A 57,671-nucleotide genomic window follows, 5' to 3' on the forward strand; every position below is an offset into this window, starting at 1 on the left:
GTCCGGCGCTTTGATCCCTGCCGCCCAGACCATGAGATCCGCTTTGATGTACTCGCCCTCTTTCGTGTGCAGGCCTCCTTCATCCGCGCTGGTCACCATGGTTTGTGTCAGGACGCGCACGCCCATTTTCGTCAGCTCGTTATGCGCCGCACCGGAGATGCGCGGTGGCAGCGCAGGCAGAATACGCTCCCCCGCTTCCACCAGCGTGACGTTCAGCGCCTCGTTGGTCAGCCCCTTGTAGCCGTAGCTGTGCAGTTGTTTCACCGCATTGTGCAATTCGGCTGAAAGCTCAACGCCCGTCGCTCCGCCGCCGACAATCGCGATGTTCACTTTGCCGTTAGCGCCGAGATGGCTGGAATGTTTCAGGAACAAATTGAGCATTTCCTGGTGGAAACGACGCGCCTGATGCGGGTTATCGAGGAAAATACAGTGCTCTTTCACGCCTGGCGTGTTGAAATCGTTCGACGTACTCCCCAGCGCCATGACCAGTGTGTCATACGGCAGTTTGCGCTCAGGAACCAGCAGATCGCCTTTGTTGTCGCGGATTTCTGCGAGGGTAATAGTTTTACTGTCACGATTGATATCGACCACGGAACCCAACTGGAACTGAAAATGATGGTTGCGCGCATGCGCCAGGTAACTCAGCGCATCCACACCTTCATCCAGCGAACCGGTCGCCACTTCGTGCAGCAGCGGTTTCCACAGATGGCTATGATTGCGATCCACCAGCGTGATTTTTGCTTTTTTGCCACGGCCCAGCTTTCTGCCTAACTGCGTAGCCAGTTCCAGCCCGCCAGCACCACCGCCTACAATCACTATCTTTTTCAATGGTGTAGTCAACGTGACCCCCTCAAATTATTAACCAATTGTTAATTAAAAGTTATTTAAATAGCCTTTAATTAACAACAGGTTACCTGCGCGAAACCATTCAGCAGCACTGAGAATAACACGAACGGTTCATTGGTCATACCAAAATTGATATGCATCAAGTTTTGCTGCTGTAATGATGAACAAGTTTAGCGCCTGGAGGGTTTTATGAATGCCCGGCAGGCAGTGCGCCGCCGGGACTAAAGAGATTAGCCTAAGGTTTTAAACGCTTTGATGCGCTGCAGATGCGGGGAGATATTTTTGAATTTATGGGTCTGCACTTCATCCCAGATAATTTCATAGTAATGATGCAGTAGATCTGCCGAACGCTGGCTGTTCAGCGCTTCATCCTGACGGGAGAGGATCACCAGGCAACGGTCGCGGTTTTTCTCACGGAAATTGCTCACGCATTTGGTGGCGATATCCACATACTCTTCCGGGCGGTCAATTTTCCCTTCCATATTTTCATTAGGATAGAGATTCGGGTTAAACATCACCTGACGTACATCGCACAAGAAACCAATCCGTTCCGCCCAGTAGCCGCCAAGCCCGACGCCACAAATGAGCGGGCGGTCATCAACATTCAGTTGCAGCATCTTGTCGACTTCCTTCAACAAATGCTGCATATCGTGTTTCGGATGGAGCGTGCTGTAGCTTATCAACCGAACATCCGGATCGATAAATTGCAGCTGTAACACCTTTTCGTGGTTACCCGGGCTGTTCGAGTCAAAACCGTGTAAATAAATAATCATCACATCCTCACAACACTTCCGATCCCGATGCGGGAGAATTAACGATCCGCTTTATGCTCCTGCCAGCGTTCATGCAGCTGTTCCAGCTGTGCGCTGACCGTCTTCCAGCGAGAGGAATCCATCAACGTCTGACGCGTTAACGTCCCATGATGATACAATTTCGTAACACGCTCTGCTTTGATCGGCGACAGATTATCCAGCACACTAACGGCCCCCTTACGATTATTGCAGACCAGGATCATATCGCAACCTGCGTCCAGCGATGCCTGTCCGCGTTCCGCATAACTCCCCATGATGGCAGCCCCTTCCATGGACAGATCGTCAGAAAAAATAACACCATCAAAACCCAGTTCGCCCCGCAACACCGTTTTCAGCCAGTGCGGTGAACCGCTGGCCGGACGCGGGTCGACATCGCTGTAGATGACATGCGCAGGCATAATGGCATCAAGGCGTTGCTCATCGATTAACGTGCGGAACACCGACATATCTTTGGCGATGATTTCGGCCTGCGGACGCGGATCTTTCGGCGTCTCTTTATGCGAATCAGCGGTAACCGCGCCGTGCCCCGGGAAATGCTTACCGGTGGTTTTCATCCCTGCGCTGTGCATACCATCGATGACATGACGCGCCATCGCCAGCGCTTTGGCCGGATCTTCATGATAAGAACGCTCGCCAATCGCTGCACTGATATGCCCGACGTCGAGCACTGGCGCGAAGCTGATGTCGATATCCATGGAAATCATTTCGCTAGCCATCAGCCACCCGGCTTCCTGCGCCAGTTTGCCTCCCTCTTCCATTCCCAGCAGCGCGGCAAAGGACTGCGCTGCAGGCAGACGGGTGAAGCCGTCACGGAAACGCTGGACGCGGCCACCTTCCTGATCAACGGCAACCACCAGATGATTGCGCGAGGCAGCACGGATCTGGCGCACCAGCTCACGCAACTGCGCGGGATCATGATAGTTGCGGGTAAAAATAATCAGCCCGCCAACCAGCGGATGGGCCAGGATTTCGCGTTCTTCCGCATCCAGCTCAAACCCTTCGACATCCAACATTACTGGACCCACAAAGACCTCTCTTATCCATTTGTCTTAAGCTGGCACCATGTTTCATCTGCCAGCGTGATAAATTGCTGTTCGCTGGTCTGTTGCCAGCGACATTCGAACCAGCCTGCTTTTAGCATCAAAAGCCACGGTCGCCAGCGCTGAACCTGTCGCCACAACTGCGACGGGTCTATCTTCGCCAGCGTCGCGTAATCACCGACTAACTGCCGATGTGCCGCGTCGCTGCTGACCCAGACAGCCGCAAGCTCCAGCGCGATATCGCCGTCGCCGGCGTACTCCCAGTCAATCAGCCGCAACCCCGCTGCCGTATGGACGATATTTCCGGCATGTACATCCATATGCAACGGCGCCAGGCGCAGTGGAACCGGCTCACCGGTTTTCCGTAAGCGATGCAACTGACGAAGCCAGAAAGGCGTACGGCGCGCAGGCGAGCTTTGCTGCCAGTACCGTTGCAGCAACGGCAACAGTTGTATACGCCAGCCAAACCTGGGCTGTTGATGTAAATAATACAGCATTGCCGCCAGTTGACGATGGTCCGCCAGCGTGCTTTTCACCTCACCGGGGAGATAGTCCACCGCCATCCAGCCGGGCGTGTAGAAGCGCGGACGCGGCGCCAGATCGTCAGGAAGTTGCGACAACACGTGATACTGGCGGAGAAAGTGATATTCGGCGTCCTGCGGCGTGTGGTGCTGACGCAATACCAGACGCTGGTCGCCGTTTTCAATGATACAGCTACCACCGCTTAATCCCGTCGAAACGGGACCCGCGGCGGGCTGAAAATCGGGAAAAAAACGTGACAGAACCGCGTCACGCGTCAGTTTACTGTTGTTGCACTGCACCTTTACCTGACCAGATAATCTCGCCAGTCTGGACCAGCATCAGTTGCATTTGCAGCGTCGGTGCATTGACGTTGCCGGTGGCGTTGGAATACAGCACATATTGTGCGCCGACGGTGCGCGCAATCCCCATCGCTTTGCTGCGGGAACCGAGGCTGTCCTGTGGCGACAGACCAAGCTGCTGTTTGGCGACCGCCAGTTGCTGCACGGAAACCAGCGTGAACTTACCGTTGCCACTCAGCGCATTGCGCAACGCCGTGGTCGCTTCGTTGGCGTTCAGTGAACCGTTGGTGCGGTTATTGACGCTATCGACAAGCAGAATGCTGCCCGCGCTGACACCTTCAGACTGCAGCATTTTGCCCACCATCGGCTGTACGGCGCCGTTCCAGTCATAATGACGAACGCGCGGCGCGGGCTGCCCGGTCTGATCCGTCTGTTCAATCGGGCCTGGCTGCTGCGGAATGGTCGGCACGGAGGGAACCGTCGGCTCCGGTTGTTGCGGTATGGGCTGCTGCGGCACCGGTTTTACCTGATCGACAGGCGCGGGCTCTTCGCGTTGCCCCACACACCCCGACAGGACGATCGCCAGTGCCGTCATTAATGCATAGCGACTCATTTTTGACATCACGATTACCCCTTAAAGATAAAGATAAAGGCGGACTTTATGCGCCCCAAGATTATTTGCGCTACCGTAAAGCGTGACGGAGGAATTACCCGGCACAGTCACACTGCGCGGCGCTTCGAGGGGATGCATTTCCAGCCCTCTGGCGTCATACCAGTAAAAACGATAATGGAGCGTCACGGGTTCGCGGCGCTCGTTGAAGAGAACAGAAGAGGCAGTCGCCTGAATTTCAGAGGTGATCAACGTCGGTTTTTCGGCGCTGATCCCGGCCACCAGAACGTTCGACTCCATCACCAGCGACTGCTGGTCGCCAACCGGGATCTCCGGATGCGAACTGCAGCCCGCCAGCGTCAGAAGAGCCAGCATCAGGGTGAAACGCCCTGTCTTCATGTTCACCTTCACTTTCTCGCCAGCATCGGTCCCAGCGGACGGCCGCCGAGCAGGTGCATATGAATATGATAGACTTCCTGCCCGCCATGACGGTTGCAATTCACAATCAGGCGATAACCGTCTTCGGCAATCCCTTCCTGTTCAGCGATTCTGGCGGCGGCCGTCATCATGCGCCCCAGCGCCAGCTCATGCTCGGCGGTAACGTGATTGACGGTTGGGATCAGGAGATTGGGAACAATCAGGATGTGCGTCGGCGCCTGTGGCGAGATATCACGAAATGCGGTGACAAGATCGTCCTGATAAACGATATCCGAAGGGATCTCGCGACGAATGATTTTGCTGAAAATCGTTTCTTCTGCCATGACCTGTTCCTTTTTAATTATTCACCATGCGGTAATCTGACAAACAGAATAGAACTCTGAGTATGAGCGACTTACTCCCTGTCTTTCAACCTGAAACCGTGATTTCTTATCCTCTTAGCCATTAGCTGCTGCCGAAATAACCACGCTTTTCCTGTCGTCCCCTTTCGCGACTTAAAACAAAGTTTCATTGATATCGTTTACATCTGTTTACAGTGTTAATTCGAATGCGTATATTTCTCATTTGCATTTGTATGCAAGAAGTGCACAACCGCGTCTCACCATAACGCTGACCCCGCAACGACGGGGTGTAAGCCAGAACAACAATTATTTTAAAGGGTTTATTATGATTTCCATTGATATCATCAGGGACGAGCGGCGCTCCCCTGCCACCGCGCCGGCACTGCTGGCGGTCTGTATTGCCGTAGCACTCTTTCCCAATACCCTGCGCGCAGCCGAGGATTCTCAGGAAGAGAAAATCGTCGTTGAAGGCACTACAGATATCAGTAGCGACAGCCAGGATCAGGATTACAGCGTAAAAACCACAACCACCGGCACCAAACTGTTGCTGGTTCCGCGTGATATACCGCAGTCAGTCAGCGTTATCAGCCAGCAGCGGATGACGGACCAGGAACTGAACACCATCGGTGAGGTGCTGGATAACACCACCGGGGTGAGCGCTTCCCGCATTGATACCAGCCGCACCAATTTCTACTCGCGTGGGTTCTTTATCAGCAACTTTGCTTACGAAGATATGCCGACATTCCTTGATAATCGCTGGAACTTTGGCGATACCGCTGGCGATACCGCGATTTACGACAAAATCGAAGTGGTGCGCGGCGCGGCGGGGCTGATGAGCGGTACAGGCAACCCATCTGCCTACGTAAATATGGTGCGTAAGCACGCCGACAGCAAAGAATTCAAAGGGACAGTCTCCGCGACTTATGGCAGTTGGGACAAACAACGTTATGTGCTGGATCTGCAGGCGCCGCTCACCGAATCCGGCAACGTCCGCGGGCGTATGATCACCGGTTATCAGGACAACGATTCCTGGATCGAGCGTAACCATTACCGTAAGAAATTCATTTACGGCGTTGTGGATGCCGATGTCACCGACTCCACGACCCTGTCCGTCGGCTATGACTATCAGGAAAGTGAAGAAGACAGCCCGACCTGGGGCGGCTTCCCGTCCCTGTTCAGCGATGGCAGCAAAACGCATTTCCGTCGTGGCTTTAACACCGCCGCCGACTGGACCTACTCCAATAAAGATTCCACCAAAATCTTTGCCAACCTGACTCAACGTTTTGATAACGGCTGGGAAGCAAAGCTCAACGCCATGCACGCGGAAACCAACTTTGACAGCAAATTAATGTATGTCGATGGTTACCCGGATAAAGCCACAGGCCTGTACGATGCATCGAAATGGTACGGTGCCTGGGGTGGCTGGAACCGTGGCGAGCGTAAGCAGGACTCGGTGGATGCGTTCGTGCGCGGCGGTTACGATCTGCTGGGCCGTCAGCATGAGTTGATGCTGGGCGGCAGTTACAGCCGTCAGCGCAATAACTATGACAATTCCTTCCCGGTTAACAGTAACTTTGGTTTGATGGATGTGGGCAGCATTTATGATTACAACGGCAAGCTGGCCGATCCGACCTGGTCTGATTTTGCCCTTTACCAGCGCGATGTGATTCGCCAGAAATCGGTTTATGCCGCGACGCGTCTCTCGCTTGCTGACCCGTTGCATTTGATCCTCGGGGCCCGTTATACCGAGTGGAGCGCGAAATATAACCTCGAGCGTAAGCCCGATGAAATTCGCACTTCAAAATTCGATGACATCACACCGTATGCCGGTCTGATTTACGATATCAACGATACCTGGTCGGCATATGCCAGCTATACGTCTATCTTCCAGCCGAGCGGCCAGCGTGACATCAACAGCAAGTTTATCGATCCAACGACCGGTAAGAGCTATGAAGCGGGTCTGAAAGGCGACTGGTTTAATACCCGTCTTACCGCCTCGGTATCTGTGTTCCGTATCGAACAGGACAATGTGGCCGTTTCAACAGGGACAACGATTCCGGGTTCCGGTGGGCAGACCGCGTATAAATCAGTTGATGGTACGGTGAGTAAAGGTATTGAGTTCGAGCTGAACGGCGCGCTGACAGACAACTGGCAGTTGACCTTTGGCGGTAGCCGTTACATTGCGGAAGATGAGGACGGTAACGCCGTGAACCCGAGCCAGCCGCGGACATCGCTGAAGTTGTTCACCCGTTACCAGCTGCCAGTGCTGCCTGAGCTGACCGTCGGCGGCGGTGCACGCTGGCAGAACAAAACCTGGCAGGATATCGATAACGGTCCGAACGGCGTGACGCAGATTACCCAGGATGGCTACACTGTGGTCGATCTCTTTACCCGCTATCAGGTCACCAAAGACTTCGCGATTCAGGCCAACCTGAACAACGTGTTTGACGAAGAGTATTACGATTACCTGGGCACTTACGGCGTCTATGGCGCGCCGCGTAATTTCTCTGTCAGTGCAAGCTACAGTTTCTGAGTTACCCACAGGCCCGGTAAGGCGCGGACGCCACCGGGCAAAAAGTAAAAAGGCAGCCATTCGGCTGCCTTAGTTCTCCCCACAATCTGACTTAGTTGTTGCGGATGTAATCATCCATTTCGGTTTTCAGGTTATCGGATTTGGTACCGAAAATCGCCTGTACACCGGAACCTGCAACAACCACACCTGCAGCACCCAGTTTCTTCAGGCCAGCCTGATCCACTTTCGCCACATCCGCTACGCTGACACGCAGACGCGTGATGCAAGCGTCGAGGTTAGTGATGTTGGTTTTACCACCAAACGCAGCAACCAGAGCCGGTGCCATTTCGCTGGAAACACCCGCTTTTGCATCGTCAGTCGCATCTTCACGACCCGGGGTTTTCAGGTCCATCGCTTTGATCAGCACACGGAAGATGGTGTAGTAAACGAGGGCATAGCAGATACCGACAATCGGGAACAACCACAGTTTACTGCTGTTACCGGACAGGACGATGAAGTCGATAAGACCGTGCGAGAACGACGTACCGTCACGCATACCCAGCAGGATAGCAATCGGGAAGGCCAGACCAGCCAGAATCGCGTGGATCACGTACAGGATCGGCGCAACGAACATGAAGGAGAACTCGATCGGCTCGGTAATACCGGTCAGGAACGAGGTCAGCGCGGCGGAGATCATGATACCGCCCACTTTCGCGCGGTTTTCTGGTTTCGCAGAGTGCCAGATAGCGATTGCCGCTGCCGGCAGGCCATACATTTTGAACAGGAAGCCACCAGACAGTTTACCCGCGGTCGGGTCGCCTGCCATATAGCGCGGAATATCACCGTGGAAGACCTGACCTGCAGCGTTGGTGTATTCACCGATTTGCATCTGGAAAGGAACGTTCCAGATGTGGTGCAGACCGAACGGCACCAGGCAACGCTCAACGAAACCGTAGATACCGAAAGCCACAACCGGGTTCTGATAAGCCGCCCACTGGGAGAACGTCTGGATGGCAGTACCAATCGGTGGCCAAATGAAGGAGAGGATCACACCGGTGAAAATCGCTGCCAGGCCGGAAATAATCGGCACAAAACGCTTGCCCGCAAAGAAGCCCAGATACTCAGGCAACTTGATGCGATAGAAGCGGTTGAACATATACGCCGCGATCGCACCCGAGATAATACCGCCAAGTACACCGGTATCCGCGAGGTGTTTCGCCGCGATCTCTTCCGCAGGTAAATGCAGGACCAGCGGTGCGACAACCGCCATGGTTTTCACCATGATGCCGTAAGCCACTACTGCAGCCAGCGCAGAAACGCCATCGTTATTGGTGAAGCCAAGCGCAACACCGATAGCGAAGATCAGCGGCATGTTGGCGAAGACCGAACCGCCCGCTTCCGCCATAACATGGGAAACGACGGCTGGCAGCCAGCTGAAGTTAGCAGAACCGACGCCCAGCAGGATACCTGCGATAGGCAGTACGGATACAGGCAACATCAGCGATTTACCGACCTTCTGCAGGTTAGCAAATGCATTCTTAAACATAATTGAGAGTGCTCCTGAGTATTTGTGCTTTTATTACGCATTCACGCATTGGCGCGGGGGGAGAGCCGCGCCGTGGACAGGACATCTAAGCGCCCTTTATTTATTACACAGAGTAAAATAAATCCACTCTGTGTTGTTTGACGGCTATCACGTTTCGGTTAGCGTCAGCCGAAAAACTTGCGTTTCTTTACATAACTGATGTCAGGATGTGTCAAATGATCCGTTCACCGCCCGTTTTATGGCGGTGAACTTTACTCGTTTTGCTTATTAATTACGAGCTTTAAAATAACCTAAGAAATCAGGCGTCTTGCAGGCGGGAGGGGGCAATATGGAACAGGTGGGCGAAGTTTTCGGTAGTCTGCTGCGCCAGTTGTTCTACTGTCACACCTTTCAGTACCGCCATGTATTCTGCCACGTCACGCACCAGCGCGGGCTGGTTCTCTTTTCCGCGATGAGGAACCGGTGCCAGATACGGTGAATCCGTCTCCACCAGCAGTCTGTCCAGCGGCACATAGCGCGCAGCATCCCGCAACTGTTCAGCATTGCGGAATGTCACAATGCCTGAAAACGAAATATAAAACCCAAGATCAAGCAGCTTACCCGCTGTTTCTCTGTCTTCAGTGAAACAGTGTAGTACGCCGCCGCAATCCGTCACCTTTTCCTCGCGCAGGATCGTCAGCGTATCTTCCCGGGCGTCACGGGTATGCACAATAACGGGCTTATTCAGCTCGCGTCCGATGCGGATGTGATGGCGAAACGATTCCTGCTGACGCGTTTTTGTTTCTGGCGTGTAATAGTAGTCGAGCCCTGTTTCGCCCATCGCGACCACCCCCTCTTCTGCTGCCAGACGGCGCAACTCTTCCACATCATAGGTTTCGTCCTGATTGAGCGGATGCACTCCGCAGGAGTAAACCACGTCATCACGGTTTCCCACCAGTTCACGCATATTGCGGTAGCCCGGTAGCGTCGTGGCGACGGCGAGAAAAAATTTGACGTCACGAGCAGCGGCTTTTGTCAGCGCGTCGTTAACATCTTTATGCAGGGATTGATAATCCAGGCCATCAAGATGGCAGTGTGAGTCGACTAAAAACATAATGTCTCTCTCAGAATTGAGATACGGGAAGTACCGCTCCCGGTTGCAGGTAATGCTCCCAGCGCAACAGGCGCTCGGTAAGGATCAGTTCGCGATTGAGTCCGACAACGCTCAGCAGTTGTTCGCGGCATTCGCAGGCATCCTGAACGATCGCCCGTAGCGTCGCCGCCGGCAAAGTGCGGGCCAGTTTTTCGGTCAGTGCCAGCGCATCGGTGTTTGTCAGAAGGGTAATGCTCTGCTGGATTTTAAGCGCATCCAGCAGCAACGAGGCAAACCAGTGCAGCCGCGTCGTCGCATCGTCATGGTTGAAGACCGGAAGCAGGGAAAGCCAGTCCTGGCTGGTCAGCGCCGCCTCAAGCGCCTGGCAAAGTTGCTGGCGCGCAGCCCAGGGATTTTCCTGTAATAACTCAAGGGCCGCCGCTGGTGCACTTGCGCTCAGACGCAATGCCGTCAATCGGGCCTCTTGTGACGTTGTCACTTCACGTTCAAGCCATGCCATCGCCCAGCTTTCCGCAGGCGGCGACAGGTGATGTAACCGACAGCGGCTACGCAGCGTCGCCAGCAGTCGAGCAGGCTCTTCGCAGGCAAGGAAAAACCAGGTGTTCTCCGGTGGTTCTTCGAGTGTTTTTAACAGTGCGTTGGCGGCAGCATCCGTCAGTTGCGTTGCGTCGCTTACCCATACCACTTTTGCACCGCCGAGCCGGGCATGCTCGTACAGTTTTTCACTCACCTCACGCACGGCGTCAATGCCGAGGGCGTTTTTCCCTTTCTCCGGCATCAGAGGATAGTAGTCAGGATGCGTTCCCGCCTGCATCAACTGACAACTGTGGCACTGCCCGCAGCTTTTGTGACCATCCGGCTGATGACACATCAGCCAGCGGCTCAGCGCATAAATCAGCGCGTCGTCACCCATACCGGGCAACGCCTGAATCAGTAACGCATGGTGCCCACGCCCGGCCTGATAACTGGCAATCAGCTGTTCAAAATGGGGGCGCAACCACGGATACCATTTCATGCATGCTGCTCCTTCACCCACGCCGTCACGGTGTCGCGGATGTCCTGCATAACTTTTTCCAACGGCTGGGTGGCGTCAATGGTGCGAATACTGCTGTCCTGCGCCGCCAGTTCGAGATAACGCGCGCGGGTACGGTTGAAGAAATCCAGCGACTCCTGTTCGATGCGGTCGAGATCACCACGTGCACGGGCGCGCTTAAGGCCCACTTCAGGCGTCACATCAAGGTAAATCGTCAGGTTCGGGCGGAAATCGCCCAGCACGGCATCGCGTAATGTCGCCAGCATATGCTGATCGATACCGCGCCCGCCGCCCTGGTAGGCTTGTGTTGAGAGATCGTGGCGATCGCCAATTACCCACTGCCCTTTCGCCAGCGCCGGTTTAATCACCGTTTCAACCAACTGTACACGGGCCGCGTAGAACATCAGTACTTCCGCCTTATCCGTAATAACTTCATCGCCAACCGATTTGATATCCAGCACCAGACTGCGCAATTTTTCTGCAAGGATAGTGCCGCCGGGTTCACGGGTGAAAACCAGATCGCGAATACCCAATTGCTCCAGCGTTTCCACCACCATATTACGAGCGGTGGTTTTGCCTGCCCCTTCCAGACCTTCGATGACGATGTAATTACTGGCCATTTTTTTCCTTAAGCACTTTCAGGTAATCCTGCACCGCCCGGTTATGGCTGGCGAGATTGGTCGTAAACTGGTGGCCACCTTTACCGTCAGCCACAAAATAGAGATACGGTGTTTTCGCCGGATGCGCGGCCGCATTCAGCGACGCTTCGCCTGGGGTCGCGATGGGGCCCGGCGGCAGACCAGCGATGACATAGGTGTTATATGCTGTCGGCGTTTCCAGATCTTTGCGCGACAATTTACCATTATAACTCGCTCCCATGCCGTAAATCACGGTGGGATCGGTCTGCAGACGCATGCCGAGCCGCAAACGGTTAATAAACACCGATGCCACGCGGTCACGTTCGCTGGCGACCGCCGTCTCTTTTTCAATGATCGATGCCATGGTCACCAGCTGGTTCTGGTCCTGATACGGCAGGTTGTCCATCCGCCCCTTCCAGGCCTGTTCAACCGCGTTGACCATTTTCAGATGTGCGCGTTTAAGGATCGCAATATCCGTGGTGTTGGCGGTGTACATCCAGGTATCCGGCCAGAACCAGCCCTCCACCCAGTCGGTATGTTCAAGTTCCAGCGCCTGCGCAACGGTCGCGTACTCATCGTCTTTCAGCGTATGTTTGATGTAAGGCGCGTCACGCAATTGCCTGAGGTAATCACTGAGCCGCATCCCTTCCACAAAACGCAGTGGGAACTGCGCTTCTTTACCGCTATCCAGCAGCAGAAGCATGTCGCGTACGGTCATCTGCGGGGTGAGCCGGTAAGTGCCCGCTTTAAAATGGGAGAGATCCGGCTCGACACGCAACAGCCACTGGAACACGCGCGGGCGGTTGATGATCTTATCCGCATGCAGCTGATCGCCCAACACTTTACGCCCGGTACCCGCTTTCAGCGTGAAAATGGTTTCTTCTTTGATAAGTAATTTGCTGTCCGCGAACTGGCGGACTTTCCACATCCCGACACCTGCGGCGATACCCATCACCACCAGCAACAACAGGACAAAACGTAACATTTTCTTCATGGCTAATCGGATGACTCACAACGTGGGGCTAAAAATTCAAACAGTTCATGTGACAGGTAGCAAACCTCGCCAAACGCCTTCACCGGCACGATCGGCATCAGTACGTTACACAACAGAACTTCATCCGCCTGCTGTACCGCCTCTTCTCGCGCATTCACTTCGACAACGCGATACCGGCTTTGTGCCAGTAGCGAAAGACAAAACTGACGCATGATGCCATTGACGCCCGCATGGGTGAGCCGCGGTGTAAAGACAGTATCACCCGCCCGCCAGAACAAATTAGCCGCACAGCATTCCGTAACCCACCCTTCACTGTCAAGGACCAGTGCTTCCTGCGCGTCTGTCTGCTCAAGATGCGCACGGATCAGCACCTGTTCAAGGCGATTCAGATGCTTGAGCCCGGCAAGATGCGGGTTACGCCCGAGTCGTACCGGGCTTAATACCAGCGTAATGCCCTCTTCCCGCCAGCGAACATACTGCGCCGGCGCGGGCGAAACTGAGAGAATACGGGTCGGCGTCAGGCAGGTTGCCGGACTGTAACCACGACCACCATTGCCACGAGTGATGATCACTTTCAGGACGCCATCACCCTTCTCTGCCGCCATCTGTAGCATTTCGTCACGCAGCGGGGCTTCATCGGCAAAAGGGATCATCAGCGCATGGCAGGTCGTCTGCAGGCGCTGCAGGTGAGCCTCGAGAAAATCGACTTTGCCGTTACGAACTCTCGCCGTCGTAAAGCAGCCATCGCCAAACTGAACAGCGCGATCATTGGCCGCCAGAGAGTCCCGTTCTTTACCGTTAATCAAGAACATAGAAGCTCCTTATCTGTCTCTGTCAGTCTGGCAGCAGCCCGGATGGGTTACAAGAGGAATACGCTTAAAGGAAAGGCCTGCAAAAGCAGGCCTTAACAGAGAGGATCAGACCTTTTTGAAGATCAGAGAGCCGTTGGTGCCGCCAAAGCCGAAGGAGTTACACAGGGTATACTCCATTCCGCTGACCTGGCGCGCTTCGTGTGGCACGAAGTCCAGATCACAACCTTCATCCGGGTTATCCAGGTTGATGGTCGGCGGTACAGCCTGGTCACGCAGCGCAAGGATAGAGTAGATGGATTCCACTGCACCCGCTGCACCTAACAGATGACCGGTCATGGATTTGGTCGAGCTAACCATCACGCGGCTGGCGGCTGCGCCAAACACATTTTTTACCGCCTGCGCTTCGGCTTTGTCACCCGCAGGGGTGGACGTGCCGTGAGCGTTGACGTAGCCAATCTGGCCCGGTTCAATACCTGCATCGCGGAGTGCGTTAACCATTGCCAGCGCAGCGCCTGCGCCATTTTCCGGCGGTGACGTCATATGGTAGGCATCACTGCTCATACCAAAGCCGACCACTTCAGCGTAGATTTTCGCGCCGCGTTTTTTCGCGTGTTCGTACTCTTCCAGCACGATAATGCCTGCGCCGTCGCCCAGCACGAAGCCATCACGGTCTTTGTCCCACGGACGGCTTGCCGCCTGCGGGTTATCATTGCGGGTAGACAGCGCACGAGCTGCACCGAAACCACCTACGCCGAGCGGCGTACTGGCTTTTTCTGCCCCACCTGCCAGCATCACGTCAGCATCGTTGTACGCAATAATACGGGCCGCATGGCCAATATTATGCACGCCTGATGTACAGGCGGTCGCGATGGAGATACTTGGCCCACGCAGACCAAACATGATAGTCAGATGACCCGCCACCATGTTCACAATAGTAGACGGAACGAAGAACGGGCTGATCTTACGCGGACCGCCATTAACCAGAGAACTATGGTTTTCTTCGATTAAACCGAGACCACCAATACCAGAGCCGATAGCGGCGCCGATACGACTGGCGTTCTCTTCCGTCACTTCAAGGCCAGAATCCTGCATGGCCTGAACGCCAGCGACAATTCCGTATTGAATGAAGGCATCCATCTTGCGCTGTTCTTTACGCGAGATGATGTCATCACAGTTAAAATCCTTTACTAAGCCAGCAAATTTCGTTGCATAGGCGCTAGTATCGAAATGGTCGATCAGGCTGATGCCACTCTGACCGGCAAGGAGAGTTTTCCAGGTAGACTCTACGGTATTGCCGACAGGAGACAACATGCCCAGTCCGGTCACAACTACACGACGCTTAGACACGTTTGTCCTCCAGGGAGGGATAAAAAAAGAGATTCGTGGGACGAATTAAAGATAAAACTCAGGCGGTCGAGTGACCGCCTGGAGATGTTCACTTACGCCTGGTGGCCGTTGATGTAATCAATGGCAGCCTGAACGGTGGTGATCTTCTCAGCTTCTTCGTCCGGAATCTCAGTATCAAACTCTTCTTCCAGAGCCATTACCAGCTCAACGGTGTCAAGAGAATCAGCGCCCAGGTCCTCAACGAAGGAAGCATTGTTGGTAACTTCTTCCTGCTTAACGCCCAGCTGCTCGCCGATAATTTTCTTAACGCGTTCTTCGATAGTGCTCATACTCTTAAATTTCCTATCAAAACTCGCTTTCGCGATGGTTTTCGTAGTGTATAAAATGTTGAAAAATTTGCAACTAAATCCCGGCAGGTCTTACCACGATTTTACGCTATTTTGCGGGTATTCGCCCTAATAACGCAAATTATTTTGCACATTATCCTGCTCCGGATTGCACGAAGTGCGTGGTTCCTGAGCATATTGTGCAAATCGCGGTCAAACCATGTACATCCCGCCGTTAACGTGCAGAGTTTCACCCGTGATGTAACTCGCTTCGTCAGAAGCTAAGAATGCAACCGCACTGGCGATTTCTTTTGCGTCGCCAAGGCGACCCGCTGGAACTTCCGCCAGAATACCCGCACGCTGATCATCAGAAAGCGCACGCGTCATGTCCGTTTCAATAAAGCCCGGAGCAACAACGTTCACAGTAATGCCGCGAGACGCCACTTCGCGCGCCAGCGATTTACTGAAACCGATAAGACCCGCTTTCGCCGCAGCGTAGTTGGCCTGACCGGCATTTCCCATGGTACCAACCACAGAACCGATAGTGATAATACGCCCGTGACGCTTTTTCATCATAGCGCGCATTACCGCTTTTGACAGACGGAAAACTGATGAAAGATTGGTTTCGAGAATATCTGACCACTCTTCTTCTTTCATTCGCATAAGCAGGTTATCGCGAGTAATCCCGGCATTATTGACCAGAATGTCGACTTCGCCAAACTCTGCGCGAATATTTTCCAGTACAGATTCGATAGATGCTGGATCGGTCACATTCAGCATCAGACCTTTTCCGTTGGCACCTAAATAGTCGCTGATCGCCTGCGCACCGCTTTCGCTGGTCGCCGTACCGATGACCTTCGCACCACGGGCGACGAGCGTTTCAGCAATTGCGCGGCCAATGCCACGGCTTGCACCGGTAACCAGCGCGATTTTTCCTTCAAAACTCATGGTTTTGTTTTTCCTCTGTTATTGTTCTAACGCCGCTGACATCGCCGCCGGCTCATTAATGGCCGACGCTGTCAGTGTGTCGACAATACGTTTTGTCAGCCCGGTGAGGACTTTACCCGGCCCGACTTCATATAAGTGTTCAACGCCCTGCGCGGCCATAAACTCGACGGTTTTCGTCCACTGAACCGGGCTGTACAGCTGGCGAACCAGCGCGTCACGGATAGCACCGGCCGACGTTTCGCTTTTCACGTCGACGTTATTCACGACGGGAATCTGCGGCGCGTTGAAGGTGATTTTCGCCAGCTCAACCGCCAGTTTTTCCGCAGCAGGTTTCATCAGCGCGCAGTGTGACGGTACGCTGACCGGCAGCGGCAGCGCACGTTTCGCGCCCGCAGCTTTACAGGCAGCACCCGCACGTTCAACCGCCTCTTTATGCCCGGCGATAACCACCTGGCCCGGCGAGTTGTAGTTAACCGGGGAAACCACCTGTCCTTCAGCAGATTCTTCGCACGCTTTGGCAATCGCGGCATCATCAAGGCCGATGATTGCTGACATGGCGCCCGTGCCTTCCGGTACCGCTTCCTGCATGAATTTACCACGGAGCTCTACCAGACGAACGGCATCAGCGAAAGCAATCACGCCTGCACACACCAGCGCAGAATATTCGCCAAGGCTGTGACCGGCCATCAGCGCAGGTGTTTTACCGCCCTGCTGCTGCCAGACACGGTACAGCGCGACAGACGCTGTCAGCAGCGCCGGTTGCGTCTGCCAGGTTTTGTTCAGTTCTTCCGCAGGTCCCTGTTGTGTCAGTGCCCACAGATCATAGCCCAGTGCCGCAGAGGCTTCAGCAAAAGTCTCTTCAATAATCGGGTAAACGGCTGCCATTTCAGACAACATCCCGACAGTTTGCGAACCCTGTCCAGGGAACACAAAAGCAAATTGCGTCATCTTATTCTTCCTTATTTTAGAAACGGACCAGCGCAGAACCCCAAGTGAAACCGCCGCCGAAGGCCTCAAGGAGCACCAGTTGGCCTCGCTTGATGCGACCGTCGCGAACCGCTTCGTCCAGCGCACACGGCACTGACGCGGCAGAGGTGTTGCCGTGACGGTCGAGGGTGACAACCACGTTGTCCATCGACATGCCCAACTTTTTCGCGGTCGCGCTGATAATACGCAGGTTCGCCTGGTGTGGCACCAGCCAGTCCAGTTGCGAACGATCGAGGTTGTTGGCCGCCAGCGTCTCATCGACAATATGCGCCAGTTCCGTGACAGCCACTTTAAAGACTTCGTTACCCGCCATCGTCAGGTAAATCGAGTTTTCCGGATTCACGCGATCAGCGTTCGGCAGCGTTAACAGCTCGCCATAGCTGCCATCTGCGTGAAGATGGGTAGAGATAATACCCGGCTCTTCAGAGGCACTTAACACGACAGCGCCCGCGCCATCGCCGAAAATAATGATCGTGCCGCGATCGGTCGGATCGCAGGTGCGAGCCAGCACATCGGAGCCAATCACCAGCGCGTGTTTAACCGCACCGGATTTCACGTACATATCAGCCACGCTCAGCGCATAAGTAAAACCGGCGCAGGCGGCGGCGACGTCAAACGCCGGGCAGCCTTTAATGCCGAGCATGCCCTGAATCTGGCAGGCAGCGCTTGGAAAAGCGTGCGTTGCTGAGGTCGTCGCCACAACGATGAGGCCGATATCATCTTTCGCGATACCCGCCATCTCCAGCGCACGCTGTGCGGCTTCGAAGCCCATTGTTGCAACGGTTTCATTCGGCGCAGCAATACGACGTTCACGGATACCTGTGCGTGTGACAATCCACTCGTCAGACGTATCAACCATCTTTTCCAAATCGGCGTTAGTTCGCACCTGTGTGGGCAGATAACTGCCGGTACCAATAATCTTCGTATACATGTACGCTCAGTCTTTTTCCGGTAATACAGATTCCAGGCGAGCGGCAATCCGCTGAGGGACTTCCCGCTGCACCGCCTGCACTGCCTGTTCAATCGCTACGCTGAACGCGCGCTGATTGGCTGCACCATGGCTTTTAATCACCGTGCCGCGCAATCCTAACAGACAGGCGCCATTATACTGGTCGGGGTTGAGGTGACTGAATCGCCTGGAGAGGCTTTTTTGTAACCAACGCTTTAATAATATCAGCCACCACGACCGTTTTTTCCCTTCCCCCTGCGATTTCAGCAGTGAAAGAAACATTCTGACAACGCCTTCCATGGTCTTTAACGTGACGTTTCCGGTGAATCCGTCACAGACCAGCACATCGGTCTTACCCGTTAACAACTCGTTGGCTTCAAGATAACCAATATAGTTGATAGTTGGCACAGTTTTAAGCAAAGCAGAAGCGTCACGAATGCTTTCATGCCCTTTGCTCTCTTCTTCACCGATATTCAGTAACGCGACACGTGGTTTGCTGACACCGACGACTTCTTCCGCCAGCACCGCCCCCATGATCGCAAACTGCACCAGCATTGTACTATCGCAATCAACGTTCGCGCCCAGATCAAGCACGACCGTTTTGCCCTTCTGCTGGTGCGGCAACACTGTCACCAGCGCCGGACGCTCAATGCCTTCTATTGGCTTGAGCAATAATTTCGCCAGCCCCATCAGCGCGCCAGTATTTCCCGCACTGACGCAAGCCTGTGCGCGCCCTTCTTTCACCAGTTCGAGCGCGATACGCATCGAACTGCCCCGGCTGTTACGCACAGCATGAGACGGTCGCGCATCACTGGCAATAACTGACTGTGCAGGGATAATCTGCAGACGCGAACGTTGTTCGAAATCAGCTTTGGCGAGTAATGGCGAGATGGCGTCGGGATCACCGACTAAAAGAAGGGAGAGTTGCGAATTGAAACCCAGTGCCTGCAAAGCTGCAGGCACCGTCACGGAAGGACCAAAATCGCCTCCCATGACATCTAACGCTATGGTCAGACGTGTCAAGGTATCGTCGCTGCCCGGTTCGTTTCTCCCCGCCTGCGCGGGGAAATCCGCACTAAGCTTCACGCTTTCGCGTGATTACTTAGCGATAACCTTGCGACCGCGGTAGTAACCGTCGGCGGTGATGTGGTGACGCAGGTGGGTCTCACCAGAAGTCTTGTCTACAGACAGGCTGGTAACTGCGGTCAGCGCGTCATGGGAACGACGCATGCCACGTTTGGAACGGGTTGGTTTATTCTGTTGTACGGCCATGGACCTTACTCCTCAATTACTTACGCTTTAAGCTGGCTAATGCGGCAAATGGGTTTGGCTTTTGCGCCTCTTCAGGCAGTTCACCAAAGACCATGTCCGCGTCGGACACTTCACAGTGTTCAGAATCATGCACCGGAACCACTGGCAAGGAGAGAATGATTTCATCCTCCACCATCGCCCGCAGGTCGATTTCACCGAATTCGTTAACCTCAATCGGCTCATACGCTTCCGGGAGTGCCTCAGCCTGTTCGTCAGAACGAACCGGACTGAAACAATACGTTGTGTGAACGTGATGCGTGAACGGTTTCCCGCAGCGCTGACATTCGAGAGTCACCGTCACCTTTGCATCGCCGGTAATCACCGCGAGGCGCTGGTTATCGATGGCAAATGACATGTCGCATTCTACATCGCTGTCCACACTGACTACAGATTCGGCAACACGCTCAACCTGATCGGGCGTATAGACACCCTGGTAATCGAGGCGTTTTTGAGCGGTACGAACCGGATCAAGAGTCAGGGGTAATTTTACCTTTTGCATAGGGCGCGCATATTAACTTTGTAACGTCGTATAGTCAAAGAAAAAGGCACCCGTAGACGCCTTTTGCCATTTATTCGCACACATTGCGGCCTGTAGTTTAAAATGACGCTAACCGATTCGCCATACCTGACTGAAAAAATATGCCAAACCTTGTACTTGCTTCGACCTCACCCTACCGCCGAATGCTACTGGAAAAGCTCGGTGTTTCGTTCGAATGTGCCGCACCGCAAGTCGATGAAACATCGTTCGCGGATGAGTCGCCTCGCCAGCTGGTGCTACGGCTGGCGCAGGCCAAAGCGCAGGCTCTCGCTCAACGATTTCCGTCGCACCTTATTATTGGATCCGATCAGGTCTGTATTCTGGACGGCGCGATTACCGGTAAACCGCATACAGAAGAGAATGCGTTTAAACAATTAAAGAAAGCCAGCGGCAATATTGTCACTTTTTATACCGGGCTCGCGCTTTATAATTCAGCGAACGGCCATCTGCAAACCGAATGCGAGCCGTTTGATGTACATTTTCGCCATCTGACTGAGCAGGAAATTCGCGATTACATCCGTAAAGAAAGCCCGCTGAATTGTGCGGGCAGTTTTAAAAGTGAAGGCTTAGGCATTTCTCTCTTCGAACGGCTGGAGGGACGCGACCCGAACACGCTGGTTGGCCTGCCGCTTATCGCGCTCTGTCAGATGTTACGACGCGAGCATTTGAATCCGTTGCTGGCATAAGTCGCGCCAGCCGGCAATAAATCAACCACGTAACACTTTAAGACAGTGTTTTAACTGCTCGTCCATTGGCGCTTCAATGCGCAGTATTTCACCGGTAGCCGGATGCTGAAATTTCAGCGCGGCGGCATGAAGAAACAGGCGTGACAGTCCTGTCGGTGCCAGTTGCTTATCAAACTCGCGGTCGCCATAGCGATCGTCAAAAGCGATAGGATGCCCGGCATGAAGCGTGTGAACACGGATCTGATGAGTACGCCCGGTCACCGGGCTGCAACGCACCAGCGTAGCGAACGCGTAGCGCTCTTCGACTTTGAATCGCGTCTCTGACGGTTTCCCTTCCTGGCTGACACGGACAATACGCTCGCCGCTCTGGAGAATGTTTTTTAGTAACGGTGCCTGTACCACTTTCATATGCGACTGCCACTGGCCACGAACCAGCGCCAGATAATCTTTTTGCATGCCTTTTTCGCGCAGTTGTTCATGCAGCGAACGCAATGCCGAACGTTTTTTCGCCACCAGCAGCACGCCCGAGGTATCGCGGTCGAGACGGTGCACCAGTTCAAGGAAACGCGCATCCGGGCGCAGCGCGCGCAACCCTTCAATCACGCCAAAACTCAGCCCGCTGCCGCCATGCACCGCCGTACCAGACGGTTTATTCAGCACCAGGATGTGATCGTCTTCATAAAGGATGACATCGCTCAGCGCTGCGACCTTTTGTAAATGTGGGGATACGGCGTCTTCTTCGCGTTCGGCGACGCGAACCGGCGGAATACGCACTTCATCGCCCGCTTCGAGTTTATATTCAGGCTTAATGCGTTTTTTGTTAACCCGCACTTCGCCTTTACGCAGAATGCGGTAAATCATACTTTTTGGCACACCTTTTAATTGAGTGCGCAAAAAGTTATCGATGCGTTGTCCTGCTTCATCAGCAGAAATCGCGACTAATTTTACGGCTGGAGTCTCAGTTTTCATGGTCGGCGATTCTAAATAGCCAGGCGCATTCGCGCCACTCATTTTTCTATGCTTATATTATGGTGACCTGGTTACATCAGACATCTTACTGATGGGATTGCTTGTTATTAGAACAATCCTGACAGAGAGGTGCAAAAACTGTGAGTAACCGGGTAACAAATGGTAAAAGTCATCTTGCTATAACAAGGTTAGCAATGGAATAATGATGCCGTTTTCCGTGTTGAATCTTGTTAAAACAAGGAAATTTGCGGAATTACCAGTTTTGCCCGACCGATCATCCACGCAGCAATGGCGTAAGACGTATTGATCTTTCAGGCAGTTAGCGGGCTGCGGGTTGCAGTCCTTACCGGTAAATGGAAGCAACTCTGGAGAGTTTTCCCAGGCTGTTCCCCTGTTAATTGCGCTGTGTTTGTCTCAACAACACAGGCAGCCGACACTCTGCGCCTCTTAAGCGAGCGACAACCGTGAGGTTGGCGACGTGAACAGACACGAGGCCATCGGTTCACCCCCGGAAAGGCATTACTCTGCCCGCAGCTTAGTCGTCAATGTACGAATAATGAGTAAGTTACGATGAAAAGAATGTTAATTAACGCAACTCAGCAGGAAGAGTTGCGTGTCGCCCTTGTTGATGGGCAGCGTCTGTACGATCTGGATATCGAAAGCCCAGGACACGAACAGAAAAAAGCGAACATCTACAAAGGTAAAATCACCCGCATTGAACCGAGTCTGGAAGCCGCATTTGTTGATTACGGCGCTGAACGTCACGGTTTTCTCCCCCTTAAAGAAATCGCCCGCGAGTATTTCCCTGCCAGCTATAACGCCCATGGCCGCCCTAACATTAAAGATGTTCTGCGCGAAGGCCAGGAAGTTATCGTTCAGATTGATAAAGAAGAGCGTGGTAATAAAGGCGCTGCATTAACCACCTTTATCAGCCTGGCGGGTAGCTATCTGGTACTGATGCCCAATAACCCGCGTGCGGGAGGCATTTCACGCCGTATCGAAGGTGATGACCGTACCGAACTGAAAGAAGCGCTGGCCAGTCTTGAACTGCCGGACGGCATGGGGCTTATCGTGCGTACCGCCGGGGTGGGTAAATCCGCTGAGGCGTTGCAGTGGGACCTGAGCTTCCGACTGAAACACTGGGAAGCGATTCAGAAAGCCGCAGAGAGTCGTCCGGCGCCGTTCCTTATCCATCAGGAAAGTAACGTTATTGTTCGCGCCTTCCGTGATTACCTGCGCCAGGACATCGGCGAAATTCTGATTGATAACCCGAAAGTGCTTGAGCTGGCGCGCCAGCACATCGCCGCCCTGGGTCGTCCGGATTTCAGCAGCAAAATCAAACTGTACACCGGTGAAATTCCGCTGTTCAGCCACTACCAGATCGAATCGCAGATCGAATCCGCTTTCCAGCGTGAAGTGCGTCTGCCATCCGGTGGCTCAATCGTTATTGACTCCACCGAAGCGTTAACCGCGATTGATATCAACTCCGCACGCGCAACCCGCGGCGGCGACATCGAAGAGACCGCGTTTAACACTAACCTCGAAGCGGCAGACGAAATCGCACGCCAGTTACGTCTGCGCGACCTCGGCGGCCTGATCGTTATCGACTTTATCGATATGACCCCGGTACGCCACCAGCGCGCAGTTGAAAACCGTCTGCGTGAAGCAGTGCGCCAGGACAGAGCCCGCATTCAGATAAGCCACATTTCGCGCTTCGGCCTGCTGGAGATGTCCCGTCAGCGTCTGAGCCCATCGCTGGGTGAATCCAGCCATCACGTCTGCCCACGCTGTAGTGGTACCGGCACCGTCCGTGATAACGAATCCCTGTCGCTCTCGATTCTGCGTCTGATTGAAGAAGAAGCGCTGAAAGAGAACACCCAGGAAGTGCATGCGATTGTCCCTGTACCGATTGCGTCCTATCTGCTGAACGAAAAACGCAGCGCCGTGAGCGCCATCGAAGCCCGTCAGGGCGGCGTACGCTGCGTAATCGTGCCGAACGATCAGATGGAAACGCCGCACTACTCCGTACTGCGCGTGCGTAAAGGCGAAGAGACGCCAACCCTGAGCTATCTGCTGCCGAAACTGCATGAAGAAGAGATGGCGATGCCATCGGAAGAAGAGCCTGCTGAGCGTAAACGCCCTGAGCAACCTGCGCTGGCAACTTTCGTGATGCCTGACGTTCCGCCTGCGCCGCCGGCAGAAGCTGCTGCGCCGAAAACGAAAGCCGCCGCGCCAGCCGCACCAAAAGCCCCTGCGGCTCCGGCAGAACCGGGCCTGGTGTCTCGTTTCTTCGGTGCGCTGAAAAATCTCTTTGCCGGTAGTGAAGCGCCGCAAGCGGTTGAACCGGCGCCAGCGAAGAAAGAAGAGAAACCTGAGCGTCAGCAGGATCGTCGTAAATCACGTCAGAACAACCGTCGCGACCGTAATGATCGCCGTGATGATCGTCGTGATAACCGCAACGACAACGGCGAGGGGCGTGAAGAGAACCGCCGTAACCGTCGCGAAAAACAGCAGCAGAACGCCGAAACGCGTGAAGCCCGCCAGCAGACGACAGTTGATGATACCGAAAAAGCGCAGGGTCGCGACGAGCAGCCGCAACAGCCGCGTCGTGAGCGTAACCGCCGTCGTAACAACGATGATAAACGCCAGGCGCAGCAGGAAGCCAAAGCGCAAAACCGTGACGAGCAGCCGGCAACGCAGGAGACCGAACAGGAAGAACGCGTTCAGGTCATGCCGCGCCGTAAGCCGCGCCAGCTGGCTCAGAAAGTCCGCATTGTCTCCGCAGAGCAGGAAGCTGCTGCTGTTGCCGGTGACGTAACCGAAGAGTCGCAGCCGGTGGTTACCGCGCAGCGTACAGAACTGGCGAAAATCGATCTGCCAGCAGTGATTGAAACACCGGTTGAGCAGGACGAAAACGCCGAAGCGCGAGATACCGCAGGTATGCCGCGTCGTTCACGTCGTTCACCGCGTCACCTGCGTGTCAGCGGCCAGCGCCGTCGTCGTTATCGTGACGAGCGTTACCCGCTGCAGTCGCCGATGCCGCTGACCGTGGCCTGTGCGTCGCCGGAAATGGCTTCCGGTAAAGTGTGGATCCGCTATCCGGTTGCCCGTCCGGCTGACGAGCAGATCGAGCAGAAAGAAACGCAACAAGCAGCGCCGGTTATCGCCGATGTTCAGCCTGAGGTTGCCGCTGTCGTCGTAGACGCCGCATTAACGCCGGCAGAACAGCCTGTTGTGGTTGAACCGCAGCCAGTGACGAGTGAACCGCAGGAGCCGGTGGTTGAAACCACTCATCCTGAGGTTATCGCTACGCCGATAACTGAACAGCCGCACCTTATCGCTGCAGAAGATGAAGTCGTCGCCGAAGAAGTGGCTGCTGAAGTTGAAGCCGCCGTGGAAACGGCAGAAGAAACCAAAGAAACGCTGGTTGAAGACGTACCGGTGGCAGAAGTTGCAGCGGCGGTTGAACCGGTCGCGGTTGAATCTGTCAGCGAACCCGCTGCTGAGCCAGTCGTGACAGCGCCGGTCGAGCCTGTTGAAGAGGTGAAACCTGCTGCTGTGGTAACAGCAAAAGCAGCGCCTGCCGACAATCATCACGCCACTGCGCCAATGACCCGCGCGCCGGCCCCGGAATATACCCCGGAACCGCCGCGTCACAGCGACTGGGTTCGCCCGGCCTTTGCCTTCGAAGGTAAAGGTGCCGCTGGCGGTCACAGCGCAACGCACCAGGCGCAGTCCGGGCCGACACGTCCGCAGCCGACTGAGTAAGCGCTAAGCATGAAAAAGCCGACCTCCTCAGGTCGGCTTTTTTTATTCCGCTTCCGGGCGCCGCATCCCCGCGATTTGCGGCATTACCTCACGCATCAGATCGAGAAAGCGCCGCAACCGCGTCGGATAATAGCGCGCCCAGGGATATACCAGATGTACCGGCAACGGCGCTGCCCGCCACTGCGGCAAAATCTCCACCAGTCGCCCCTCCCGCACATCCTCTTCCACCAGCCAGCTGGAAATGATAACCACGCCAGTGTTCGCCAGCGCCGTATTTCGCGCAACATAGATACTGTCGGTACTCAACCGGGGAACGATGTCTATCGTACAACTTTCACCCGTCACCTGATGAAGCGTCACATCGTGCTGATAAAAGGTATTGATCGCCACCCACGGCAGCGCCGACAGTTGTTCAGGTTTGGTGATCGCAGGGTAGCGAGCCAGAAACGTGGGGGTCGCGACCATGCAGCGTGGCACTTCTGCCAGTAAAACGGACACCGTCGCCGGATCCACTTCCGCGCCAACGCGGATCGCGCAGTCGATATTATCACTGAGAAAATCGACCGATTTATCGTTAAGCATCCATTCCACAGAGAGCTGCGGATACTTATGCAGAAACGCCACCAGCGGCGTGAGCAGTTGCTGTTGCCCGAAGGCATGCGGCGCTCGCACTTTCAGAATGCCTACCGGCTCATCTTCCGCGACCTGCAGATCATCCTCCAGCGCCAGCCAGGCATCAATCACGTTTCTGGCGTGCTGGTAGCAGCGCTCGCCGTCGTCCGTCAGCTTCATCGCATGCGTGGTGCGCAGGATAAGTTTCGCCCCCAGCAGCGTTTCCAGCGACTGCAGACGGCGGCTGATGGTCGCCTGGGTGGTCTCCAGTTGCCTCGCTGCCGCCGACAGCGAACCGGCCTCCACGATGCGGATAAAGGTGCGCATCAGTTCAACGCGATCTATACGCTCCTGCTTCATTACTGTATCCATGCTTATACGTATTACGTATAACTGTTTTACCATCGCCCCCGCTACAGCGCCAGCCGTAAACCGGGAAAAATAGCGCCATACCGTTTACGAGGACATCATCATGACACAGGCTTTCAGACCCAACTGGGTTATTTTCATACTCGCGCTGGGCGCAGGTTTCAGCGTTGCCGCGATTTATTATGCCCAGCCATTACTGCCGCTGATGGGGCGCGATCTGCATCTCAGTGTCGAAGGCATGGGTCTGGTGCCGACGCTGACGCAGGCCGGCTACGCACTCGGCATTTTGTTTCTGCTACCGCTCGGCGACCGTCATGACCGCCGTACGCTGATTGTCAGCAAAAGCGCGTTGCTGGCACTGCTGCTGTTTCTCTGCAGCCTGAGCAGCGGTCTGCACACGCTGCTGGTCTTCAGCCTGTTGACAGGCATGATGGCGACCATGGCGCAGGACATCGTCCCCGCTGCCGCCATTCTGTCACCCGCCGGAAAACAGGGGAAAACGGTCGGTACGGTGATGACCGGTCTGCTGCTCGGCATTCTGCTGTCGCGGACTGTCAGTGGGCTGGTCGGTGCGGCGTTTGGCTGGCGCGAGATGTATCAGGCCGCTGCCGTGAGCATCGCCGCGATGGGTGTACTATTGTGGTTTGCTCTGCCGCGTTTCGCTGTCCACTCAACACTGAGTTATCCGGCGCTGATGAAATCGATGGCACACCTGTGGCGTCACTATCCGGAACTGCGTCGTGCGGCACTGGCGCAAGGTTTTTTATCGGTTGCTTTCAGCGCCTTCTGGTCGACGCTTGCCGTTATGTTGCTTGAGCATTTCCGGCTGGGCAGCGCGGCGGCCGGGGGATATGGAATAGCCGGCGCTGCAGGCGCGCTTGCCGCCCCGCTCGCCGGTGGGCTGGCGGATAAAGTCGGCGCCTCGCGCGTGACGCAACTGGGCGCGGCGCTGGTCACCCTCTCCTTTGCGCTGATGTTTGCCTTGCCGGCATTGCCAGCCGAAGGTCAGCTGGTGCTAATTGCCCTTTCAGCCGTCGGCTTTGACCTTGGTTTACAGTCGAGCTTAGTGGCGCACCAGAATCTGGTCTATGGTCTCGAGCCGCAGGCACGGGGCCGGCTGAACGCCCTGTTGTTTACAGTAGTGTTTATCGGGATGGCGTCCGGCTCGGCAGTGGGCAGCAAACTGTATGCGATGGCGGGGTGGACGGGGGTGGTGATGCTGGCAACCGTCGCGGGGGCGATAGCGCTGCTGATTCGCCTGACTGACCGTGCTCCACGCACATCCGCAACGCAGGCATCACGTTAAAAAAAAGCCCGCTCCGGGGTGAGGGGAGCGGGCTGAGAAAACATGCCGGTTTCAGGACATGCTAAGAGGCAAAGCGTTTAGCTGTTCAGCTGGAACAACGACATTCCCTGCATGTCGCTAAACGCTTTGTACGACGCCTGGAGAGCCGCCTGCTGCATGACATAGTTAGATATCGTGGCGTTCCAGTCTACATCGATCAGATCGCTCATTTGCTGCGTCTGACTCAATGCCCGGTCATCACCCAAATCGTCAAGTTTACCCAGTTCGACAAGCTGGGTCCCCAGTTCAGAACGAACAGTTACGACGTTGTTGAGTGAGTTTTTCAGTCCATCCGCAGACTTATTCACCACCGCCTGTGCCGCCGCTGCTGCCGCATCATCACCCTCTACCGGGGTTTTCAGCGCGGCGATGGCGGTATCGAGCATCACGAACAGATTACTGTCCGTACCTGGTGTGGCGTTACTGGTCAGATGGTCAAAAATTTTGTCGCCGGTATGGCCAATAACCATGCTGCGGGAGTAATCAACCTGCTGTTCGACGTTCACTGTCCCACCGACATAAGTACCGTCATCGGCAAAAGGTGCCGTATCCGTCTGGTAACCGGCGAACATATAACGACCGTTACCGTCCTGGCTGTTGGCCAGGTTCATCAGCTGGTCGCGAACACCCTGCAGTTGCGTGGCAAACGATGCACGGTCATCGTCACTCAGGGTGCCATTACTCGCCGCAACGAGAGTTTCCTGTGCGGAGGTAATTGATAACGTCACCTGACTCATCACGTTCTCTTCCTGCGAAACACGCTGCGTTGCAAAAGAACGGGCAGTGGCAAACTGGCTGTTCTGCGCCTGCGCCTGGGCCAACACAACAGCCTGTGATGCGGCAATAGGATCGTCAGACGGGCGATTGACACGTTTGCCAGTAGACATTTGTTCGCCATAACCCAGCCAGCGAGATTGCGAGTCGGTAATACCACGCATGTTCTGCTGGTACATCATTAACGTACTTACACGCATTGTCGGCTGTCTCCTTAGCGAATGTTGATCAGAGCGTCAAACAGCGTATTGGCGGTCTGCAACACCTGGGCGTTCGCCAGATAATATTGCTGGTACAGTTGCAGGTTGCCGTACTCTTCATCCAGGTTAACCCCGGAAATCGACTGCTGTTGTTTCGTCAGTTGAGTGACCACATTGCCCTGGGTGGTGTTGCTGACTTTCAGCGACGCGGTACGGTTACCGACATCGCTGACAATGGTCGCGTAGGCATCGTTAAAAGTTTTCTTGCCGCCTACCAGCTTCTGATTTTGCAGGTCCAGTAGCGCTTTACCGTTACGGTTGTCGCTTTCACCGTTGTCAGCGTCATTCGCCCCCATCGCGATCTGCGATTCATTGGTGATAGCCAGTTCCATATTCACGATCACATCGTTGACCGGTTTCACCGTGAAGCTGTCTTTAGCGTTTGGCGTCCCGGTCACGTCGATTTCCAGACCATCGAAGCTCATCTTGCCGCCAGTGACTGTCGCCGTGAAGGTGGTGTTATCTGCCAGACGTGTGACCTGCCAGTCCGTGCCGTCGAAAACCACTTTATAATTGGTCGCCTGCACCTGGCTGCTGTCGGTGATAGTCGAGGTCAGTGCGGAAGTGCCGGTATTTTTGGCGTTTGATACGACGGAAGAACCACCGAAATTAAAGAAATCGACGTTGGTGTTGCCGTTGGCGTCAACACCCTGACGGTGCTGTTCGTTGAAAGAATCAGCAAACACCAGCGCCATCTGGTTGAGGGTATTGCGCGTCTGGTCAAGATCCTGCGAACGGAAAGTCAGCAGGCCGCCCAAAGAACCGTTAGTTAACAGTTTTTCCGGGATTTCAACGTTGCCCGCCACATCATCAACATACGCCACGGTAATGCGCGAAGGGTCGGCTTTGCTCTGCACCGCCGCCAGTTGATTTGCTTTACTGCCCTGCACCAGGTTGTAGCCATTAGCCATAGTAACGTTAAAGGTGCTGCCATCCTGCTGACTCACTTCAACACCGATGATCTGGTTCAGTTCACTGACCAGTTGATCGCGTTGGTCGAGCAGATCGTTAGGTGAAGCCCCGGCACCTACACCCGTCATCTTGGTGATTTTTTCGTTCAGGTCGGCAATCTGTTTCGCATAGCTGTTGATCTGGTCAACGCTTGAAGAGATTGACAGGTTAACCTGTTTGTCCTGATCACGCAGATACTGGTCGGTCACTTTGAACTGGTTAACCAGGCCACCGGCTTTGCCAAGCAAAGCCTGACGTGCAGCCGGATCTTCAGCGTTACTGACCAGCGTCTGTAAGGTGGCGAAAAAGTCCTGCAGCGTGGCAGACAATGAGTTGGTGGTGTCCGAGAGCATGTCGTTGATTTTCGACATCTGCTCATAGCGCGCGGTCAGGCCACTGCTTTGCGTCTGCGCGGCGCGCAGCTGGTTGGTGATGAACGCGTTGTATTCACGCTGAACGCCACCCACGTACACACCGTTGCCGACCCAACCACCGCCCGTCAGGGAGCTGTTCGCCTGCCCGAGCACGGTGGTCTGGCGGGTGTAGCCCGCAACGTTATAACTGGCGATGTTATTACTGACGGTGTTCAGGGCCGCCTGGGCTGCATTCAGCCCACTCATTGCGCTGTTAATCAAGCTGGACATGGTGGTTCCTTTTATTCTTTCAGACACGGGTCCTGTCGAAGATTATCGGCAGGCGTTCACTGAACTTGAGCCGTTTCAGAACAGATTTTCGAGATCGTTGCCATAGGCTTTGCTGACTCTCTCGCCCATCGATTTCAGTTGCTGGATCATGCTGGTCAGCTTGCGGGCATAGTTGGGATCAGTCGCATACCCGGCGTTCTGCAATGCCTGCGCCCCCTGCTCCGCCGTCGCCGCGCTGGTTACCGCCGCATAGCGTGGGTTGCGGGTCAGTAGTCCGACGTAATCAGACAGCGCTTCAAGGTACGAGCTGTAGACGCGGAATTTGGCTTTGACCTTTTTCGCTTCGCCGTTTTCGTATTCGGTAGTGGTGATTTCCGTGACCTTGCCCTTCCAGTCTGACGAAGCTTTCACGCCAAACAAGTTGAAGCTCGGCGCGCCGTTTTCGCCACGGATTTGCCGCTGGCCCCAACCGGATTCGAGCGCTGCCTGCGCCAGAATCAGGTGATGCGGAATGCCGCTCTGCTCACTCGCCAGCCGCGCTGGCAGCGACAGTTGCGCGAGGAAGTCTTTACTGTCATCAGGCAGCGAGACATCGCTCTGCGCCGGGGCTTTTGGCATGGCGTTACGCACCATCTGCCGCAACGTGTCGTTCTGGTAAGTGGTGATGGTCTGCAGATCAAATTTCATCGGCACCTGCGCACTATTCTCCGCAGGCGCGCCCTGAGCGGCATCCATCTGTTTGACCATCATGTCCGCCAGACCAAGCCCTTTCCCTGCGGTCATCTGCTGGGCGATCTGTTGATCGTACATACTGGTGTAGAGGCGGGTCTGGTCGCTGCTGAAAATACCGTCTTTCGGCAATGCCTCGCGCATGCTTTTGAGCATCATCTGCACGAACATCCCTTCCATCTGGCGCGCCACCGGGCGCAGATTCGCGCCCGGATCCTGGCTCGCTTTGGCCTTCAGTTCGTTCAGCGACTGCGCATCCCACGCCGCGCTTTCCAGTAATTTGCTGTCGCTCAGCATCAGATGATTTCCACTTTCGCACGCAGGCAGCCTGCGCTTTGCATGGATTGCAGGATAGACATCAGCTCGATTGGCGATGCCCCCAGCGCATTGAGCGCACGCACCACATTGTTCAGGCTGGCGCTGGAGCGAATGCTCTGCAACGCGCCACCGCTCTGACGCAGATCGATTTGCGTCTGTGGCGTCACGACCGTCTGACCACCAGCAAAAGGCGTATCCGGCTGGCTGACCTGCGCCTGACGGTTAACCGTCACCGACAGGTTACCCTGCGCCACCGCACAGGAATCCAGCGTCACTTCGCGGTTCATCACCACAGAGCCGGTACGGGAGTTGATAATCACTTTCGCTTCCTGCGGCGTGACGTTGACTTCCAGGTTCTGAATATCCGCCAGCAGGCGTACCTGATTACTGCTGCCTGATGGCGCACGGATCTGCACCGTCCGCGAATCTAACGCAGTGGCATTGCCGTAACTGCTACGACGGTTGATGGTGTCAGCAATCTGCTGCGCCATACCGAAGTCTTCCTGATTTAGTTGCAGATTGATGGTATTTCCGGAGCCAAACTGCGTCGGCAGCTCACGCTCGATGATCGCTCCGTTGGTGATGCGACCACCGTTAAGCTGGTTGACCTGGACACTGCTGCCACCGGCCGCCGCGCCAGCGCCACCCACCAGAATGTTGCCCTGCGCCAGCGCATACACCTGACTGTCCACCCCTTTCAGCGGTGTCATCAGCAACGTACCGCCACGCAGGCTTTTGGCGTTCCCCATCGAGGAGACCACCACGTCAATGGTTTGCCCCTGACGACCAAACGCCGGGAACTGGGCGGTGACCATCACCGCCGCGACGTTTTTTAACTGCATATTGGTGCCAGTCGGCACGGTAATGCCGAGCTGCGACAACATGTTGTTGAGACTTTGGGTGGTGAACGGCGTTTGCGTCGTCTGGTCACCGGTCCCGTCAAGCCCCACCACCAGGCCATAGCCAATCAGTGAGTTTTCCCGCACGCCCTGTACGCTGGTGAGGTCGCGAATGCGATCGGCCTGGGCGAAACCCGCCATCAGGACCAGAGCAATGCCAACCAGGAACTTATACATAATTCACCTCGTTACATCGGCGACAAATTAAGGAAGAAGCGTTGCAGCCAGCCCATATTCTGCGCTTCATTGATATAGCCATTACCCACATATTCGATTCGCGCGTCCGCCACTTGCGTGGAGGGAACGGTGTTGCTGCCGCTGATGGTGCGGGGATTCACCACCCCGGAGAAGCGGATAAATTCTGTCCCCTGGTTGATGGCGATCTGCTTTTCGCCCACTACGTGGAGGTTGCCGTTGACCAGCACCTGATCCACCGTCACTGTCAGCGTGCCGCTGAAGGTGTTGCTGGCGTTGGCACCGCCTTTACCATTAAAGGTATTGCCGCCAGACGCATCGAGATTGGCGCGATCGCCGCCAAACAGCCCCTGCATCGCGCGTGGAACGGTGTCAAAGCCAAAATTCGTTTTACCGTCGCGGCTCGCGTTCGCTGACGAGCTCTTACTGGCGCTGACGTTTTCCTGCAGCACAATCGTTAACGTGTCACCGATATTGCGCGGACGCCGGTCTTCAAACAGCGGCTGATAGCCGTAATTAATCGGCTGCGCAGTCTGGAAAATAGAGCCATTGGCCATGGGTACCGGGCCGGGAACAGGCTGAGCGGTTGTGGCACCTTCCACCAGTGGTTTGGAAGGGATCAATGCGCATCCCGTCATGGTGAGTGCCACGACGGCGAGAAGCGGATAACGAAACGCTGCGGATTTTTGCATTGCTTTCATCTTCTGAATAAAAAAGCCGGTGCGAAGTATTCCGCACCGGTTACGTCTTAGAGCTGAGTCAGTTTTTGCAGCATCTGGTCAGTGGTCGAGACCGCTTTACTGTTAATTTCGTAAGCGCGCTGAGTCTGGATCATATTGACCAGCTCTTCGGCTACGTTAACGTTCGACGTTTCGACATACCCCTGATACAGCAGACCGGCACCGTTCAGGCCCGGCGTGGTTTCGTTTGGCGCACCGGAGGATTGCGTTTCGGTGTAGAGGTTCTCACCAATGCTTTCAAGACCGGAGTCATTCATAAACGTCGTCAGGTTCAATTGCCCCACCTGCACCGGGTTGGTTTGCCCCTGCTGCGTCACGCTGACCACGCCGTCACGGCCGATGGTGATACTCAGGCTGTTCGCCGGAATAGTTATCGCTGGTTGCACCTGGAAACCGCCTGCGGTTACCAGCTGACCGTTCTGATCAACCTGGAAAGAACCGTCGCGGGTGTAGGCCATGGAGCCATCCGGTAGCATCACCTGGAAGAAACCCTGCCCTTTGATCGCCACGTCTTTGCTGTTGTTGGTCTGCGACAGGTTGCCCTGGCTGTGCAGACGCTCAGTCGCCACCGGACGAACACCGGTACCGATCTGCAGCCCTGACGGCAGCGTGGTTTGCTCAGAAGACTGTGCGCCAGGCTGGCGAATGGTCTGGTAAAGCAAATCTTCAAAAACCGCGCGCTGACGTTTGAAACCGTTGGTGCTGACGTTCGCCAGGTTGTTGGCGATGACATCCATATTGGTTTGCTGTGCGTCGAGACCGGTTTTTGCGATCCATAATGAACTGATCATAGTGGTCCTGTTATTAGCTCATGGAGAGCAACTGGTTGGCCTTCTGCGCGTTCTGATCGACGTTGCTGATGACTTTCATCTGCATTTCGAACCGACGCGCGCTGGCGATCATATCGGCCATCGCGGCCACAGGTTTAACGTTACTGCCCTCAAGCACGCCAGACTGCAATGTGATGCTCTGGTCGGCCTGTAAGACCGGACCACGCGCCGCCAGTGCCGCCGGGTTTAAGCGGAACATACCGTCATCACCACGCACCACTTCATTCGCCTGCGCGCGTACCAGCTTCAGACGTCCGACTGGCGCAATGGTATTAGCCGGGTCGCCCGGGTTCAGTGCAGAGATGGTACCGTCAGCAGCGATAGTGACTTCAGAACCTTCCGGCACCACCACCGGGCCGCCTTCGCCGATTACCGGATTCCCCTGAATGGTCAGTTGCCCGGTTGGCGTCACCTGAATGTTGCCGTTACGGGTATAACCTTCACTGCCATCCGGCGTCTGCACGGCAAGCCAGCCATCCTGCTGTAACGCCACGTCCAGTGGACGTGCGGTGTAGTCAAGCTGGCCCGGCGTCATATCCGCGCCCGGTGTTGATGCCGCCACCAGCGTACGGGTCTGTACTGTCTCGCCGTTGACTGGCACTGCACGCAGTGCCGTCAGTTGAGCGCGAAAGCCAGGCGTCGAGGCGTTGGCAAGGTTGCTGGCGGTGACAGCCTGCTGGTCCAGCGTCTGGCTGGCAGCACCCATCGCGGTATAGATTGCGTGATCCATTACGTTATCCCGTCAGGCGCTTAGCGCAGGTTAACCAGGGTGTTGAGGATCTGATCCTGGGTTTTGATGGTCTGCGCGTTCGACTGATAGTTACGCTGCGCGACGATCATATTCACCAGTTCTTTACTCAGATCGACGTTGGAAGCCTCCAGCGCGCCATTGGTCAGCGAACCGAAGTTACCCTCGCCCGCCGTACCGAGCAGTGCCACACCCGAAGATAATGTTGCCGACCAGACGTTATCGCCTTCCGACTGCAGCCCTTCGTTGTTGGCGAAGTTCGCCAGCACAATTTGCCCCAGAACCTGCGATTTCTCGTTGGAGTAGTTACCGACAATCGTACCGTCGTCGTTGATCTGATAGCTCACCAGGCTGCCCGGGCCGTAGCCGTTCTGATCGGAGGCCACGATGCTGTTAGCGCCGGTGTTCTGCTGCATGGAGTTGGCAAAGCTCAGCTGGAATGTTGCTGGCGTCGCGCCGTTAATGGTCCCGGTCGTCAGGTTAGCAGTGCCGCCGCTTATCAGCGCGCCGTCGTTGTTGAAGCCTAACGTGGTTGCCAGAGTCGCGGCACTACCGGCAACGCTGCTGTCCTGAGTGTAAACCTGCCAGGTGTTGTCTGCGGTTTTCACGAAGTACACGTTCATGTCATGGGAGTTACCCTGACTGTCATACACGGTGACCGTGTCTTTTCTGTTGTAGGTATCCGCGTCGGTGGCATCGAACGGCGTGGTCGCAGGCAGTTTGTCTGTGGAGTTCAGGTTCATCTGCATACTTGCCGTGGTGGTGATCCTGGCGGACATCAGAGTATTCGGGATGTTCAGCCCAACCGGGTTGGCGCCCTGCTGGATAGTCGGCGGTGTCCCCGTCGCCGGGTAACCTGTCAGTTGCAGACCCTGCATGTTCACCAGGTTACGGTTTTCATCCAGTTTGAACTGACCGTTACGGCTGTAGTAAACCGAACCATTACTGTCGACCATCCGGAAAAAACCGTTCCGGCTGATAGCAACATCCAGCGCACGGCCGGTGCTCGTCGGGATCCCGTCGTTAAAGTCCTGAGTAATACCCGCAACCTTAACGCCCAGCCCCACTTTGGAGCCCGCAAACATATCGGCGAAAGACGCCGTGCCGGATTTAAAGCCATAGGTGGCGGAGTTGGCGATGTTGTTACCAATGACATCGAGGTTAGTAGAGGCAGCATTCAGACCGCTGACCGCTTGAGAAAAGGACATGTCTTTCTCCTGATTAAGGTTAAAGGCTTAAATAATCTGGCGAACGTCGTCGAGCGTAGTAGTACCGTGGATACCAAGATCCAGGGTATTGCCATTCGCGCCACGGATAACACCCTGCACCAGCGCATACTGCAGCGGCTGACTGGTCAGCTGCGTGCCGCCGCTGGTGGCGTTAACAGAAATGCTGTAGGCACTGTCGGTCGCGGATGAGCCATCGTCCAGTTTGCCATCCCAGGTGAAGGTATGAACGCCGGCGGACTGCTCGCCCAGCTCAAGCGTACGCACCACTTTGCCGGTCTTGTCAGTGATGGTGACGGTGACTTTATCCGCCGCCTGTTGCAGTTCCAGACCAAACGGTGTGGTGCTGACGGTACCGTCATCATCTTTACCGGTCAGAACCACGTTGCCCGGGATCATCACGCCATGACCAATCAGCGTGGCCGCCTGCATAGACTGGTTGCTGTCGATCTGACCGGAAATAGAGCCGAGCGTGGTGTTCAGTTTCTCGATACCGCTTACCGTGCTGATTTGCGCGAGCTGAGTGGTCAGTTCGTTGTTCTGCATCGGGTTGGTCGGATCCTGGTTTTTTAACTGCGCTACCAGCAGCGTCAGGAAGCTGCTTTGCAGATCCGACGCGTTGTTACCGGCGAGCGAATTGCTTCCGGTCTGGACGGTGTTACCGGTATTACTTGGATCGTTGACATTGACGGCAATTGACATGCTTCTCTCCTTATTGTCCCAGCGTCAGTGTTTTCAGCATCATGCCCTTCACGGTGTTGAGCACTTCCACGTTGGCCTGATAACTGCGCGACGCGGACATGGTGTTCACCATCTCGCCGACCACGTCAACGTTCGGCATCTTCACGTAACCTTTTGCGTCCGCCAGCGGATTACCCGGCTGGTAAACGAGCTTGTCCGGTGCCTGGCTTTCGACGACACTGGCGACTTTTACGCCGCCGGTCGCCGCACCAATGGGCGCATCCACCTGAAACACCACCTGTTTGGCGCGGTATGGTTGTCCGTCCGGCCCGGTGACGCTGTCGGCGTTCGCCAGGTTACTGGCGGCCACGTTCAGGCGTTTGGACTGTGCGGTCAGCGCGGAACCGGCGACATCAAAAATATTCAGCAATGCCATTCATTAATTCCCCTGTTGCAGGACGCTCATCATGCTCTTGATTTGACCACCAAGAACGGTCAGTCCTGTCTGGTACTGCAGGCTGTTGTCGGCAAACTGCGTCCGTTCGCGGTCCATGTCGACGGTGTTGCCATCCATCGATGGCTGGTCGGGAACGCGGTACATCAGATCAACAGCAGGCGACGAAATCGTTTCGGCAGGTATATGACGGGCAGAAGTGAGCGAGAGCGCCACGTTGCTGGTCTCCGCCCTGCCACGCTCCATTACCTTTTTCAGTTCACTGGCAAAATCGATATCGCGCGCCTGATACCCGGGGGTATCGGCGTTCGCTATATTGGCAGCCAGAATCTCCTGACGCGCGGCACGCAAGTTCAGCGCTTCCTGCTGGAAACGTAGCGCGGCGTCGAGTTTATCGAGCATGGCTCCTCCGCAAATGACAAAATTTCAGCTAACACTTTAATTCTCAGGCCTGTCTCCCTATCGCCGGAATAAACGCAAAATGCGTCGCTATTTATTGCGTTGAAGAAATCTCCTTGCGGGTAAAATCCTGCCAATCCCTGAACAGACTGGAGTTGGCGATGCGAAACCTGAAAAGCACTCTGGCAGCGACGTTATTGCTGCTCAGCCCGCTGGCACTGGCGCAGGATCTCAGTGCGCAGTTAAAGGCTTTTTTTGCCCAGCGGCTGACCGGCTTTAGCGACGACGTGACGGTGGAAATCCGCACGCCGCAAAACCAGTTGCCCCAGTGTGAGCAACCAGCGCTCAGCGTGCCGGCAAGCGCCCGTCTGTGGGGAAATCTGAATGTGCTGGCGCAGTGCGGCAATGAGAAACGCTATCTTCAGGTAAATGTTCAGGCGGTGGGAAACTACGTGGTGGCGGCGCAGGCGATTGCCCGCGGCAGCCAGTTACAGCCAGGCAGTGTTACGCTTAAGCGCGGCAGACTCGATCAGCTCCCGCCGCGCGCGATGCTCGATATCAGCCAGGCGCAGGATGCGGTCAGCCTGCGGGATGTCGCCCCGGGGCAACCAATTCAGTTGTCAATGCTGCGTCAGTCCTGGCGTGTGAAAGCCGGTCAGCGCGTGCTGGTGATCGCCAGCGGTGACGGCTTTTATGTCAACGGCGAAGGCCAGGCGTTAAATAACGCCGCGGTCGCGCAGAATGCGCGCGTCCGTATGCCATCGGGCCAGGTGGTCAGCGGGAAAGTGAATGCTGATGGGAATATTCTGATTAATTTATAATGTTTATAAAGAATCTGCGGCACCTGCCGATAAAATATCAACAAATGATGATGGCAGGCTGTAACGCCACGAACCCTCGATGAGGACAGCATAATGAGTATTGATCGTACATCGCCCCTGAAGCCAGTGAACGCAGTACAACCTCGCGAACCGAATGATGTAGGCACGCAGAAATCGCGTACCGAAAAATCTGCTGCGAGTAACAGTACCAGCGTAACGCTGAGTGATGCGCAAACCCGCCTGACCCAGGCTGGCGCCAGCGATATTAATCTGGAACGCGTTGAGACACTGAAAACGGCGATTCGTAACGGTGAACTGAAAATGGATACGGGTAAGATCGCCGATGCGCTGATCCAGGAAGCCCAGAACTCACTGAGTCAATAAGCGTATGAGTCGGTTGTCAGATATTCTGGACCAAATGACCACCATCCTGAATTCACTGAAAGAGGTGATGGATGCGGAGCAACAACAGCTCTCTTTTGGCAGCATAAACGGTAGTGCGCTGCAACGTATAACGGAAGAGAAAAGTTCTCTGCTGGCGGCACTCGATTATCTGGAACAGCAGCGCCGCGTGGAGCAGGAAGCCCGGCGTTGTGCCAATGATGATATTACTGACCGCTGGCAGCTTATTACCAAAAAAACGCAGCATCTTCGCGATCTGAACCAGCACAATGGCTGGCTGCTGGAGGGGCAAATCGCCCGCAATCAGCAGGCGCTTGAGGTTCTGAAACCCCATCAGGAACCGGGGCTGTACGGCAGAGACGGGCAAACGTTTAATGCCTCTCGCGGCGGGAAAAAATTCTCCGTCTGATTTCCCCACAGATTATGTATGCCAGCCGGTTAGCCTCGCGCTAACCGGCGTTGTGGCGTTTATACCGTCCGGCGGGTGAACTCTTTAAGTTTAAAGCCCAGCAACGCCAGCGTCGCAAAATAGGCGGCGATACCCACCAGCACCACGGCCATCAGACGCAATAAACGAAACGGCATCGTGCCCTGCGACCATTCCGGCATCATATGCATCATCCCCAGCAATGCGGCGGACATCACCAGGACGGCGATCACCAGCCGCAGCAGAAACGCGCCCCAGCCTGGCATCGGCGTAAAGATGTTTTGTTTACGTAACTGCCAGTACAGCAGGCTGGCGTTCAGACAGGCCGCCAGACCAATAGAAAGCGACAGCCCGGCGTGTTTCAGCGGGCCGATAAACGCCAGGTTCATCAGTTGTGTCATGATGAGGGTAATAATGGCAATTTTCACCGGGGTTTTGATGTTCTGGCGGGAATAGAATCCTGGCGCCAGGACTTTCACTACAATTAGCCCCATCAGCCCCACAGAGTACGCCACCAGCGCGCGCTGGGTCATTGCCGCATCAAAGGCGGTAAATTTGCCGTACTGGAACAGCGATACCGTCAACGGTTTCGCCAGGATCCCCAGCGCCACGGCGCTTGGCAGCGCGAGCAGAAAACAAAGGCGCAGTCCCCAGTCCATCAGACGGCGATACTCATCATGGTTGCCGCTGGCAAAACTTTTCGACAGCGACGGCAGCAAAATCGTCCCCAGCGCCACGCCCAGCACACCGGAAGGAAACTCCATCAGGCGGTCGGCGTAATACATCCACGATACCGATCCCGAGACCAGAAACGAGGCAAAAATGGTGTTGATGATAAGCGAGATCTGGCTGACCGACACGCCGAGGATCGCCGGGCCCATTTGCTTCACCACCCGCATCGCCCCGGCATCTTTTAAATTAATGCGCGGCAGCACCAGCATGCCGATTTTTTTCAGGTGCGGCAGTTGATAAACCAGTTGCAGAATGCCGCCCGCCGTCACCGCCCACGCCAGTGCCAGCACGGGCGGATTGAAATACGGCGCGGCAAACAGCGCAAAACCGATCATGCTGATGTTGAGAAAGGTTGGCGCAAACGCCGGTACTGAGAAACGGTTCCAGGTATTGAGGATCGCCCCGGCGAGCGATGCCAGTGAGATCAGCAAAATATAGGGGAAAGTAATGCGCAACAGTTGCGTGGTGAGAGCAAATTTCTCCGCCGTATTGGCAAAGCCCGGCGCGGTAATGGTGATGACCCACGGCGCGGCCAGCATCCCAAGGATAGTGACCACCGCCAGCGCCAGCGTTAACAGTCCGGAGACGTAAGAGACGAAGACTTTAGTGGCGTCATCACCCTGTTTGCTTTTGTATTCGGCGAGGATCGGTACAAAAGCCTGTGAAAACGCGCCTTCGGCAAAAATGCGGCGCAGCAGGTTCGGCAACTTAAACGCGACAAAAAAGGCGTCTGTCGCCAGTCCCGCACCAAAGACCCTCGCCACAATGGCATCGCGCGCGAACCCCAGCACGCGTGAAAACATGGTCATTGAGCTGACGGCGGCCAGCGATTTTAATAGATTCATTGAAGTGATATTCCACAACCCTGGAGCAAAACGCCTGCAGTGCAGGCGTGGAAAGTGGCGATAGTCTACCGGGATCGTCGTGAATTACTACTGCCAGTTGTTACAGCGTCTTATTCGCTGATGGCATCCTGCCAGATCTTTTCGACGATGCGCTGCGCCAGCACGGCCTGTTCGCCTGCTGTCTGCGGAACCGTCTGATTTTGCACGCATTCCATAAAATGGTGCGCGCAACCGGCGAAACCGCGCTGTTCGAGTGTGCTCTGCCAGCCTGGTACCGGACGTTCAACGACACCAGCACCCCGCTCTTCCCGCCATTCGCGCATATCCGTCACACTGAACAGCCCGCCGTCGGTGACGGCCTGTACCCACTCGCGCTGGCTTCCGGCACGACGATGCATGCTGGTGGTGACCTGCAATTGCGGATGGCTGAAATGATGCTCGGCGTAAAGCATCTCGCCTTGATCGGTGGTCTGCAGACTGCCACCGCTCAGGGTAGCGCCGTCCGCCAGCCACAGCGCGGTATCCACCACATGCAGGTAATCATCCAGCAACGTGAAGTGGCAGTCCTGCGGCCCGACGCTGTCGGTGCGGTGTTTGTCCATCCGCAGCGACGCCGCCGCAGACAGGTTGTTTTTCAGTTCACGGTACAACGGCGCAAAACGACGGTTAAAGCCCACCATCAGCGTGAGTTTTTTCTTCGCCGCCAGATCCACCAGTCGCTCGGCATCGGTGAGTTTTTCCGCCAGCGGTTTATCCACGCAGACATGTACACCGGCATTGAGCAGTTCGCTGACCACTGCCGCATGGGTCGCCGTCGAGGTATGAACAAACACGGCATCACACTGGGCCGCCAGCGCGGGAAGCGAATCCGCATACGGCATACGGTACGTATCGCAGATGCGCAGTGCTTTTTCTTTGTTGGGGGACCAGGCCGCCTGCAGGGTCCAGTTCGTTGCGGCGCTGAGCACCGGCAGCCACGCTTTTTGCGCAATGCCGCCTAACCCAACGACGCCGACACGAAGTTTAGCTGTCACCGTTATTCTCCCAGGTGCGCGAGTAAAGATTCCAGGCGCTGTTTCAGTTCGGCCACTTCCCCTTCCAGCGTTTCGACACGGGCAAGCAGATCATCTCCTGCAGGCGCCACCGCTTCCACCACGGTCGCCAGCGTTTCGATATCGCCGCTGAACAGATGCATATAGCGGCTTTCCCGTTTGCCGGGTTCCCGTGGCAGACGCGCGACAAACGGGCCATCGTCACGCGACGCAAGGCCATCCAGCGTCGCCTCAACTTCCGCCATATCGCTGAATTCATACATGCGCTGCGCGCGACCGCGCAGTTCGCCTGGCGTCTGGGCACCGCGCAGCAGCAGCGTGGTGACGATAGCCACCTCCGCCGCGGTCAGCTTCAGATCGCCAAATTCGGAATTACAAAAACGCTGCTCGTATTTGGTAACCCGGTTGCCGAAACCGCTGACCGTGCGCAGGTAGTGGCGCTTCACCAGCGCATCAAGCAGATCCTGCACTTCCGCATCGCTGAGGTTCATCACCGGTTCACGGTTCGTTTTTTGATTGCAGGCCGTCACCACGCCGTTAACCGACAGAGGATACTGCTCCGGCGTCGTGACCTGTTTTTCCAGCAGACAGCCAATGACGCGCGCTTCATAAGCGGTGAGTTGATACTTCATTCTTTCTCCTCAGTGACGCTGGCGCTTAACGGCCAGCCGTCCATTCCTTCGTTGTCAGCGCCGTCAGCACATGGTCACGCCACTGCCCGTCAATCAACAGGTAATCTTTGGCGTAACCCTCTTTTTCAAAGCCCAGCCGGGCTAACAGGTCGCCACTGCGCTGATTATGCGGCATATAGTTAGCCATGATGCGATGAATATGTTGCGATCGTTGCATATAGCGGATCGCGGCGGTCAGCGCTTCAAACATCAGCCCCTGCCCTTGCCATTTTTGCCCGATAGAGTAGCCGAGGTAACAGGCATGAAAGGAACCGCGTACCACGTTGGAAAAATTCGCAACGCCGATGACTTCCTTCTCATCCGGATCGAGCAGCGCAAAATAAAACGCCGAACCCTGCTTATGAAATTCATTAATCATGCCAAGGCGCGCCTGCCAGCCAGAGGGATAACAGTGGCTGTCGTCGCGGACCGGTTCCCAGGGTTTCAAAAACTGGCGATTCTCGGCGTAATAATCGGCGAGGCGCCAGGCGTCACGTTCATGAACCAGACGCACCACCAGTCGGTCTGTTGTTAAGCGTACTTTCGGCACGTTACTGCGATAGCCAAACATTCTCCCCACTCCTTCACGCAAGCAATGACCGCAGGTTTCACCCTTCCTTAACTTATAATACCTGTCCACAGGCACTCTGTGAAAACAGCAACATACCATTTTTCTGCGCGATATCGGCTTTTCGATTAAAAGCCTCTATCAAAGTTGTATCTTGATAAAAAAATATTGTCGCAAGCAATATGGGAAAACAAGCCTTAACCACGCAGAATAGAACGGCACTCTTTTTTTATTTCCCAGGGGGGGAAATGTCCCGCGTATCGCAGGCAAGGAGCCTGGGTAAATATTTCCTGTTGATCGACAATATGCTGGTGGTTCTCGGCTTTTTTGTTGTATTTCCTCTGATTTCAATCCGTTTTGTTGATCAATTAGGTTGGGCGGCGCTGATGGTGGGCATTGCGCTCGGTTTGCGTCAGCTTGTTCAGCAGGGTCTTGGGATGTTTGGCGGCGCGATTGCCGACCGTTTCGGCGCAAAGCCGATGATCGTCACCGGGATGCTAATGCGTGCAGGCGGTTTCGCCGCCATGGCGGTGGCGCAGGAGCCCTGGATGCTCTGGCTCTCCTGTATTCTTTCCGGGCTCGGCGGCACCCTCTTTGACCCACCGCGTACAGCGCTGGTGATTAAACTGGTGCGCCCGCATCAACGTGGACGTTTCTTCTCTATTCTGATGATGCAGGACAGCGCGGGTGCGGTGATCGGCGCGCTGCTCGGTAGCTGGCTGTTGCAGTACGATTTCCGGTTGGTATGCAGTGTGGGTGCGTTGTTGTTTATTCTCTGCGCCGGGTTTAACGCCTGGTACCTCCCCGCATGGAAACTCTCCACAGTCAGAACGCCCGTGCGCGAAGGGCTGGCGCGTGTGCTGCATGACAAACGCTTTGTCACCTACGTGCTGACGCTCACCGGTTACTATATGCTCGCCGTGCAGGTCATGCTGATGCTGCCGATTATGGTGAATGATATCGCCGGGTCACCCTCGGCAGTGAAATGGATGTATGCCATTGAAGCAGCACTATCGTTGTCGCTGCTCTACCCCATTGCCCGCTGGAGCGAAAAACGTTTCCGCCTTGAACAGCGGTTGATGGCAGGGCTGGTGGTGATGTCGCTCTCTATGCTGCCCATCGGGCTAACCAGCAGCCTTTCGCAGTTGTTTGCTCTGATTTGCACCTTTTACATCGGTTCGATTATCGCCGAACCGGCACGCGAAACGCTCAGCGCTGAGCTGGCCGATCCCCGCGCTCGCGGCAGCTACATGGGTTTCAGCCGTCTGGGGCTGGCTTTCGGCGGTGCCTTTGGCTATGCCGGCGGCGGCTGGTTGTTTGATACCGGCAAAGCCTTTAACCAGCCTGAACTGCCGTGGCTGATGCTGGCAATCATCGGGCTTATCACCTTTATCGCCCTGTGGTGGCAATTCGGTCAGAAACCCGCGGCGTCCGGTATGCTGGAGCCGCGAGTCTGATCACCGGTCAAATTCAGCTTTTTCCGCTGGTCACCCGAAGGCTGACAGACCATGCTGCTTTGTGTCAGGATGAACGCTGGCATCATGTAGAGGAACCCCATGAAGAAGATTTTAATTATTGCCGCCCTGCTCGTTGGTGGCGTGCTGGCGGGTTGTAATCAGCTCACGCAGTATTCCGTCAGTGAACAGGAAATTAATCAGGCACTGCAAAAGCACAATAACTTCTCGAAGGACATTGGTTTGCCGGGCGTGGCGGATGCCCACATCCAACTGACGAATCTCTCAAGTGCCATCGGGCGTGAAGATCCCAACAAAGTCACGCTGAGCGGTATTGCGAATCTGGATATGACCTCGCTGTTCGGTAACCAGAAAGCGACCATCGACCTGAAACTCAAAGCGCAGCCGGTTTTCAACAAAGAAAAAGGCGCCATTTTCCTGCAGGAGATGGAAGTCGTCGATGCGAAAGTCGCACCGGAGAAAATGCAGTCCGTCGTTCAGACGTTGATGCCCTATCTGAATCAGTCGCTGCGAAACTACTTTAACCAGCAACCGGCGTATATCCTGCGAGAGGATGCCAGCAAAGGCGAAGCGCTGGCGAAGAAATATGCCAAAGGTATTGAAGTGAAACCGGGTGAGATCATCATCCCCTTCACCGATTAACCTGACGGGCGCTGAGGCGCCCGTTTTTTTTCGGATAAAGAGTGCAAAGGAAAACGTTTCCGCTTATCCTTAGTGCCCGGCAAAAAGCAGCCTGATGACTGAACCAACCAGCCGGAGCCCCTCATGACAGCACAACCCCAGGTTTTAAAAATCCGCCGCCCTGACGACTGGCATATTCATCTGCGTGATGGTGATATGTTGAGAACCGTCGTGCCTTATACCAGCGAACATTTTGGTCGCGCGATTGTGATGCCGAACCTGGTGCCGCCGGTGACCACGGTGGATGCCGCGATGGCTTATCGCCAGCGTATCCTTGACGCCGTTCCCGCCGGGCATGTTTTTACCCCGCTGATGACCTGCTACCTGACCGACACGCTGGATCCGAACGAACTGGAGCGCGGTTTTCAGGAAGGCGTATTTACCGCCGCCAAACTCTACCCGGCCAATGCCACCACCAACTCCAGCCACGGCGTAACCAGCGTCGATGCCATCATGCCGGTGCTGGAACGCATGGAAAAACTGGGGATGCCGCTACTGGTGCATGGCGAAGTGACGCAGGCGGAGATCGACATTTTCGATCGCGAAGCGCGCTTCATCGATACGGTGATGGAGCCACTGCGCCAGCGCCTTCAGGGGCTGAAAGTGGTCTTTGAGCACATCACCACCAAAGATGCCGCGGAATATGTTCGCGACGGCAATGATCGTCTTGCCGCCACCATTACGCCGCAACATTTGATGTTTAACCGCAACCACATGCTGGTGGGTGGCGTACGTCCGCATCTGTATTGTCTGCCGATCCTCAAACGCAATATCCACCAGCAGGCGCTGCGCGAGCTGGTAGCCAGTGGGTTCAGCCGCGCCTTCCTCGGTACGGATTCTGCCCCGCATGCGCGTCACCGCAAAGAGGCCAGCTGCGGCTGCGCGGGCTGCTTTAACGCCCCGACAGCGCTCGGCAGTTACGCCACCGTATTTGAAGAGATGAACGCGCTCGAACACTTCGAAGCTTTCTGCTCGTTGAATGGCCCGCGCTTCTACAACCTGCCAGTGAATGACGGCGTCATTGAACTGGTCCGCAAAGAAAGCACTGTCGTGGACAGCATTGCCCTGCCAGACGATACGCTCATTCCTTTCCTCGCCGGTGAAACCGTGCGCTGGACGGTAAAGGCATAAAAAAAACGCAACCCCCTGTTGTAAGTTACATTATTTAGCTGTATACATATACAGTATAAATACAAGGGGGGTGGGCGAAAGCCGCCTGCCAGGAAACAGCCTGAAGGATGACGTGACTATGCGAATTGAAGTGACGATTGCCAAAACAACGCCGTTGCCCGCCGGAGCATTAGACGCGCTGGCTGGAGAACTCTCCCGCCGCATCAACAATCAATACCCTGACGCCGATGGTAACGTCACCGTACGATACGCAGCTAACAATAATCTCTCCGTCATCGGCGGCATCAAAGAAGATAAAGACCGCATCAGCGAAATCCTTCAGGAAACGTGGGAAAGCGCTGACGACTGGTTCATCACTGATTAAATATTACTCTCTCATTGTGTTGTCTTGCCGGGTCGCCCCGGCTTTTTTGTTTTCCCGCCTTGCTTAATTTTTAATCTCTTTCCGATATATTCGCTAATCACTTAAAAAATAATGAACAAATCGGATGTTTGTCATTCAAAAATGCGCAGCGTTAAGTAATTTGTGTTGCAGATTATTTAATTTCTCGAGTAATCGATTATTTATTGATATACTTACTTTGCTTCAGATAAAGATAAATCACGCAGAACCTCGAGAGTCGTTATCATTTAACACGTAGATAAGGGGTTATGATGGAAAAAAATAATGAAGTCATTCAGACCCATCCCCTCGTCGGATGGGACATCAGCACCGTAGACAGCTACGATGCGCTGATGCTGCGCTTACACTACCAAAACCCCACTCAAGCGAGCAGTAACGACGCGGAAATCGGCCAGACATTGTGGCTGACAACGGATGTCGCCCGCCAGTTTATTTCGATTCTGGAAGCGGGCATCGCCAAAATAGAAGCAGGCGATTATCAGAAAGATGAGTACCGCAGGCATTAATCCTGATGCTGAACTCCACAGGCACCTTCGGGTGCCTTTATTATTTACAGTGTTGTATCGCAACTGATAATTAATTACTCTGCTAAGAAAGAATTTCTGGAAGAGACTATGCAATACGATTTAATTGTTCTTGGCAGTGGTTCCGTCGGTGCCGCGGCCGGTTATTACGCACGTCGTGCGGGTCTTAATGTTCTGATGCTGGATGCGCATCTCCCGCCCCATGATCAAGGCAGTCATCACGGAGATACCCGCCTGATCCGCCATGCTTATGGCGAAGGTGAAAAGTACGTTCCGCTGGTACTGCGGGCGCAGGCGTTATGGGACGAGCTTGCCGCCCAAAGCGGCGAGGCCATTTTCGAGAAAACCGGGTTGATAAACCTTGGTCCGGCTCATTCGCCGTTTCTGGCAAACGTCGCGCAGAGCGCAGCGCAGTTCGGTCTGGCGATTGAGCAACTGGATGCGCAGGGGATCATGTCCCGCTGGCCAGAAATCCGGGTGCCTGACGATTATCACGGCATTTTTGAATCTGCCTCTGGCGTACTGAAAAGCGAACTGGCGGTCAAAACCCTGATTCGCCTGGCGCGTGAGGCGGGTGCGGCGCAGCAGTTTAACGTGCCGGTCACCGCCATCCATCATCAGGCTGACGGCGTGATGGTAGAAACGGCAGAAGAGAATTTCCACGGTAGAAAGCTGTTGATCAGCGCCGGTACATGGGTAACCAAACTACTGCCGGCGTTACCCCTTCAGCCAGTGCGTAAGGTCTTCGCCTGGTTCCAGGCCGACGGTCGCTACAGCAGTAAAAACCAGTTCCCGGCCTTTACCGGCGAACTGCCAAACGGCGATCAGTATTACGGTTTTCCGGCGGAAGATAACGAACTGAAGATCGGAAAACACAACGGCGGGCAACCCATTACCTCAGCAGAAGAGCGTAAACCGTTTGGTACCGTCGCTTCTGACGGCTCAGAAGCATTCAGTTTCCTGCGTAATGTGTTGCCGGGGATCGGGGGTTGTTTGCATGGCGCGTCCTGCACCTATGACAATTCGCCGGACGAGGATTTCATCATCGACACCCTGCCCGGCCATCCGGAAACGCTACTGATAACCGGCCTCAGCGGTCACGGCTTTAAGTTCGCTACCGTACTGGGTGAAATCGCCGCGCAGTTTGCCCGGGGAGCAACACCTGAATTCGACCTGACGCCCTTCTCGCTCGCACGCTTTGACCATTAAGCGAAAGCGCCTGCTGACAGGCGCTTACTGCGGATCAGGAATTCCCAGCTTCGTATTCAGTCGTCCGCGTGACTTATTGAAGATCTTGTTGCCGTTCTCGCGCCCGGCGCGACGGCGACGCTGTTCTTCTTCCGGCAGCTTATGCTCCTGCTGACAGGCTTCACTGCAGCAACCTTCGAATTTTTCCGCACACGCCGGGCACTGTATAAACAGCAGGTGGCAGCCGTCATTAAGACAGTTAGTATGCGTGTCACACGGCGCGCCACACTGATGGCAATGCGCAATCACCTCGTCGCTGATGCGTTCGCCCATGCGCTCATCAAAGACAAAATTTTTACCAATAAAACGCACCGGTAACCCTTGTTCACGGGCGCGACGGGCGTATTCAATGATGCCGCCTTCAATGTGCCAGACCTTGTTAAAGCCGTTGTGCTTCATCCAGGCGCTGGCCTTTTCGCAGCGAATACCGCCTGTGCAATACATGACGATTTTCTTGTCTTTATGCTCCTGCATCATCTCTACCGCCTTTGGCAACTGCTCACGGAAGGTATCAGCGGGGATCTCCAGCGCATTTTCGAAATGACCGACTTCGTATTCGTAGTGATTACGCATATCGATGAAAATGGCGTTCGGATCATCCAGCATAGCGTTCACTTCCGCCGCTTTCAGGTATTCCCCAACGTCACTGGCATTGAAGCTCGGGTCATCAATACCATCAGCCACAATGCGGTCACGTACTTTCATGCGCAGTACCCAGAATGATTTACCGTCGTCATCAAGGGCGATGTTCAGACGCAGGCCGTCAAGCGCCGGATCAAAACCGTACAGCAATTCACGAAACGCCTCCACGCGGCTTTCCGGTACGCTTATCTGGGCATTAATCCCTTCTTTCGCGAGATAGACGCGACCAAACACGCCGAGGGAGCTGAACGCCACATACAGTGCGTCGCGGGTCGCTTTAGGATCGGTGATAGTGAAATATTTATAGAACGAGATCGTTGTGCGCGGCTCAGTTTCCGCCAGCATTTTTGCCTTCAACGCCTCATTCGAAATGCGGTTATGTAACACTGGCATGGTGTTCGGTTCCTGCAATCGTATAAGGGATAAATGAGTCGGGCGGCATGATATAGCAAAGAATCACAATTTACATCCCCACAATTTGCGTTACATTTCTCTCACCTTATTATATGTACTCTCAACATTTGTCTGTTATCTCCCCACTCCGCTGGCATGGATTTTGGCTGACGGAAAAAAAATGCGACAATAGAGGGAGTTGTTTGTAATGACAGGAATGACATGACCCACTTACCCAAATTTTCTGCAGCGCTTCTGCACCCGCGTTATTGGTTAACCTGGCTTGGTATTGGCGCATTGTGGCTGATGGTGCAGCTTCCTTACCCGGTCATTTATCGCGTTGGCACCTCAATGGGCCGGCTTTCGATGCGTCTGATGAAGCGCCGTGCCCGTATCGCTTACCGCAATCTGGAACTCTGTTTTCCTGATATGAGCGAAACGGAGCGCCACCAGCGAGTGGTGAAGAATTTTGAGTCTGTGGGGATGGGCTTGATGGAAACCGGCATGGCCTGGTTCTGGTCAGACAGGCGGATCGCCCGCTGGACGACAGTCACCGGGTTTGAGCCGCTGCGTGAACTGGAAGCGCAGAAAAAAGGCATTCTGCTGATTGGCGTTCATTTTCTTACTCTCGAGATGGGCGCACGAATGTTTGGCCTCAACTGGCCGGGTATCGGCGTGTATCGCCCTAACGACAACCCGGTACTGGATCTGCTGCAAACGTGGGGGCGCCTGCGTTCCAACAAAGATATGCTGGACCGCAAAGATCTCAAAGGGATGGTCAGAGCGCTGAAAAACGGTGATGTGGTGTGGTACGCGCCGGATCATGACTACGGTCCGCGTAGCAGCGTGTTTGTCCCGTTCTTTGCCGTTGAGCAGGCCGCCACGACGACCGGCACCTGGATGCTGGCGAAGATGTCGAAAGCCTGCGTGGTGCCGTTTGTGCCGCGCCGCCGGGCAGACGGCAAAGGTTATGAACTGATCATGCTACCGCCGGAGTGTTCACCGCCGCTCGACGATGCCGAAACCACCGCCGCATGGATGAACCACGTGGTTGAACAGTGCATTCTGATGGCGCCTGAGCAATATATGTGGCTCCATCGCCGTTTCAAGACCCGCCCTGAAGGCGTTCCTTCGCGTTACTGATCCACCGGCAGCCATCGTGGCTGCCGTCTCTCCTCTTTCCGATGTCTCTGATTTGCAGAACCCTTTCCGCAGGCGCATAATTAGCCTGCTATGGACTTTTTTAATCAGCTGATTACAGCCGCTCTGCGCGCTGCTGTGGATTTCTATGCCATCTTCCGAGACCCCTGTTAACTGGAAACGCAATCTCGCCGTCGCCTGGCTCGGTTGTTTTCTTACTGGCGCCGCCTTTAGTCTGGTCATGCCCTTTCTGCCGCTCTACGTCGAAGAGCTGGGGGTGACGGGCCTGCGCGAGCTGAACATGTGGTCCGGTCTCGTCTTTAGCATCACTTTTCTTTTCTCTGCCATCGCTTCGCCTTTCTGGGGTGGACTCGCTGATCGTCGTGGCCGTAAAATCATGCTCCTGCGTTCAGCGCTGGGAATGTCCATTGTCATGGTGCTGATGGGGCTGGCGCAGAACGTCTGGCAGTTACTTATTCTTCGCGCGCTGCTCGGTCTGCTGGGCGGGTTTGTCCCGAATGCCAACGCCCTGATTGCCACTCAGGTACCACGCAACAAAAGCGGTTGGGCGCTGGGAACGCTGTCGACAGGCGCTGTCAGCGGTGCACTCCTGGGACCACTGGCGGGTGGACTGCTGGCGGATACGTGGGGGCTGCGACCGGTCTTCTTTATGACCGCCAGTGTGCTGTTCGTCTGCTTTGTGATCACCCTGCTGCTGATCCGCGAGCAATTTACCCCGGTGTCGAAAAAAGAGATGCTTCATTTTCGCGAGGTGATTGGCTCACTGAAGAGCCCACGGCTGGTACTGAGCCTGTTTATTACCACCATGATCATTCAGGTGGCGACAGGCTCCATTGCCCCAATTCTGACACTGTACGTCCGCGATCTCGCCGGGAATATCAGCAATATTGCATTTATCAGCGGGATGATCGCCTCTGTCCCGGGCGTCGCTGCGCTGCTCAGCGCACCCCGGCTCGGCAAGCTCGGTGACCGTATCGGCCCGGAAAAAATACTGATTGCCGCGCTGATCGTTTCCGTGTTGCTGTTAATTCCGATGGCGATGGTGCAAACCCCTTTGCAGCTCGGGATTTTGCGCTTCCTGCTCGGTGCGGCTGACGGCGCGTTGCTGCCGGCTGTGCAGACATTGCTGGTGTATAACGCCACCAATCAAATAGCCGGTCGCGTTTTCAGCTATAACCAGTCGTTTCGCGATATTGGCAACGTCACCGGGCCGCTCATCGGTGCGGCCGTTTCCGCCAGCTACGGCTTTCGCGCCGTCTTCTGCGTCACGGCAGCTGTGGTGCTGTTTAACGTTATCTACTCAACGCTCACCCTGCGCCGCCCACGAGCACAAAAGGCAATGGCTGAACGCTAACCTTTCCCGCATCAGAACGTTTTTTTGTCTGTTCGTCTTGCATAACGCAAACTTCAGCTATTCTTTCCCTGAATACCACATCAACCTGCAGGGAGAAAAGAGATGACTATGTATGCCACGCTCGAAGAAGCTATTGATGCGGCTCGCGAAGAATTCCTCGCCGATAATCCGCAACTCGACGAAGAGGATGCTGATATAGAGCAACTGAATATTCAAAAATACGTGCTGGAAGATGGTGACATCATGTGGCAGGCCGAATTCTTAGCCGAAGAAAGTGATGATGGCGAGTGCCTGCCTGTGCTGTTCGGTGAGGCAGCCCAGAGCGTATTTGACGGTGATTACGACGAAATCGAACTTCGCCAGGAGTGGCTGGAAGAGAACACCCTGCACGAATGGGATGAAGGTGAATTCCAGCTTGAACCGCCGCTTGATACCGAAGAAGGCCAGACGGCGGCCGATGAGTGGGATGAACGCTGAGGAGTCATACGGGCCGTGATGCGCTCTTGCAGGGAAAAAAATACCGGCACAGTTGCCGGTATTCTCATTAACCTGAGGCTTACTTCGTTTTCACTGCCAGCGGATTCAGCGCTAACTGTTGATAATAGCTTACCCAGGATGAATATCGTTCTGGCGCGGCCCACACACGATAGTGCAGACGCGACAGCGTCACCGGATCGCTCAACAGCACCAGACGGCGGTCACGATTAAGTTTATCTGGCGTTTCGTTCAGCGCCTGTTCAACGTGGCGATCACGGGCAATCTCCAGTACATGACTTTCACGGTGACGGGCCGTCGCCATCGCTGTCGCCAGCGCGTTGAACGACGGGTTGAATACCGCATGCATAAAGCCATGCTCCAGCTCACGCCCGCGGTTAATCAACAGATATTTATCCGTATCTTCCAGTACCTGTGGTGGCGAATACTCTTCCGGGATCAGGAACAGCTTCCAGCGCTTGCTGCGCAGACCGGCGGTGGCGCGACTGGAGAGCACAGAGACAAATGGCGACAGGATCAGCGAGAAGACGATCGGCGCCAGCCAGAACAGGAAGCGCAGATCAAGCCACGCCATCCCCACCGCCCATACCAGACCCAGCACCAGTTGCGAGCCATGGCGCATGAAGGCTTCTCCCCACGGGGTGGAGTCATCATCACGCTGCGGCGAGTTCCAGACCACTTCCCAGCCGAGAAACGCGCTGACCACGAACACGGTGTGGAACAGCATACGCACCGGCGCCAGCAGTACTGAGAACAGCACTTCCAGCAGCAGAGAAATCGTCACGCGGAAAAAGCCGCCATACTCCTTAGACCCTTTACACCACACCAGAATGATACTGAGTAGCTTTGGCAGGAACAGCAGCACCATGGTGGAGGCAAACAGCGCAATCGCCAGTTCTGGCCGCCACTGCGGCCAGACAGGAAACAGTTGTCGCGGTTGCAGGAAGTATTGCGGTTCGGTGAGCGCATGCACCACCTGAAGGGCTGTCGACAGTGCGAGGAACATAAACCACAATGGCGCGGAAAGATAGGACATTACGCCTGTCAGGAACACCGCACGGTGCACCGGGTGCATCCCTTTCACCAGGAACAGGCGGAAATTCATCAGGTTTCCCTGACACCAGCGACGGTCACGCTTGAGTTCGTCCAGCAGGTTTGGCGGCAGTTCTTCATACGACCCAGGCAGATCGTAGGCAATCCACACGCCCCAGCCAGCACGACGCATCAACGCAGCTTCCACGAAGTCGTGAGACAGGATAGAGCCAGCAAAGTTACCCTCACCCGGTAGCGGTGCCAGCGCGCAGTGCTCGATGAACGGCTTCACGCGAATAATGGCGTTATGCCCCCAGTAATGAGATTCCCCCAGTTGCCAGAAATGCAGGCCGGCGGTGAACAGCGGGCCGTAAACGCGAGTGGCAAATTGCTGACAGCGCGCATAGAGCGTGTCCATCCCGGACGCTTTCGGCGAGGACTGGATGATCCCGGCATTCGGATTCGCTTCCATCAGACGCACCAGCCCGGTCAGGCACTCGCCGCTCATCACGGAGTCGGCATCCAGCACCACCATGTAGCTGTACTGGCTGCCCCAGCGACGGCAGAAATCATCGATGTTACCGCTTTTGCGCTTCACACGGCGACGGCGGCGACGGTAGAAGATCTGCCCTTCGCCCTGCACTTCGGCAATCAGCTCCATCCATGCTTTTTGCTCGGCCACACAGATGTCGGGGTTGTAGCTGTCGCTCAGGATGTAAACATCGAAATGCTGTGACTGCCCCGTGGCTTTGACTGACTCCCAGGTCGCACGCAGCCCGGCGAAGACGCGGTTCACGTCCTCGTTACAGATAGGCATGATAAGCGCAGTGCGATGTTCCGGGTTAATCGGCTCATCACCGGTCGTGGAGGCCGAAATACTGTATTTATCTTTGCCGATGAGCAATTGCAAAAAGCCCATCAGCGCGGTCCAGAAACCTGCCGATACCCAGCAAAACAGCACGGCGAAGAGGATGAGGATCCCGGTTTGCAGCACATACGGCAGAAGCTGCATAAAAGAGACCCACAGATCCTGGCCTACCATATCCGCAGGGTTAATCAGCGCCCAGCCCTGATAAGGCAGGATGGTTTTCATATACCAGGTGGCGACCACTGTCTGCGCCAGGGTTAGCAGCAGCAGAATATAGCGGCGAATCGAACCGACCATGCGCCACTTCTGCTCACGCGCCTGTTCTTCTTTGGTAAGACGTGACAGATAGCGGGGGGTAACGTCACGCCCACGCAGCCGGTCCCAGAAACGCCCAATCGGGTTGGTGCGCCATGGGTCGGGGAACATGGAGGAACGTTTCGCTTCTGGCATCGCCTGCAACTGATCGCGACCTTCATCGTCTTTGATCAGTTGACCTTCCGCTAACGAGTCTGGCCAGCTATGTTCGAGACGCGCTTTAACCGACGCTAAGGGAGTATCGTCGTCACGCGCAAACGTCCGGTGGTCAGCATCCAGCGCTTCGTGAACGGCACGAAGATCTGTGTCGGGCAACGCGGCTTTTTCTGCATCCGAAAGCGGCAGAGCGTCAATGTACTTCGTTGTCTTATTCATTGGCAGGCAGCTGATAGCTCCAGGTTTCGCTCAGCGTCTGGTCAGCATTGACCAGCGCGGCGCGCATGTCCGTGGTTTTCTTGGCATCTTTCACTTTGACGCGCAGCATTAAGCGCCAGCCTTTGGTCAGTGGATTATAGCGAACGCTGTTTTCAACGATTTCGCCATTGTCGCCAATGCTGGTCTGCGCGGTTACCGGGGTATCCTGCGGCAGTTTTTTCATGTCTGCGCCGGTGAAATCAACGACAAAAGCGATAGTGCCATCTGGCTGACGGATCAGGTTCGCCTGCTTAACATCACCGGTGGAGCGGCGGGTTTGCATCACGAATGCGTTATCCGGCGCATGCAGCTTGTCTTCGTCACGACTGAAGGTGATGGTGTATTTATAGTTCATCTCCTTGCCAGCCTCAGGCAATTGCTCAGGCGTCCAGTAGGCGACGACGTTGTCGTTGGTTTCATCGTTGGTTGGAATTTCAACCAGTTCGATTTTACCTTTACCCCAGTCCCCTTTCGGCGTGATCCATGCGCTTGGCCGCAGGTCGTAGCGGTCATCAAGATCTTCAAAACGCGAGAACTGACGACCACGCTGCAGCAGACCAAAACCCTGTGGGTTTTCGGTTTCATAGCTGCTGACGGCGAGGTGTTTCGGGTTGTTGAGCGGACGCCAGATCCATTCGCCATTACCGGCATGGATGGAAAGGCCGTTGGAGTCATGCATCTCCGGGCGATAGTTAGTCGTCGGCGACGGCTGGTTCGGCCCATACAGGAACATACTGGTCAGCGGCGCAACACCCAGTTTACCGACTTTGTCACGCAGATAGATTTTAGACTGCACGTCGACCACGGTATCGCGGCCCGGGATCACGACAAAACGGTAAGCGCCAGCGGCGCGGGGTGAATCCAGCAGTGCATAAATGGTCAGACGTTTATCGGTCGGTTTTGGACGCTCAATCCAGAACTCGCGAAAACGCGGAAACTCTTCGCCCGACGGCAGCGCGGTATCAATGGCGAGCCCACGCGCGGATAAGCCATAAACCTGACCCTGGCCGATCACCCGGAAATAACTGGCGCCGAGCATGCTGACGATCTCATCATTCTTATCTTTGCTGTTGATCGGATAGAGGATTTTGAAACCGGCAAAGCCCAGATCCTTGACCGTATCTTTGTCATGCGGGACATCGCCAAAATTGAAGTAATCCGGGCTATATTTAATTTTGCGCACGGCGGTGGCGGTCACTTCATTAACGGTTACCGGCGTATCGAAGTACATCCCCTGATGATAGAACTCTAATTTGAACGGGGTTTTGATGTTGCTCCAGTAGGCTTTATCGTGGTTGAACTGGATCTTTTGATAGTCCGCGTATTTCATGTCGCGGAAAGCGGAGGGCAGGTTGCTTTTTGGTGCCTCGTAGCCTTTGCCAGCGAGTGATTTTGCCTGCTTTGCAACGTCATCAATACTAAATGCCCATGCAGATGAAGTACACAGGGATAACATTACGGCTGCGCCAATCCAGCGCAGTTTCATCATCTGTGGTGTATGTTTCATATAAGTAAGCACTTCCCCCTTTGTGTGCTTAAATCGATCCGATCTATTTTAATGGAAACTCAAGCAATCCGACAACTGAATCCCAGTCAGGTTCAGCACGCCGGCGCATGGATTAGTCACTGATCCGCTGCCTTTTTGTACTTTGCGTGCTTATCCTGGAGACAGGTTCCCGGACATCGTGTAGGGTTGCTGCCGAATTTAAACGTTATCGCCACTCGCGATAAGACGAAAAGTCTGAGATTGTACGTAAGTCTATGAATAAAGTACCGCCACAACGTGAATATTTCCTTGATTCCATCCGGGCATGGCTGATGTTATTAGGGATTCCTTTTCACATATCGTTGATCTACTCAAGCCATGTCTGGCACGTGAACAGCGCGGAGCCATCATGGTGGCTGACGCTGTTCAATGATTTCATTCATTCGTTCCGCATGCAGGTCTTTTTCGTCATCTCCGGCTACTTTTCTTACATGCTGTTTTTGCGTTATCCGCTTAAAAAATGGTGGAAAGTGCGCGTTGAGCGCGTCGGGATCCCCCTGCTGACCGCCATTCCGCTGCTGACACTGCCACAGTTTATTATGCTGCAGTACGTGAAGGGCAAAACCGACAGCTGGCAGAGCCTGTCGCTGTATGACAAGTACAACACGCTGGTGTGGGAGTTGATTTCGCACCTGTGGTTCCTGCTGGTGCTGGTCGTGTTGACCACCGTGAGCATTGTAGTATTTCGCTGGCTGAGACGTCGTCAGACCCGCGCCCGCAAGCGCTTCTTCGAACATGTCACGCTCGGGCAGTTGACGCTGCTGTTCCTGGCGCTCGGTGTGCTTTATGCCGCGATTCGCCGCACGCTGTTCATCATTTATCCGCCGATTCTGAGCGATGGCCTGTTCAACTTCGCTGTAATGCAGACGCTGTTCTATGTGCCGTTCTTTGTCATTGGCGCGCAGGCGTTTATCAATCCACGACTGAAAGCG

The 57,671-nt window shown here is 55.1% G+C and carries 58 protein-coding genes (1 of these 58 running past the window's edge); 17 read left to right on the top strand and 41 right to left on the bottom strand.

The window, feature by feature from the left end:
* From GTGU_RS04305 to hinT, 7 genes are all read right to left on the bottom strand, one after another.
* The coding region (locus GTGU_RS04305; RefSeq protein WP_038154538.1) for an NAD(P)/FAD-dependent oxidoreductase at window positions 1-840 on the bottom strand (840 nt) is incomplete at its 3' end.
* A gap of 236 nt (window positions 841-1,076) precedes the next feature.
* Entirely contained in the window at window positions 1,077-1,619 is a 543-nt protein-coding gene (gene ycfP / locus GTGU_RS04310) for an alpha/beta hydrolase YcfP (RefSeq protein ID WP_038154472.1), read from the bottom strand.
* 38 nt (window positions 1,620-1,657) lie between these two features.
* Window positions 1,658-2,683 carry a beta-N-acetylhexosaminidase gene (gene nagZ / locus GTGU_RS04315; protein ID WP_038154473.1) on the bottom strand — a complete coding sequence of 342 codons (1,026 nt, stop codon included), beginning with the start codon at window positions 2,681-2,683 and terminating at the stop codon, window positions 1,658-1,660.
* Window positions 2,684-2,694: 11 nt separating this feature from the next.
* Window positions 2,695-3,519 carry a thiamine kinase gene (gene thiK / locus GTGU_RS04320; protein WP_038154474.1) on the bottom strand — a complete coding sequence of 275 codons (825 nt, stop codon included), beginning with the start codon at window positions 3,517-3,519 and terminating at the stop codon, window positions 2,695-2,697.
* Entirely contained in the window at window positions 3,500-4,141 is a 642-nt protein-coding gene (lpoB, locus tag GTGU_RS04325) for a penicillin-binding protein activator LpoB (protein WP_038154475.1), read from the bottom strand. Before lpoB ends, thiK begins: the two co-directional genes overlap by 20 nt.
* Window positions 4,142-4,153: 12 nt before the next feature.
* On the bottom strand, window positions 4,154-4,528 hold the full coding sequence (locus GTGU_RS04330; RefSeq protein ID WP_038154539.1) for a YcfL family putative periplasmic lipoprotein: 375 nt from the start codon (window positions 4,526-4,528) through the stop codon (window positions 4,154-4,156).
* A gap of 8 nt (window positions 4,529-4,536) precedes the next feature.
* Window positions 4,537-4,890, bottom strand: a complete 354-nt coding sequence (hinT, locus tag GTGU_RS04335; protein ID WP_038154476.1) for a purine nucleoside phosphoramidase — start codon at window positions 4,888-4,890, stop codon at window positions 4,537-4,539.
* A 343-nt stretch (window positions 4,891-5,233) separates the two neighbouring features.
* Between hinT and fhuE the strand changes: the two genes are divergently transcribed.
* Window positions 5,234-7,441 (top strand): ferric-rhodotorulic acid/ferric-coprogen receptor FhuE, encoded by a 2,208-nt coding sequence (gene fhuE, locus GTGU_RS04340; protein ID WP_038154477.1) that lies wholly within the window; start codon window positions 5,234-5,236, stop codon window positions 7,439-7,441.
* A gap of 91 nt (window positions 7,442-7,532) precedes the next feature.
* Here fhuE and ptsG read toward each other — a convergent pair whose 3' ends face one another.
* The 14 genes from ptsG to yceD all read right to left on the bottom strand — a co-directional run bounded on the left by ptsG (window position 7,533) and on the right by yceD (window position 19,903).
* Window positions 7,533-8,966 carry a PTS glucose transporter subunit IIBC gene (ptsG, locus tag GTGU_RS04345; protein ID WP_038154478.1) on the bottom strand — a complete coding sequence of 478 codons (1,434 nt, stop codon included), beginning with the start codon at window positions 8,964-8,966 and terminating at the stop codon, window positions 7,533-7,535.
* 298 nt (window positions 8,967-9,264) lie between these two features.
* Entirely contained in the window at window positions 9,265-10,059 is a 795-nt protein-coding gene (locus GTGU_RS04350) for a metal-dependent hydrolase (protein ID WP_038154479.1), read from the bottom strand.
* A 10-nt stretch (window positions 10,060-10,069) separates the two neighbouring features.
* On the bottom strand, window positions 10,070-11,074 hold the full coding sequence (gene holB / locus GTGU_RS04355; RefSeq protein ID WP_038154480.1) for a DNA polymerase III subunit delta': 1,005 nt from the start codon (window positions 11,072-11,074) through the stop codon (window positions 10,070-10,072).
* A complete protein-coding gene (tmk, locus tag GTGU_RS04360; protein WP_038154481.1) occupies window positions 11,071-11,712 on the bottom strand; it encodes a dTMP kinase in 642 nt (213 codons plus the stop codon). The genes holB and tmk overlap by 4 nt, the downstream gene beginning before the upstream one ends.
* Window positions 11,702-12,724, bottom strand: a complete 1,023-nt coding sequence (yceG, locus tag GTGU_RS04365) for a cell division protein YceG (protein ID WP_038154482.1) — start codon at window positions 12,722-12,724, stop codon at window positions 11,702-11,704. Before yceG ends, tmk begins: the two co-directional genes overlap by 11 nt.
* A 2-nt stretch (window positions 12,725-12,726) precedes the next feature.
* Window positions 12,727-13,536 (bottom strand): aminodeoxychorismate lyase, encoded by an 810-nt coding sequence (gene pabC / locus GTGU_RS04370; RefSeq protein ID WP_038154483.1) that lies wholly within the window; start codon window positions 13,534-13,536, stop codon window positions 12,727-12,729.
* Between the two features lie 105 nt (window positions 13,537-13,641).
* Window positions 13,642-14,883, bottom strand: a complete 1,242-nt coding sequence (fabF, locus tag GTGU_RS04375) for a beta-ketoacyl-ACP synthase II (RefSeq protein WP_038154484.1) — start codon at window positions 14,881-14,883, stop codon at window positions 13,642-13,644.
* Window positions 14,884-14,975: 92 nt separating this feature from the next.
* Window positions 14,976-15,212, bottom strand: a complete 237-nt coding sequence (gene acpP / locus GTGU_RS04380) for an acyl carrier protein (protein WP_000103754.1) — start codon at window positions 15,210-15,212, stop codon at window positions 14,976-14,978.
* A gap of 210 nt (window positions 15,213-15,422) precedes the next feature.
* Entirely contained in the window at window positions 15,423-16,157 is a 735-nt protein-coding gene (fabG, locus tag GTGU_RS04385; RefSeq protein ID WP_038154485.1) for a 3-oxoacyl-ACP reductase FabG, read from the bottom strand.
* Window positions 16,158-16,175: 18 nt separating this feature from the next.
* Entirely contained in the window at window positions 16,176-17,105 is a 930-nt protein-coding gene (gene fabD, locus GTGU_RS04390; protein ID WP_038154486.1) for an ACP S-malonyltransferase, read from the bottom strand.
* Between the two features lie 16 nt (window positions 17,106-17,121).
* Complete coding sequence (gene fabH / locus GTGU_RS04395) at window positions 17,122-18,075, bottom strand: beta-ketoacyl-ACP synthase III (protein WP_038154487.1); 954 nt, start codon at window positions 18,073-18,075, stop codon at window positions 17,122-17,124.
* 6 nt (window positions 18,076-18,081) lie between these two features.
* Window positions 18,082-19,116 (bottom strand): phosphate acyltransferase PlsX, encoded by a 1,035-nt coding sequence (plsX, locus tag GTGU_RS04400; protein ID WP_211252860.1) that lies wholly within the window; start codon window positions 19,114-19,116, stop codon window positions 18,082-18,084.
* 75 nt (window positions 19,117-19,191) lie between these two features.
* Complete coding sequence (gene rpmF, locus GTGU_RS04405) at window positions 19,192-19,365, bottom strand: 50S ribosomal protein L32 (RefSeq protein WP_002435125.1); 174 nt, start codon at window positions 19,363-19,365, stop codon at window positions 19,192-19,194.
* 16 nt (window positions 19,366-19,381) lie between these two features.
* Window positions 19,382-19,903, bottom strand: coding sequence for a 23S rRNA accumulation protein YceD (gene yceD / locus GTGU_RS04410; RefSeq protein ID WP_038154489.1), 522 nt, complete (start codon window positions 19,901-19,903; stop codon window positions 19,382-19,384).
* 140 nt (window positions 19,904-20,043) lie between these two features.
* Between yceD and GTGU_RS04415 the strand changes: the two genes are divergently transcribed.
* Entirely contained in the window at window positions 20,044-20,628 is a 585-nt protein-coding gene (locus tag GTGU_RS04415; RefSeq protein WP_038154490.1) for a Maf family protein, read from the top strand.
* 21 nt (window positions 20,629-20,649) lie between these two features.
* On the opposite strand, the gene rluC is transcribed toward GTGU_RS04415, so the two are convergent.
* Window positions 20,650-21,597, bottom strand: a complete 948-nt coding sequence (gene rluC / locus GTGU_RS04420) for a 23S rRNA pseudouridine(955/2504/2580) synthase RluC (RefSeq protein ID WP_169741162.1) — start codon at window positions 21,595-21,597, stop codon at window positions 20,650-20,652.
* A gap of 570 nt (window positions 21,598-22,167) precedes the next feature.
* On the opposite strand from rluC, the gene rne reads away from it, so the two are divergent.
* Window positions 22,168-25,365, top strand: coding sequence for a ribonuclease E (gene rne / locus GTGU_RS04425; protein ID WP_038154492.1), 3,198 nt, complete (start codon window positions 22,168-22,170; stop codon window positions 25,363-25,365).
* Window positions 25,366-25,407: 42 nt separating this feature from the next.
* Here rne and GTGU_RS04430 read toward each other — a convergent pair whose 3' ends face one another.
* A complete protein-coding gene (locus tag GTGU_RS04430) occupies window positions 25,408-26,382 on the bottom strand; it encodes a LysR family transcriptional regulator (RefSeq protein ID WP_051857296.1) in 975 nt (324 codons plus the stop codon).
* 67 nt (window positions 26,383-26,449) lie between these two features.
* Between GTGU_RS04430 and GTGU_RS04435 the strand changes: the two genes are divergently transcribed.
* Entirely contained in the window at window positions 26,450-27,652 is a 1,203-nt protein-coding gene (locus GTGU_RS04435; protein ID WP_038154494.1) for an MFS transporter, read from the top strand.
* Between the two features lie 77 nt (window positions 27,653-27,729).
* Here GTGU_RS04435 and flgL read toward each other — a convergent pair whose 3' ends face one another.
* From flgL to flgB, 11 genes are all read right to left on the bottom strand, one after another.
* Window positions 27,730-28,665: a flagellar hook-associated protein FlgL gene (gene flgL, locus GTGU_RS04440; RefSeq protein ID WP_038154495.1), complete on the bottom strand. Its 936-nt coding sequence runs from the start codon at window positions 28,663-28,665 to the stop codon at window positions 27,730-27,732.
* Between the two features lie 14 nt (window positions 28,666-28,679).
* Window positions 28,680-30,320, bottom strand: a complete 1,641-nt coding sequence (gene flgK / locus GTGU_RS04445; RefSeq protein ID WP_038154496.1) for a flagellar hook-associated protein FlgK — start codon at window positions 30,318-30,320, stop codon at window positions 28,680-28,682.
* A gap of 75 nt (window positions 30,321-30,395) precedes the next feature.
* Entirely contained in the window at window positions 30,396-31,346 is a 951-nt protein-coding gene (flgJ, locus tag GTGU_RS04450) for a flagellar assembly peptidoglycan hydrolase FlgJ (protein ID WP_038154497.1), read from the bottom strand.
* Window positions 31,346-32,443, bottom strand: coding sequence for a flagellar basal body P-ring protein FlgI (locus GTGU_RS04455; protein WP_038154498.1), 1,098 nt, complete (start codon window positions 32,441-32,443; stop codon window positions 31,346-31,348). Before GTGU_RS04455 ends, flgJ begins: the two co-directional genes overlap by 1 nt.
* Before the next feature lie 11 nt (window positions 32,444-32,454).
* Entirely contained in the window at window positions 32,455-33,153 is a 699-nt protein-coding gene (gene flgH, locus GTGU_RS04460) for a flagellar basal body L-ring protein FlgH (protein WP_156964057.1), read from the bottom strand.
* 56 nt (window positions 33,154-33,209) lie between these two features.
* Complete coding sequence (gene flgG, locus GTGU_RS04465) at window positions 33,210-33,992, bottom strand: flagellar basal-body rod protein FlgG (protein ID WP_038154500.1); 783 nt, start codon at window positions 33,990-33,992, stop codon at window positions 33,210-33,212.
* Between the two features lie 13 nt (window positions 33,993-34,005).
* On the bottom strand, window positions 34,006-34,761 hold the full coding sequence (locus GTGU_RS04470) for a flagellar basal body rod protein FlgF (protein ID WP_038154501.1): 756 nt from the start codon (window positions 34,759-34,761) through the stop codon (window positions 34,006-34,008).
* A 20-nt stretch (window positions 34,762-34,781) separates the two neighbouring features.
* Complete coding sequence (flgE, locus tag GTGU_RS04475; protein ID WP_038154502.1) at window positions 34,782-35,987, bottom strand: flagellar hook protein FlgE; 1,206 nt, start codon at window positions 35,985-35,987, stop codon at window positions 34,782-34,784.
* A gap of 27 nt (window positions 35,988-36,014) precedes the next feature.
* Complete coding sequence (flgD, locus tag GTGU_RS04480) at window positions 36,015-36,707, bottom strand: flagellar hook assembly protein FlgD (protein WP_038154503.1); 693 nt, start codon at window positions 36,705-36,707, stop codon at window positions 36,015-36,017.
* A 10-nt stretch (window positions 36,708-36,717) separates the two neighbouring features.
* The gene (gene flgC, locus GTGU_RS04485) at window positions 36,718-37,122 is read right to left on the bottom strand and encodes a flagellar basal body rod protein FlgC (RefSeq protein ID WP_038154504.1); all 405 of its coding nucleotides are present in this window, start codon (window positions 37,120-37,122) and stop codon (window positions 36,718-36,720) included.
* 3 nt (window positions 37,123-37,125) lie between these two features.
* Window positions 37,126-37,542, bottom strand: coding sequence for a flagellar basal body rod protein FlgB (flgB, locus tag GTGU_RS04490; protein WP_038154505.1), 417 nt, complete (start codon window positions 37,540-37,542; stop codon window positions 37,126-37,128).
* Window positions 37,543-37,700: 158 nt separating this feature from the next.
* Between flgB and flgA the strand changes: the two genes are divergently transcribed.
* From flgA to flgN, 3 genes are all read left to right on the top strand, one after another.
* The gene (gene flgA, locus GTGU_RS04495) at window positions 37,701-38,360 is read left to right on the top strand and encodes a flagellar basal body P-ring formation chaperone FlgA (protein ID WP_038154506.1); all 660 of its coding nucleotides are present in this window, start codon (window positions 37,701-37,703) and stop codon (window positions 38,358-38,360) included.
* A 93-nt stretch (window positions 38,361-38,453) separates the two neighbouring features.
* Complete coding sequence (gene flgM / locus GTGU_RS04500; protein ID WP_038154507.1) at window positions 38,454-38,744, top strand: flagellar biosynthesis anti-sigma factor FlgM; 291 nt, start codon at window positions 38,454-38,456, stop codon at window positions 38,742-38,744.
* A 4-nt stretch (window positions 38,745-38,748) separates the two neighbouring features.
* On the top strand, window positions 38,749-39,171 hold the full coding sequence (flgN, locus tag GTGU_RS04505) for a flagella biosynthesis chaperone FlgN (RefSeq protein WP_038154508.1): 423 nt from the start codon (window positions 38,749-38,751) through the stop codon (window positions 39,169-39,171).
* Between the two features lie 59 nt (window positions 39,172-39,230).
* Here the strand turns inward: flgN and murJ are convergent, their stop codons facing one another.
* From murJ to rimJ, 4 genes are all read right to left on the bottom strand, one after another.
* Entirely contained in the window at window positions 39,231-40,766 is a 1,536-nt protein-coding gene (gene murJ, locus GTGU_RS04510) for a murein biosynthesis integral membrane protein MurJ (RefSeq protein ID WP_038154509.1), read from the bottom strand.
* Window positions 40,767-40,876: 110 nt separating this feature from the next.
* Window positions 40,877-41,800 carry a Gfo/Idh/MocA family protein gene (locus GTGU_RS04515; RefSeq protein ID WP_038154510.1) on the bottom strand — a complete coding sequence of 308 codons (924 nt, stop codon included), beginning with the start codon at window positions 41,798-41,800 and terminating at the stop codon, window positions 40,877-40,879.
* Window positions 41,801-41,802: 2 nt separating this feature from the next.
* Window positions 41,803-42,450, bottom strand: coding sequence for a YceH family protein (locus GTGU_RS04520; RefSeq protein ID WP_038154511.1), 648 nt, complete (start codon window positions 42,448-42,450; stop codon window positions 41,803-41,805).
* A gap of 25 nt (window positions 42,451-42,475) precedes the next feature.
* Entirely contained in the window at window positions 42,476-43,060 is a 585-nt protein-coding gene (gene rimJ / locus GTGU_RS04525; RefSeq protein ID WP_038154512.1) for a ribosomal protein S5-alanine N-acetyltransferase, read from the bottom strand.
* Between the two features lie 245 nt (window positions 43,061-43,305).
* Between rimJ and mdtH the strand changes: the two genes are divergently transcribed.
* The 6 genes from mdtH (at window position 43,306) to solA (ending at window position 48,480) form a co-directional block, all read left to right on the top strand.
* On the top strand, window positions 43,306-44,514 hold the full coding sequence (mdtH, locus tag GTGU_RS04530) for a multidrug efflux MFS transporter MdtH (protein ID WP_038154513.1): 1,209 nt from the start codon (window positions 43,306-43,308) through the stop codon (window positions 44,512-44,514).
* Between the two features lie 99 nt (window positions 44,515-44,613).
* Window positions 44,614-45,174 carry a lipoprotein gene (locus GTGU_RS04535; RefSeq protein ID WP_038154514.1) on the top strand — a complete coding sequence of 187 codons (561 nt, stop codon included), beginning with the start codon at window positions 44,614-44,616 and terminating at the stop codon, window positions 45,172-45,174.
* Between the two features lie 123 nt (window positions 45,175-45,297).
* Complete coding sequence (gene pyrC / locus GTGU_RS04540; protein WP_038154515.1) at window positions 45,298-46,344, top strand: dihydroorotase; 1,047 nt, start codon at window positions 45,298-45,300, stop codon at window positions 46,342-46,344.
* A gap of 118 nt (window positions 46,345-46,462) precedes the next feature.
* Window positions 46,463-46,708: a DNA damage-inducible protein I gene (gene dinI, locus GTGU_RS04545; RefSeq protein WP_038154516.1), complete on the top strand. Its 246-nt coding sequence runs from the start codon at window positions 46,463-46,465 to the stop codon at window positions 46,706-46,708.
* A 290-nt stretch (window positions 46,709-46,998) separates the two neighbouring features.
* Window positions 46,999-47,253, top strand: coding sequence for a biofilm formation regulator BssS (bssS, locus tag GTGU_RS04550; RefSeq protein ID WP_038154517.1), 255 nt, complete (start codon window positions 46,999-47,001; stop codon window positions 47,251-47,253).
* A gap of 108 nt (window positions 47,254-47,361) precedes the next feature.
* The gene (gene solA, locus GTGU_RS04555; RefSeq protein ID WP_038154518.1) at window positions 47,362-48,480 is read left to right on the top strand and encodes an N-methyl-L-tryptophan oxidase; all 1,119 of its coding nucleotides are present in this window, start codon (window positions 47,362-47,364) and stop codon (window positions 48,478-48,480) included.
* Window positions 48,481-48,504: 24 nt separating this feature from the next.
* On the opposite strand, the gene trhO is transcribed toward solA, so the two are convergent.
* Window positions 48,505-49,554 carry an oxygen-dependent tRNA uridine(34) hydroxylase TrhO gene (gene trhO, locus GTGU_RS04560; protein WP_038154519.1) on the bottom strand — a complete coding sequence of 350 codons (1,050 nt, stop codon included), beginning with the start codon at window positions 49,552-49,554 and terminating at the stop codon, window positions 48,505-48,507.
* A gap of 222 nt (window positions 49,555-49,776) precedes the next feature.
* Here trhO and GTGU_RS04565 point away from each other — a divergent pair, with 222 nt between their 5' ends.
* The 3 genes from GTGU_RS04565 (at window position 49,777) to GTGU_RS04575 (ending at window position 52,546) form a co-directional block, all read left to right on the top strand.
* On the top strand, window positions 49,777-50,697 hold the full coding sequence (locus GTGU_RS04565; protein WP_038154520.1) for a Kdo(2)-lipid IV(A) acyltransferase: 921 nt from the start codon (window positions 49,777-49,779) through the stop codon (window positions 50,695-50,697).
* Between the two features lie 145 nt (window positions 50,698-50,842).
* Entirely contained in the window at window positions 50,843-52,069 is a 1,227-nt protein-coding gene (gene mdtG / locus GTGU_RS04570; protein WP_038154521.1) for a multidrug efflux MFS transporter MdtG, read from the top strand.
* 102 nt (window positions 52,070-52,171) lie between these two features.
* Window positions 52,172-52,546: a MysB family protein gene (locus GTGU_RS04575; protein ID WP_038154522.1), complete on the top strand. Its 375-nt coding sequence runs from the start codon at window positions 52,172-52,174 to the stop codon at window positions 52,544-52,546.
* Between the two features lie 79 nt (window positions 52,547-52,625).
* Here the strand turns inward: GTGU_RS04575 and mdoH are convergent, their stop codons facing one another.
* Both mdoH and mdoG read right to left on the bottom strand, forming a co-directional pair.
* Complete coding sequence (mdoH, locus tag GTGU_RS04580; protein WP_038154523.1) at window positions 52,626-55,154, bottom strand: glucans biosynthesis glucosyltransferase MdoH; 2,529 nt, start codon at window positions 55,152-55,154, stop codon at window positions 52,626-52,628.
* The gene (gene mdoG, locus GTGU_RS04585) at window positions 55,147-56,700 is read right to left on the bottom strand and encodes a glucans biosynthesis protein MdoG (RefSeq protein ID WP_038154524.1); all 1,554 of its coding nucleotides are present in this window, start codon (window positions 56,698-56,700) and stop codon (window positions 55,147-55,149) included. Before mdoG ends, mdoH begins: the two co-directional genes overlap by 8 nt.
* 254 nt (window positions 56,701-56,954) lie before the next feature.
* On the opposite strand from mdoG, the gene mdoC reads away from it, so the two are divergent.
* Window positions 56,955-57,671, top strand: partial view of a glucans biosynthesis protein MdoC gene (gene mdoC / locus GTGU_RS04590; RefSeq protein WP_038154525.1) — the 5' portion only. Its footprint extends 444 nt past the window's final position; 717 of the gene's 1,161 nt are visible here — the first part of the coding sequence; it begins with the start codon at window positions 56,955-56,957; its stop codon lies beyond the right edge, outside the window.

The organism is Trabulsiella guamensis ATCC 49490, assembly GCF_000734965.1.
Lineage (GTDB): Bacteria > Pseudomonadota > Gammaproteobacteria > Enterobacterales > Enterobacteriaceae > Trabulsiella > Trabulsiella guamensis.

Coding starts and splice junctions, on each gene's coding strand:
- ycfP (WP_038154472.1), bottom strand. CDS start 1,619: ATGATTATTTATTTACACGGTTTTGACTCGAACAGCCCGGGTAACCAC.
- lpoB (WP_038154475.1), bottom strand. CDS start 4,141: ATGTCAAAAATGAGTCGCTATGCATTAATGACGGCACTGGCGATCGTC.
- GTGU_RS04330 (WP_038154539.1), bottom strand. CDS start 4,528: ATGAAGACAGGGCGTTTCACCCTGATGCTGGCTCTTCTGACGCTGGCG.
- hinT (WP_038154476.1), bottom strand. CDS start 4,890: ATGGCAGAAGAAACGATTTTCAGCAAAATCATTCGTCGCGAGATCCCT.
- fhuE (WP_038154477.1), top strand. CDS start 5,234: ATGATTTCCATTGATATCATCAGGGACGAGCGGCGCTCCCCTGCCACC.
- ptsG (WP_038154478.1), bottom strand. CDS start 8,966: ATGTTTAAGAATGCATTTGCTAACCTGCAGAAGGTCGGTAAATCGCTG.
- GTGU_RS04350 (WP_038154479.1), bottom strand. CDS start 10,059: ATGTTTTTAGTCGACTCACACTGCCATCTTGATGGCCTGGATTATCAA.
- holB (WP_038154480.1), bottom strand. CDS start 11,074: ATGAAATGGTATCCGTGGTTGCGCCCCCATTTTGAACAGCTGATTGCC.
- tmk (WP_038154481.1), bottom strand. CDS start 11,712: ATGGCCAGTAATTACATCGTCATCGAAGGTCTGGAAGGGGCAGGCAAA.
- yceG (WP_038154482.1), bottom strand. CDS start 12,724: ATGAAGAAAATGTTACGTTTTGTCCTGTTGTTGCTGGTGGTGATGGGT.
- pabC (WP_038154483.1), bottom strand. CDS start 13,536: ATGTTCTTGATTAACGGTAAAGAACGGGACTCTCTGGCGGCCAATGAT.
- acpP (WP_000103754.1), bottom strand. CDS start 15,212: ATGAGCACTATCGAAGAACGCGTTAAGAAAATTATCGGCGAGCAGCTG.
- fabG (WP_038154485.1), bottom strand. CDS start 16,157: ATGAGTTTTGAAGGAAAAATCGCGCTGGTTACCGGTGCAAGCCGTGGC.
- fabD (WP_038154486.1), bottom strand. CDS start 17,105: ATGACGCAATTTGCTTTTGTGTTCCCTGGACAGGGTTCGCAAACTGTC.
- fabH (WP_038154487.1), bottom strand. CDS start 18,075: ATGTATACGAAGATTATTGGTACCGGCAGTTATCTGCCCACACAGGTG.
- rpmF (WP_002435125.1), bottom strand. CDS start 19,365: ATGGCCGTACAACAGAATAAACCAACCCGTTCCAAACGTGGCATGCGT.
- yceD (WP_038154489.1), bottom strand. CDS start 19,903: ATGCAAAAGGTAAAATTACCCCTGACTCTTGATCCGGTTCGTACCGCT.
- GTGU_RS04415 (WP_038154490.1), top strand. CDS start 20,044: ATGCCAAACCTTGTACTTGCTTCGACCTCACCCTACCGCCGAATGCTA.
- rluC (WP_169741162.1), bottom strand. CDS start 21,597: ATGAAAACTGAGACTCCAGCCGTAAAATTAGTCGCGATTTCTGCTGAT.
- rne (WP_038154492.1), top strand. CDS start 22,168: ATGAAAAGAATGTTAATTAACGCAACTCAGCAGGAAGAGTTGCGTGTC.
- GTGU_RS04430 (WP_051857296.1), bottom strand. CDS start 26,382: ATGGTAAAACAGTTATACGTAATACGTATAAGCATGGATACAGTAATG.
- GTGU_RS04435 (WP_038154494.1), top strand. CDS start 26,450: ATGACACAGGCTTTCAGACCCAACTGGGTTATTTTCATACTCGCGCTG.
- flgL (WP_038154495.1), bottom strand. CDS start 28,665: ATGCGTGTAAGTACGTTAATGATGTACCAGCAGAACATGCGTGGTATT.
- flgK (WP_038154496.1), bottom strand. CDS start 30,320: ATGTCCAGCTTGATTAACAGCGCAATGAGTGGGCTGAATGCAGCCCAG.
- flgJ (WP_038154497.1), bottom strand. CDS start 31,346: ATGCTGAGCGACAGCAAATTACTGGAAAGCGCGGCGTGGGATGCGCAG.
- GTGU_RS04455 (WP_038154498.1), bottom strand. CDS start 32,443: ATGTATAAGTTCCTGGTTGGCATTGCTCTGGTCCTGATGGCGGGTTTC.
- flgH (WP_156964057.1), bottom strand. CDS start 33,153: ATGCAAAAATCCGCAGCGTTTCGTTATCCGCTTCTCGCCGTCGTGGCA.
- flgG (WP_038154500.1), bottom strand. CDS start 33,992: ATGATCAGTTCATTATGGATCGCAAAAACCGGTCTCGACGCACAGCAA.
- GTGU_RS04470 (WP_038154501.1), bottom strand. CDS start 34,761: ATGGATCACGCAATCTATACCGCGATGGGTGCTGCCAGCCAGACGCTG.
- flgE (WP_038154502.1), bottom strand. CDS start 35,987: ATGTCCTTTTCTCAAGCGGTCAGCGGTCTGAATGCTGCCTCTACTAAC.
- flgD (WP_038154503.1), bottom strand. CDS start 36,707: ATGTCAATTGCCGTCAATGTCAACGATCCAAGTAATACCGGTAACACC.
- flgC (WP_038154504.1), bottom strand. CDS start 37,122: ATGGCATTGCTGAATATTTTTGATGTCGCCGGTTCCGCGCTGACCGCA.
- flgB (WP_038154505.1), bottom strand. CDS start 37,542: ATGCTCGATAAACTCGACGCCGCGCTACGTTTCCAGCAGGAAGCGCTG.
- flgA (WP_038154506.1), top strand. CDS start 37,701: ATGCGAAACCTGAAAAGCACTCTGGCAGCGACGTTATTGCTGCTCAGC.
- flgM (WP_038154507.1), top strand. CDS start 38,454: ATGAGTATTGATCGTACATCGCCCCTGAAGCCAGTGAACGCAGTACAA.
- flgN (WP_038154508.1), top strand. CDS start 38,749: ATGAGTCGGTTGTCAGATATTCTGGACCAAATGACCACCATCCTGAAT.
- murJ (WP_038154509.1), bottom strand. CDS start 40,766: ATGAATCTATTAAAATCGCTGGCCGCCGTCAGCTCAATGACCATGTTT.
- GTGU_RS04520 (WP_038154511.1), bottom strand. CDS start 42,450: ATGAAGTATCAACTCACCGCTTATGAAGCGCGCGTCATTGGCTGTCTG.
- rimJ (WP_038154512.1), bottom strand. CDS start 43,060: ATGTTTGGCTATCGCAGTAACGTGCCGAAAGTACGCTTAACAACAGAC.
- mdtH (WP_038154513.1), top strand. CDS start 43,306: ATGTCCCGCGTATCGCAGGCAAGGAGCCTGGGTAAATATTTCCTGTTG.
- GTGU_RS04535 (WP_038154514.1), top strand. CDS start 44,614: ATGAAGAAGATTTTAATTATTGCCGCCCTGCTCGTTGGTGGCGTGCTG.
- pyrC (WP_038154515.1), top strand. CDS start 45,298: ATGACAGCACAACCCCAGGTTTTAAAAATCCGCCGCCCTGACGACTGG.
- dinI (WP_038154516.1), top strand. CDS start 46,463: ATGCGAATTGAAGTGACGATTGCCAAAACAACGCCGTTGCCCGCCGGA.
- bssS (WP_038154517.1), top strand. CDS start 46,999: ATGGAAAAAAATAATGAAGTCATTCAGACCCATCCCCTCGTCGGATGG.
- solA (WP_038154518.1), top strand. CDS start 47,362: ATGCAATACGATTTAATTGTTCTTGGCAGTGGTTCCGTCGGTGCCGCG.
- trhO (WP_038154519.1), bottom strand. CDS start 49,554: ATGCCAGTGTTACATAACCGCATTTCGAATGAGGCGTTGAAGGCAAAA.
- GTGU_RS04565 (WP_038154520.1), top strand. CDS start 49,777: ATGACCCACTTACCCAAATTTTCTGCAGCGCTTCTGCACCCGCGTTAT.
- mdtG (WP_038154521.1), top strand. CDS start 50,843: ATGCCATCTTCCGAGACCCCTGTTAACTGGAAACGCAATCTCGCCGTC.
- GTGU_RS04575 (WP_038154522.1), top strand. CDS start 52,172: ATGACTATGTATGCCACGCTCGAAGAAGCTATTGATGCGGCTCGCGAA.
- mdoH (WP_038154523.1), bottom strand. CDS start 55,154: ATGAATAAGACAACGAAGTACATTGACGCTCTGCCGCTTTCGGATGCA.
- mdoG (WP_038154524.1), bottom strand. CDS start 56,700: ATGAAACATACACCACAGATGATGAAACTGCGCTGGATTGGCGCAGCC.